The 57,671-nt window shown below is 33.1% G+C and carries 42 protein-coding genes and 1 rRNA gene (1 of these 43 running past the window's edge); 30 read left to right on the plus strand and 13 right to left on the minus strand.

The annotated features are described in order from the left end of the window. Both rrf and BUE22_RS21770 read left to right on the plus strand, forming a co-directional pair. Nucleotides 1-92: ribosomal RNA gene (gene rrf, locus BUE22_RS21765) — 5S ribosomal RNA — on the plus strand; the annotation flags it as partial. A 175-nt stretch (nucleotides 93-267) separates the two neighbouring features. Next, a complete protein-coding gene (locus BUE22_RS21770) occupies nucleotides 268-702 on the plus strand; it encodes a Cif family virulence factor (RefSeq protein ID WP_073398093.1) in 435 nt (144 codons plus the stop codon). A gap of 3 nt (nucleotides 703-705) precedes the next feature. Here the strand turns inward: BUE22_RS21770 and BUE22_RS21775 are convergent, their stop codons facing one another. Together BUE22_RS21775 and BUE22_RS21780 are read right to left on the minus strand one after the other, a co-directional pair. Continuing rightward, nucleotides 706-1,350, minus strand: coding sequence for an endonuclease III domain-containing protein (locus BUE22_RS21775; RefSeq protein WP_073398094.1), 645 nt, complete (start codon nucleotides 1,348-1,350; stop codon nucleotides 706-708). Between the two features lie 57 nt (nucleotides 1,351-1,407). Next, on the minus strand, nucleotides 1,408-2,265 hold the full coding sequence (locus BUE22_RS21780) for an alpha/beta hydrolase (protein ID WP_073398095.1): 858 nt from the start codon (nucleotides 2,263-2,265) through the stop codon (nucleotides 1,408-1,410). Between the two features lie 139 nt (nucleotides 2,266-2,404). Here BUE22_RS21780 and BUE22_RS21785 point away from each other — a divergent pair, with 139 nt between their 5' ends. The 6 genes from BUE22_RS21785 (at nucleotide 2,405) to BUE22_RS21810 (ending at nucleotide 12,047) form a co-directional block, all read left to right on the plus strand. Continuing rightward, on the plus strand, nucleotides 2,405-3,832 hold the full coding sequence (locus BUE22_RS21785) for a glycogen synthase (protein ID WP_073398096.1): 1,428 nt from the start codon (nucleotides 2,405-2,407) through the stop codon (nucleotides 3,830-3,832). After that, nucleotides 3,822-5,102 (plus strand): glucose-1-phosphate adenylyltransferase, encoded by a 1,281-nt coding sequence (locus BUE22_RS21790; protein ID WP_042565279.1) that lies wholly within the window; start codon nucleotides 3,822-3,824, stop codon nucleotides 5,100-5,102. The genes BUE22_RS21785 and BUE22_RS21790 overlap by 11 nt, the downstream gene beginning before the upstream one ends. Nucleotides 5,103-5,137: 35 nt before the next feature. Continuing rightward, nucleotides 5,138-7,042, plus strand: coding sequence for a 1,4-alpha-glucan branching protein GlgB (gene glgB / locus BUE22_RS21795; RefSeq protein WP_073398097.1), 1,905 nt, complete (start codon nucleotides 5,138-5,140; stop codon nucleotides 7,040-7,042). A 200-nt stretch (nucleotides 7,043-7,242) separates the two neighbouring features. Continuing rightward, nucleotides 7,243-9,642, plus strand: coding sequence for a glycoside hydrolase family 31 protein (locus BUE22_RS21800; RefSeq protein WP_073398098.1), 2,400 nt, complete (start codon nucleotides 7,243-7,245; stop codon nucleotides 9,640-9,642). A gap of 87 nt (nucleotides 9,643-9,729) precedes the next feature. Then, nucleotides 9,730-10,542 carry a M48 family metallopeptidase gene (locus tag BUE22_RS21805; RefSeq protein ID WP_042565272.1) on the plus strand — a complete coding sequence of 271 codons (813 nt, stop codon included), beginning with the start codon at nucleotides 9,730-9,732 and terminating at the stop codon, nucleotides 10,540-10,542. A 179-nt stretch (nucleotides 10,543-10,721) separates the two neighbouring features. Then, on the plus strand, nucleotides 10,722-12,047 hold the full coding sequence (locus BUE22_RS21810) for an MFS transporter (RefSeq protein ID WP_073398099.1): 1,326 nt from the start codon (nucleotides 10,722-10,724) through the stop codon (nucleotides 12,045-12,047). A 132-nt stretch (nucleotides 12,048-12,179) separates the two neighbouring features. On the opposite strand, the gene BUE22_RS21815 is transcribed toward BUE22_RS21810, so the two are convergent. The 4 genes from BUE22_RS21815 to BUE22_RS21830 are packed head-to-tail and all read right to left on the minus strand — an operon-like array spanning nucleotide 12,180 to nucleotide 15,047. Further along, complete coding sequence (locus tag BUE22_RS21815; RefSeq protein ID WP_073398100.1) at nucleotides 12,180-12,899, minus strand: head GIN domain-containing protein; 720 nt, start codon at nucleotides 12,897-12,899, stop codon at nucleotides 12,180-12,182. A 15-nt stretch (nucleotides 12,900-12,914) separates the two neighbouring features. Further along, complete coding sequence (locus BUE22_RS21820; RefSeq protein ID WP_073398101.1) at nucleotides 12,915-13,976, minus strand: DUF4097 family beta strand repeat-containing protein; 1,062 nt, start codon at nucleotides 13,974-13,976, stop codon at nucleotides 12,915-12,917. Beyond that, a complete protein-coding gene (locus BUE22_RS21825; protein WP_073398102.1) occupies nucleotides 13,960-14,496 on the minus strand; it encodes an anti-sigma factor in 537 nt (178 codons plus the stop codon). The genes BUE22_RS21820 and BUE22_RS21825 overlap by 17 nt, the downstream gene beginning before the upstream one ends. Next, the gene (locus BUE22_RS21830) at nucleotides 14,493-15,047 is read right to left on the minus strand and encodes an RNA polymerase sigma factor (protein ID WP_042565277.1); all 555 of its coding nucleotides are present in this window, start codon (nucleotides 15,045-15,047) and stop codon (nucleotides 14,493-14,495) included. The genes BUE22_RS21825 and BUE22_RS21830 overlap by 4 nt, the downstream gene beginning before the upstream one ends. 254 nt (nucleotides 15,048-15,301) lie before the next feature. Between BUE22_RS21830 and BUE22_RS21835 the strand changes: the two genes are divergently transcribed. The 13 genes from BUE22_RS21835 (at nucleotide 15,302) to BUE22_RS21895 (ending at nucleotide 30,371) form a co-directional block, all read left to right on the plus strand. Continuing rightward, nucleotides 15,302-15,994, plus strand: a complete 693-nt coding sequence (locus BUE22_RS21835; RefSeq protein WP_073398103.1) for a hypothetical protein — start codon at nucleotides 15,302-15,304, stop codon at nucleotides 15,992-15,994. A gap of 255 nt (nucleotides 15,995-16,249) precedes the next feature. Further along, nucleotides 16,250-18,703: an endopeptidase La gene (lon, locus tag BUE22_RS21840; protein ID WP_073398104.1), complete on the plus strand. Its 2,454-nt coding sequence runs from the start codon at nucleotides 16,250-16,252 to the stop codon at nucleotides 18,701-18,703. A gap of 237 nt (nucleotides 18,704-18,940) precedes the next feature. Further along, nucleotides 18,941-19,960: a type IX secretion system protein PorQ gene (porQ, locus tag BUE22_RS21845; protein ID WP_073398105.1), complete on the plus strand. Its 1,020-nt coding sequence runs from the start codon at nucleotides 18,941-18,943 to the stop codon at nucleotides 19,958-19,960. Nucleotides 19,961-19,971: 11 nt separating this feature from the next. Further along, on the plus strand, nucleotides 19,972-20,571 hold the full coding sequence (locus BUE22_RS21850; RefSeq protein ID WP_073398106.1) for a murein L,D-transpeptidase catalytic domain-containing protein: 600 nt from the start codon (nucleotides 19,972-19,974) through the stop codon (nucleotides 20,569-20,571). A gap of 98 nt (nucleotides 20,572-20,669) precedes the next feature. After that, the gene (locus BUE22_RS21855) at nucleotides 20,670-21,275 is read left to right on the plus strand and encodes a murein L,D-transpeptidase catalytic domain-containing protein (RefSeq protein ID WP_073398107.1); all 606 of its coding nucleotides are present in this window, start codon (nucleotides 20,670-20,672) and stop codon (nucleotides 21,273-21,275) included. Nucleotides 21,276-21,312: 37 nt separating this feature from the next. Beyond that, nucleotides 21,313-22,005: a (d)CMP kinase gene (gene cmk / locus BUE22_RS21860; RefSeq protein WP_073398108.1), complete on the plus strand. Its 693-nt coding sequence runs from the start codon at nucleotides 21,313-21,315 to the stop codon at nucleotides 22,003-22,005. Between the two features lie 68 nt (nucleotides 22,006-22,073). Further along, nucleotides 22,074-23,450, plus strand: a complete 1,377-nt coding sequence (locus tag BUE22_RS21865) for a nucleoside permease (RefSeq protein WP_073398109.1) — start codon at nucleotides 22,074-22,076, stop codon at nucleotides 23,448-23,450. An 82-nt stretch (nucleotides 23,451-23,532) separates the two neighbouring features. Continuing rightward, entirely contained in the window at nucleotides 23,533-24,255 is a 723-nt protein-coding gene (locus BUE22_RS21870) for a hypothetical protein (protein WP_073398110.1), read from the plus strand. Nucleotides 24,256-24,281: 26 nt separating this feature from the next. Next, a complete protein-coding gene (locus tag BUE22_RS21875; RefSeq protein ID WP_073398111.1) occupies nucleotides 24,282-24,638 on the plus strand; it encodes a hypothetical protein in 357 nt (118 codons plus the stop codon). A gap of 129 nt (nucleotides 24,639-24,767) precedes the next feature. Next, on the plus strand, nucleotides 24,768-25,100 hold the full coding sequence (locus tag BUE22_RS21880; protein WP_042566766.1) for a type II toxin-antitoxin system RelE/ParE family toxin: 333 nt from the start codon (nucleotides 24,768-24,770) through the stop codon (nucleotides 25,098-25,100). A gap of 11 nt (nucleotides 25,101-25,111) precedes the next feature. Then, nucleotides 25,112-25,438: a helix-turn-helix domain-containing protein gene (locus BUE22_RS21885; RefSeq protein WP_042566767.1), complete on the plus strand. Its 327-nt coding sequence runs from the start codon at nucleotides 25,112-25,114 to the stop codon at nucleotides 25,436-25,438. A gap of 423 nt (nucleotides 25,439-25,861) precedes the next feature. Further along, nucleotides 25,862-27,640, plus strand: coding sequence for a 30S ribosomal protein S1 (gene rpsA / locus BUE22_RS21890; RefSeq protein ID WP_029270489.1), 1,779 nt, complete (start codon nucleotides 25,862-25,864; stop codon nucleotides 27,638-27,640). Between the two features lie 139 nt (nucleotides 27,641-27,779). After that, complete coding sequence (locus BUE22_RS21895) at nucleotides 27,780-30,371, plus strand: DUF7619 domain-containing protein (protein WP_073398112.1); 2,592 nt, start codon at nucleotides 27,780-27,782, stop codon at nucleotides 30,369-30,371. 70 nt (nucleotides 30,372-30,441) lie between these two features. On the opposite strand, the gene BUE22_RS21900 is transcribed toward BUE22_RS21895, so the two are convergent. Next, the gene (locus BUE22_RS21900) at nucleotides 30,442-31,611 is read right to left on the minus strand and encodes a DUF4861 family protein (RefSeq protein ID WP_073398113.1); all 1,170 of its coding nucleotides are present in this window, start codon (nucleotides 31,609-31,611) and stop codon (nucleotides 30,442-30,444) included. A gap of 230 nt (nucleotides 31,612-31,841) precedes the next feature. Here BUE22_RS21900 and BUE22_RS21905 point away from each other — a divergent pair, with 230 nt between their 5' ends. The 9 genes from BUE22_RS21905 to BUE22_RS23860 all read left to right on the plus strand — a co-directional run bounded on the left by BUE22_RS21905 (nucleotide 31,842) and on the right by BUE22_RS23860 (nucleotide 51,450). Further along, nucleotides 31,842-32,771, plus strand: coding sequence for a Cif family virulence factor (locus BUE22_RS21905; protein WP_073398114.1), 930 nt, complete (start codon nucleotides 31,842-31,844; stop codon nucleotides 32,769-32,771). Between the two features lie 81 nt (nucleotides 32,772-32,852). After that, the gene (locus BUE22_RS21910) at nucleotides 32,853-33,317 is read left to right on the plus strand and encodes an NUDIX hydrolase (RefSeq protein WP_073398115.1); all 465 of its coding nucleotides are present in this window, start codon (nucleotides 32,853-32,855) and stop codon (nucleotides 33,315-33,317) included. 76 nt (nucleotides 33,318-33,393) lie between these two features. After that, nucleotides 33,394-34,029, plus strand: a complete 636-nt coding sequence (locus tag BUE22_RS21915) for an HAD family hydrolase (RefSeq protein ID WP_073398116.1) — start codon at nucleotides 33,394-33,396, stop codon at nucleotides 34,027-34,029. Between the two features lie 420 nt (nucleotides 34,030-34,449). Continuing rightward, entirely contained in the window at nucleotides 34,450-37,377 is a 2,928-nt protein-coding gene (locus BUE22_RS21920) for a triple tyrosine motif-containing protein (RefSeq protein ID WP_073398117.1), read from the plus strand. Nucleotides 37,378-37,874: 497 nt separating this feature from the next. After that, nucleotides 37,875-41,837, plus strand: coding sequence for a family 16 glycosylhydrolase (locus tag BUE22_RS21930; protein WP_073398119.1), 3,963 nt, complete (start codon nucleotides 37,875-37,877; stop codon nucleotides 41,835-41,837). Nucleotides 41,838-41,985: 148 nt separating this feature from the next. Next, nucleotides 41,986-44,652 carry a beta-1,3-glucanase family protein gene (locus BUE22_RS21935; protein WP_073398120.1) on the plus strand — a complete coding sequence of 889 codons (2,667 nt, stop codon included), beginning with the start codon at nucleotides 41,986-41,988 and terminating at the stop codon, nucleotides 44,650-44,652. 131 nt (nucleotides 44,653-44,783) lie between these two features. Further along, complete coding sequence (locus tag BUE22_RS21940; protein WP_073398121.1) at nucleotides 44,784-46,409, plus strand: glycosyl hydrolase family 18 protein; 1,626 nt, start codon at nucleotides 44,784-44,786, stop codon at nucleotides 46,407-46,409. A 2-nt stretch (nucleotides 46,410-46,411) separates the two neighbouring features. Next, the gene (locus BUE22_RS23970) at nucleotides 46,412-48,283 is read left to right on the plus strand and encodes a carbohydrate-binding protein (RefSeq protein WP_242607235.1); all 1,872 of its coding nucleotides are present in this window, start codon (nucleotides 46,412-46,414) and stop codon (nucleotides 48,281-48,283) included. A 296-nt stretch (nucleotides 48,284-48,579) separates the two neighbouring features. Next, complete coding sequence (locus BUE22_RS23860; protein WP_243396841.1) at nucleotides 48,580-51,450, plus strand: RICIN domain-containing protein; 2,871 nt, start codon at nucleotides 48,580-48,582, stop codon at nucleotides 51,448-51,450. Nucleotides 51,451-51,632: 182 nt separating this feature from the next. On the opposite strand, the gene BUE22_RS21955 is transcribed toward BUE22_RS23860, so the two are convergent. From BUE22_RS21955 to BUE22_RS21980, 6 genes are all read right to left on the minus strand, one after another. Then, nucleotides 51,633-52,106, minus strand: a complete 474-nt coding sequence (locus BUE22_RS21955; RefSeq protein ID WP_073398122.1) for a hypothetical protein — start codon at nucleotides 52,104-52,106, stop codon at nucleotides 51,633-51,635. Nucleotides 52,107-52,154: 48 nt separating this feature from the next. Then, nucleotides 52,155-52,772 (minus strand): outer membrane beta-barrel protein, encoded by a 618-nt coding sequence (locus tag BUE22_RS21960; RefSeq protein ID WP_073398123.1) that lies wholly within the window; start codon nucleotides 52,770-52,772, stop codon nucleotides 52,155-52,157. Nucleotides 52,773-53,001: 229 nt separating this feature from the next. Continuing rightward, complete coding sequence (locus BUE22_RS21965; protein WP_073398124.1) at nucleotides 53,002-53,418, minus strand: hypothetical protein; 417 nt, start codon at nucleotides 53,416-53,418, stop codon at nucleotides 53,002-53,004. 307 nt (nucleotides 53,419-53,725) lie between these two features. Continuing rightward, a complete protein-coding gene (locus tag BUE22_RS21970; protein WP_073398125.1) occupies nucleotides 53,726-54,874 on the minus strand; it encodes a cytochrome-c peroxidase in 1,149 nt (382 codons plus the stop codon). An 82-nt stretch (nucleotides 54,875-54,956) separates the two neighbouring features. Continuing rightward, nucleotides 54,957-56,420, minus strand: coding sequence for a hypothetical protein (locus BUE22_RS21975; protein WP_073398126.1), 1,464 nt, complete (start codon nucleotides 56,418-56,420; stop codon nucleotides 54,957-54,959). Beyond that, nucleotides 56,407-57,671: the 3' portion of a RagB/SusD family nutrient uptake outer membrane protein gene (locus BUE22_RS21980; protein WP_243396840.1), read on the minus strand. 214 nt of this gene lie beyond the right edge of the window; 1,265 of the gene's 1,479 nt are visible here — the last part of the coding sequence; its start codon lies beyond the right edge, outside the window; it ends in the stop codon at nucleotides 56,407-56,409. The genes BUE22_RS21975 and BUE22_RS21980 overlap by 14 nt, the downstream gene beginning before the upstream one ends.

Below are 57,671 nucleotides of genomic sequence, written 5' to 3' on the forward strand. Positions count from 1 at the left end.
GGGGCTCACCTCTTCCCATCCCGAACAGAGTAGTTAAGCCCGCCTGCGCAGATGGTACTGCAGTTATGTGGGAGAGTATGTCGTCGCCTTTCTTTTGAAAAACCCTATCCAATACGGATAGGGTTTTTTGTTTTTAAAACATTTTGAAATATAAAATCTTCTTATTTTGGAGTTTGCTCTTCTACACTTTCTTATTATTCATCATGAATTATCTTTTAATATCTTTGTATTAGATAAGTCAGTTTCAGTTTAAGAAAAGTATCAATTATGAGAATATATTTTATTATAATTTTAATGTTTGCGGGATTATCTTCAAATGCACAACAGCAGGATGTGCAGAAAGCCATTGAATCTTTTTTTGAAGCATTTCATCAAAAAGACACAATTAAATTGAAGTCAGTTTGTTCTGATAAACTTATTTTGCAATCTATTAGTGAAAGTGTAACCAAAGGAAATAAGTTATCTGAAGAGAATATAAAGGAATTCTACAAGTCTATCGCTTCAATACCTTCTAATTTAAAATTTGAGGAGAAAATCTTGAATTATAATATCCAAATAGATGGGAGTATGGCGCATGTTTGGACTCCTTATGAATTTTATTTAAATGATAAATTGAGCCATTCTGGAGTTAATGCTTTTACTTTATTCAAAGAAAAAGATTCATGGAAGATTATCTATTTAATTGATACCAGAAGGAAATAATAGTTATATTACTTCTGTTAGATAGTAATGACAAGAATCTGTGATTAGACATTCTTCGCACTTTGGTTTTGGTCTGCAGGTTTCCCGTCCTAAGAATGAGAGAGCCATTCCTATCTCTGACCATATATTTTTTGGTAATGCCTGCATAAGATCTTTTTCAACCTTATTTCCATCTTTACGTTCTTTTATTATACCAATTCTTGGACTTACACGTATTACATGTAAATCTGCAATTATTCCTTCTGCTGGTTTGTGGCTTTCTCTTAGAATCACATTTGCAGATTTTCTACCAATACCTTTTAAAGCTGTTAATTCCTTCATATTTAAAGGTATGTCTTTATCATCTTTAATAAACTTAGCAATTTCCAGAAGCCATTGTGCTTTTGTTGGATAATTTCGAACCTTACTTATATAGGGAGTAAATGTCTCTAAATCAGTTTTAGACAGACTATTTAAAGTGGGATATTTTTTGAATAAGAGTGGAGCAATTTTATTAATGTTTGCATCAGAATCTTGTGCTGATAGAACTACCATCACCAACAATTGATAGATGTTTTGATAATCTAAAGGGTGTTTTTTTCCTTTATATTTTTTCAAAAGAGGTTTTAGTTTACTTTCCCAATCAGATATTTCTCCAAATAAATCCATTTTGTTTTTCTTTAGAATTATACAATTAAAAATGTAACTAACACAAATTTAAGCACTTTAAATAAATTCTAATATCTTTTTTATCACATTTTGATTTCCAAGTATTTTTCGGTGCCCGAGACCTTCAGTAATATATAAAATCCCGTTTTTAAGTTGTTCGTGAATATGAATTCCTGCTTTTACAGGAACTTCTGGATCATCTTTGTCGTGTATTACCAAAACTGGAATTTGTATTTTTTGTGCTGCTTTATATGCTGAAAAATCATCCATTTTTACCTGATATTTCTCTTCAAACAAATTACGTAATCGCTCACTAATTTCTTGTTTTAAACGTAATTTAGCAGTAAAATCATCTAAGATATCTTGAACTATATCTCCACTACCAATTATTACTGCTTTATTTACTTGTAAACCATCTTTAATTGCATTTAGTACCGACATTCCACCAAGGGAATGACCAATAGCAACCTCAAACGGTCCGTACTGTTTTTCAATTTCTAATATTGATGCGATAAAATCAGACATAATTGTGGTTTTTCCTTTAGATTTTCCATGTGCAGGTGCATCAAAGCTAATTGTAGAATAACCTAGTTTTAAAAGTTCATCAGCAATTTTAAATAGTTGTGTTCCTCTCCCTGACCATCCATGAACCAATAAAATTTTGCGATCACTTTCCCCATATTTATAAGTTACTACACTTTTGTCAATTTTAGGAATATAGATTTTATTTTGAATGCTTTTTATATCCATTTCAAGCTCCCGTTTTGGAACTTTATGTTTTATCGGAGTTGTGAATAGCTTAGCAGCATATGACGTAACTAATTTTGTTGAGATAAAAGCACAAATTTTACAGGATATAATTATAAACTGCGGAATTTTTAATGATTTAGTAGGATTAGTTATATTTTTTGTCATATCAATAAATATTTTTTTGAGGCTTAATTTTGTTTATTTTTTCCTAAATTTAAAAAACATAAAAGTAACATATTAATAATTGCTTATTTAAAAAATAATTTGAGAATTAATTTTACTATTAAACCTATAAATTTCTAACATGGAAATATTTCATATCAGTGCAGAATGTTATCCAATGGTAAAGGTTGGTGGTTTGGCCGATGTTGTTGGTGCATTACCTAAATATCAAGCTGCTGCGGGTAATCTTGTTAGAGTTGTGGTTCCTTGTTATGATACAAAATTTAAAAAAGAAAATAACTTTGAATGTGTTCATTGGGGAAATGTTAAATTGGGAAATTTTGATTTTCCTTTTAGTGTTTTAAAAGAAACTTCAAATAAACTGGGTTATGAATTATATCTGATAGAAATTAAGGAACTATTTGACAGACCAAATGTTTATGGATATGAAGATGATATTGAGCGTTTTTTTTCTTTTCAAATTGCAACCTTAGATTGGCTTTTAGCCAGAAAAACAATTCCTGATGTAATAAATTGTCATGATCATCATACTGGATTAGTTCCATTTTTGCTAAAATATGCTTATAAATATGAAAGTTTAAAAAGTGTAAGAACGGTAATTACAATTCATAACGGTTTATATCAAGGTTGGTTTGGTTTTGATAAACTACATTATTTACCTGAGTTCGATTTAATTCATGTTGGCTTTCTGGAATGGGGAAGTTCTTTGAATTCATTGGCTGTTGGAGTTAAATGCGCACATGCTGTTACGACGGTGTCTCCGAGTTATTTAAACGAAATAAACTATTCAGCAAATGGCTTAGAGTCTTTATTTAATTCGGTTCAAAGTAAATCAAAAGGTATTTTAAACGGAATTGACATCGAAGTTTGGGATCCTTCTAAAGACAAAATGATTGTACAAAATTATTCGATTGATAGTTTTGAAGTTGGAAAACAAATGAACAAGGAAAACTTGTGTGAGCAATTTGAATTAGATCCCGGAAAACCTCTTTTTAGTTTTATTGGGCGTTTATTTGAGGAAAAAGGAGGAGATTTATTGCCTCAGGCTTCGGCATTGGCCTTGTCGGAAAATTTTGAAAATATCAATATTTTGATTTTGGGTTCTGGAAATTCCCTAATTGAAGAACAATTAATGCAGCTACGGAATGATTATAAGGGAAATTACAATGTTTTCATTGGTTATAATGAAGAATTAGCACATCTGATTTATGCAGGTTCAGATTATATTTTAATGCCTTCAAGAGTTGAGCCATGTGGTTTAAATCAAATGTATGCGTTGCGTTATGGAACAATTCCGATTGTCAGGAGGACAGGAGGTCTGCGTGATACTGTAGTTGATTTTGGCGATAATGGTAATGGGATTTGTCATGATCAGGCCTCGGTTGGTGATATTTGTTATTCTATAAATCGCGCTGTAAAATTATACGATGATAAAATAAATTTAAATAAAGTTATAAAAACAGGAATGAGCATTGATCATTCCTGGGAAAGAGTTTGCCAAGAATATATCGAGATATACAACCTAATAATTGAGAAAAATGAAGTTTAAAAAGAAAAATGTCGTTGCCATTATTTTAGGAGGAGGACAAGGTTCCCGCTTGTTTCCATTAACAGAAACGAGATCAAAACCTGCAGTACCAATTGGAGGAAAATATAGACTGGTAGATATTCCAATTTCAAATTGTATCAATTCAGATATTTTCAAAATATTTGTCCTAACACAGTTCAACTCTGCTTCTTTAAATGCTCATATCAAAAACACTTTCAATTTCAGTATTTTCAGTCAATCATTTGTTGATATTTTGGCAGCAGAACAAACACCTGATAATCCAACATGGTTTCAGGGAACTGCAGATGCAGTTCGACAATGTATGTCGCATTTTCAAAAGCATGAATTTGATCATGCTTTAATCCTATCCGGAGATCAATTATATCAAATGGATTTTAACGAAATGTTAGAAGCCCATATTGCTGCAGATGCTGCGATATCTATTGCGACTTTACCTGTAAATGCCAAAGATGCTCCTGAATTTGGTATTCTTAAAACCAATCACGAGAATTGTGTTGAAGCTTTTATAGAAAAACCAGATGCATCTTTATTGCCTGAATGGGAATCTGAGGTAAGTGAACAAATGCAGGAAAAAGGTAAAAAGTATTTAGCATCAATGGGGATTTACATTTTCAATAAACAATTGCTGGAAGATTTAATGTCTGATACTGAAACGAAAGATTTTGGAAAAGAAATTATACCACAGGCCGTTGGAAAACATAAAATTCTAAGTTATCAATATGAAGGATATTGGACGGATATAGGAAATATTGAATCATTTTTTGAAGCTAATATTGGTCTAACTGCTGATATTCCGGAATTCAATTTGTTTGATAATGAGAATAAAATCTTCACAAGACCAAGATTATTACCGCCATCAAAATTTAGAAATTCAATTATAAATCAATCATTGATTTCTGAGGGTTGTATTATTAATGCCAAAGAAATAATAAGTTCTGTAATTGGTATCCGTTCCAGAATTGGTACAGGAACTGTGTTGCAAAACTGTTATGTGATGGGAAATGATTTTTACCAGGATCTTGATGAAATGAACCATGAAAGTACTATTAATAAAATCCATATTGGAATTGGAGATAATTGTTTTATAAGCAATGCTTTAATAGATAAAAATGTCCGCATAGGAAATAATGTTCACATAAGCGGAGGAAAACATTTAGATAATTTTACCAACGAATTATACAGCATAAAAGATGGAATTGTAGTTATTAAAAAAGGCGCAATTCTCTCAGATAATTTCAGAATTGAATAAAATTTCAAAATTAATTATTGCCTTAAAAACCAAATATGTCTAAAGTAATCACGCATTCTTTATTTACTGATTTCGATATTGATTTATTCAAAGCAGGAAAGCACTTCCAATTATATGAAAAATTAGGAGCACATTTAATTGAAGTCAATGGAGAAAAAGGTGTTTATTTTGCCGTTTGGGCTCCAACTGCGCAATCAGTTTCTGTTGTTGGAGATTTTAATTATTGGACACAAGGAGAACATTTATTGCAAGTTCGATGGGATTCGTCCGGAATTTGGGAAGGATTTATTCCACATATAGAAAAAGGAGCACTTTATAAATATAAAATTCAATCTAATATTGATGGCGTTGTAACCGAAAAAGCAGATCCTTTTGCTTTATATTGTGAAAAACCACCTCACACGGCTTCGGTTGTCTGGGATTTGGATTATAACTGGAAAGACGAAAACTGGATGAAATCACGTCAGGAAAGTAATAAGCTGGATAAACCTTATTCTGTATATGAGGTTCATTTAGGATCTTGGAAAAGAGGTGATCAAAATCGGTTTTTAACCTATTTAGAGCTTGCGGATGATTTGGTTAATTATGTAAAAGAAACCGGATTTACACATGTTGAATTTATGCCAATTATGGAATATCCTTACGATCCGTCATGGGGATATCAATTAACTGGATATTTTGCGCCAACTTCCCGTTTTGGAAAACCTCAGGATTTTATGGTTTTGGTTGATAAGCTGCATCAGGCTGGAATTGGCGTTATTTTAGACTGGGTTCCATCACATTTTCCGGATGATGCACACGGTTTAGGCTTTTTTGACGGATCACATTTATACGAACATCCGGATCGTAGAAAAGGTTATCATCCTGATTGGAAAAGTTTGGTTTTTAATTATGGTAGAAATGAAGTTCGTGCTTTTTTAATAAGTAATGCTGTTTTCTGGCTGCAAAATTATCATGCAGATGGTCTAAGAGTTGATGCCGTAGCTTCGATGTTATATCTTGATTATTCGCGAAATGAAGGCGAATGGGAACCCAATATTTATGGAGGAAGAGAAAATCTTGATACTATAAGTTTTCTTAAAGAATTTAATGAAGTTATCTATGCTAATTTTGACGGAGTTCAGACAATTGCAGAAGAAAGTACTTCTTTTCCAATGGTATCGAGACCAACTTTTACCGGAGGTTTAGGTTTTGGAATGAAATGGATGATGGGCTGGATGCACGATACATTAAAATATTTTCAGAAAGAAACCGTCTATCGCAAATACCACCAAAATGATTTGACATTTTCGATGACATATGCCTTTACCGAAAATTTTATGTTGCCATTTTCACATGATGAAGTGGTTTATGGGAAAAAATCTATTGCCAATAAAATGCCTGGCGACGAGTGGCAAAAATTTGCTAACCTGCGTTTGTTATACGGTTATATGTTTACACATCCCGGAACTAAACTATTGTTTATGGGGTCAGAATTTGGACAAAGTGATGAATGGAATTTCGAGAAAAGTTTAGATTGGCATTTACTTCAATATGATTATCATTTGGGCATAAAAAAGATAATCACAGATTTGAATCATTTATATAAAACTCATCCTGCATTATATGAAAAACAGTTTACTGGCGAAGGTTTTGAATGGATAAATTATTCAGATCATCAAAATGCAGTTTTGTCTTATATCAGAAAAGGAAATATCGAGAAAGAAAATGTAATTGTTGTTTGTAATTTCACACAAGTGATAAGGGAAAATTATAGAATCGGAATTCCGCAAAAAGGAAAATTGAAAGAGATTTTTAATAGCGATTCAATTATATATGGCGGAAGTGGAGTAGGGAATTCAGAAACATTAAAAGTTCAAACTGTTTCCTATGATGGAAGAGATTATTCTGTAGAATTAACTTTACCTCCCTTAAGCGTAACAGTTTATTCCTTTCAATAAAAATTTAATCTTTATTTCGTAATGCAATTTTATCAGTTTTGCATTCTTAAATTATCGATTTCCTGATTTTTTGAGATGTAATTTAATAGTCATTCAGAAAAATCGTTTTCGTGAATAATCCTTTTATTCAGAGAGGCTTATTAAGTTTTTTTGTATGTTTGAGATAAAGATTGGAGTTCTATAATTAATTCATTTAGCGTATGATTACAAATACAGCACTAGAGTATAAAGGCGATTTATATCCATCAAAAATTGTTTCGCACGAACATGAAGGAGATACCATCTTTTTTCATACAGACAACAAAGTAATCTTAAAAGTCACTATTCTTCGAGACAGTTTAATTCGGTTTCGATTTACTACAAAAGGTTATTTCAGCAATGATTTTTCATACGCAATAGATAAAACACAATTGCACGGCTATAATTTTTTAGAATTAACCGAAGAGGAAACTTATTTTCAAATAAGAACCAGTAAAGTAAAGTGTAAAATTCAAAAACAGGATCTTCGTTTGTCTATTTATGACCTCAATGATTTTCTAATTCTTGAAGATGAGCTTGGCTTTCATTGGGAAGAAAGTTATGAATATGGCGGAAATATTGTAAAAATGAGTAAATCATCCAAAGATGGAGAATGTTTTTACGGTCTAGGCGACAAAGCCACGCAAATGAATTTAAAAGGCAAAAGATTAGAAAATTTTGCGACAGATCAGTACGCTTTTCAAAAAGAACAAGATCCATTGTATAAAGTTGTTCCTTTTTACATTGGTTTACACAACAAACAATCATACGGGATATTCTTTGATAATACTTTCCGAACTTTCTTTGATTTTTGTCAGGAAAGAAGAAATGTTGCCAGTTTTTGGGCCGAAGGTGGTGAAATGAACTATTATTTTATTTACGGTCCTCAAATGCAGGATGTTGTTACAACTTATACTGATTTAACAGGTAAACCAGAATTACCGCCACTTTGGGTTTTGGGCTATCACCAATGTAAATGGAGTTATTATCCGGAAAGCAAAGTAAAAGAAATCACTTCAAAATTTAGAGAATTAAAAATCCCCTGTGATGCTATCTATCTGGATATCGATTATATGGAAGGTTTTCGATGTTTTACCTGGAGTAGTGAATATTTTCCAGACCCAAAACGAATGATTGCAGAATTAGCCGAAGATGGTTTTAAAACAATTGTAATCATCGATCCGGGAATTAAAATTGATAAGAATTATTGGGTTTACCAGGAAGCTCTTGAAAAAGATTATTTCTGTAAAAGAGCAGATGGACCTTACATGAAAGGAAAAGTCTGGCCGGGAGAATGTAATTTTCCGGATTATACAAATCCGGTAGTGAGAGAATGGTGGGCGGGCTTATTTAAAGAATTAATTTCGGACTTTGGTGTAAAAGGGGTTTGGAATGATATGAACGAACCTGCTGTTATGGAAGTTCCGAATAAAACGTTTCCAATGGATGTACGTCATATGTATGATGGAAATCCTTGTAGCCATAGAAAAGCACACAACATTTATGGTACACAAATGGCTCGTGCCACTTATCATGGAGTAAAGCGTTTTGCATATCCTAAACGTCCATTTGTAATTACAAGATCGGCATATTCAGGTGCACAGCGTTATACATCATCATGGACAGGTGATAACGTAGCAACTTGGGAACATTTATGGATTGCCAATATTCAGGTACAAAGAATGTGTATTTCAGGAATGGGCTTTACGGGTTCTGATATTGGTGGATTTGCAGAACAGCCAACTGGAGAATTATATGCACGCTGGATTCAGTTGGGTGTTTTTCATCCTTTCTGCAGAACGCATTCTTCTGGAGATCACGGCAATCAGGAACCATGGGCTTTTGATGAAGAAGTGATCAATATTACCCGAAAATTTGTGAGCTTACGTTATCAGCTATTGCCTTATTTGTATACCATGTTTTGGCAATATATAGAAGAAGGTATCCCAATGCTGAAACCATTGGTTTACTACGATCAGGATGATACCCAAACACATTATCGTAACGATGAATTTATCTTCGGAAATCAAATATTAGTCTGTCCAATTCTTGAGCCTAATTCTTTAGGAAGACGTATGTATATTCCAAGAGGAGAATGGTACAATTACTGGACAAATGAGTTTACAACAGGTGGAAGAGAAGTTTGGATCGATACCAAATTTGATGAAATTCCGGTTTTTGTAAAAGCTGGAGCAATTATCCCGAAATATCCTGTTCAGCAATATGTAGGTGAACTTGAATTTGATGAATTAACGCTGGATTTATATTATAAAAATGGTAAGGAAAAATCAGTAGTTTACGAAGATGCACAAGATGGTTACGATTATAAAAAAGGACGTTACAGCTTTTTATCTTTTAGAACCATCGGAAAAGAAAAAGAACTTATTATTCAATTGCATAAAGAAGGAAAATACGATACGCCTTATAGTAGATATAAAATTAATTTAATTGGATTGCCATTCAAAGTAACTGAAATAGAGATTGATAACGAAAAAGTGGAATTTGATAGTGAAAGATTTGAAGAAAATTATTTCCTGATTATTGATAAAGAATTTACCGAATTACATATTATTGGACAATAATAATAATTATGATACGTTTCGTTTTAATTATATAAAAATACCTATTAAAAATAATCGTATTTTTATTTTATATTAAAATCTATCACCATGAAAAATTACTTTTTCTTAACCGCCTTTGCGGCGCTTTTACTAGCTGCATGTGCGACAAATCCTGTAACAGGAAAATCAACTCTTAACTTTGTATCAAACAGCGAGTTATTTCCAACTTCATTTCAACAGTACAATGCTTTTATTTCAGAAAATAAAGTTATTACAGGAACTGCAGATGCTAAAAGAGTAGATCTTGTGGGCAGTAAAATTAAAGCTGCTGCAGAAAGATACTTAACTTTTTTAGGACAAACGCAATATTTAAAAGATTACCGTTGGGAATACAAATTGGTAGAAAACAAAGAAGTAAATGCCTGGTGTTTACCAGGAGGTAAAATCGTGGTTTATTCAGGAATTTTGCCAATCACTCAGGATGAATCAGGTTTGGCAACTGTTATGGGGCATGAAGTTTCTCACGCATTGGCTAATCACGGAGCACAAAGAATGAGTGCAGCACAATTGCAGCAAATTGGAGGAGTTGCTTTAGACGCTGCAACAAGCGGTAAATCTGAGTCAACAAGAGCCATATTTTCGCAAGCTTACGGAGTTGGTTCTGAAGTAGGAGTAATGCTTCCATTTAGCAGAAGCAATGAAAGTGAAGCCGACAAAATTGGTTTGACACTTATGGCAATTGCAGGTTACAATCCCGATGATTCAATTGCATTTTGGAGCAGAATGTCGGCTAAATCTGGCGGATCGGGAACTCCTGAATTTATGAGTACACACCCTTCTGACGCAACAAGAATTGCAAATTTAAAAGCATTAATTCCTGATGCAAGGGCGACAGCTGCAAAAGTTGGTGTTATCAGATAAAACAAGATTATCTATATCAAAAAAATATATAAAGCTATTCTTTTAGAGTAGCTTTTTTTTTTGTACTTATCATTAAGTCAATTAATTGCGATTAAATAATAATTTATTAATGTACGATTTATGAATATTATATCCAATTATAGAAAAAAAGAAATAATTTAGCAACCAAATTCATAAATATGGCAGATTTAAACAAAGGAGATAAAAAATTATTAAATGCATGGGCTTTTTACGATTGGGCAAATTCAGTTTATCCATTGGTTATTTCATCGGCCGTTTTTCCAATTTTTTACGAAGCATTATTTTCAGACAAAGATCATTATATAGATGTTTTCGGAATGAATCTTAAAAATTCTGCTTTAATAAGTTTTATAACTGCTGCAGCATTTTTGGTTGTTGCTTTTATTTCGCCATTATTATCTGGTATTGCTGATTATGTGGGGAATAAAAAAACTTTTATGAAATTCTTTTGCTATATGGGCGCTTTGTCCTGTATGGGTTTATATTGGTTTAACCTTGAAAACATATACATTGGCTTACTTTTTTACTTTTTGGGATTGATTGGTTTTTGGGGAAGTTTGGTTTTTTATAATTCTTACCTGCCTGATATTGCTTTTCCTGAACAGCAAGATAAACTAAGTGCCAAAGGATATTCTTTAGGATATATAGGAAGCGTTATTTTAATGATTGTTAATCTTGCGATGATCATGAAACCGAAAATTTTTGGCATAACAGGGACTGAAGGCGAAGCTGCTATGAAAGCGATGCGCTACTCATTTTTAATGGTTGGAATTTGGTGGATTGGCTTTAGTCAATATACTTATTATTATTTACCAAAAGGAAATAAAAAAGAAGATCAAAAAGTAAATAAAGATGTAATCTTTAATGGTTTTAAAGAATTAAAAAAAGTATGGAAATTACTGGAAGAAAACATCTCCTTAAAAAGATATTTGAGCAGTTATTTTGTTTACAGTATGGCTGTACAGACCGTTATGATTGCAGCAACCTACTTTGGTGCTCAGGAAATTGATTGGCCATCTCAGGCTGATAGCACAAAAGGTTTAATTATTTGTATTTTATTAATACAGTTAGTAGCTGTTATTGGAGCCGTTCTAACTTCTAAAGCTTCTGCAAAATATGGTAATATTCCAACCCTAATTGTAATAAATTCTATTTGGGTAATTTTTTGTGTTATTGTTTATTTTATCTGGCTGCCAATACATTTTTATGCGATGGCTACATTGGCAGGATTTGTAATGGGAGGAGTTCAGGCCTTATCACGATCTACTTATTCTAAATTATTGCCGGAATCTGATGATACAGCATCTTTTTTTAGTTTTTATGATGTTGCCGAAAAAATAGGAATCGTAATTGGAATGTGTGTTTACGGCGCAATTGATCAAATTACCGGAAGCCCCAGATATGCAATTGTAGTATTAGGCGTATTTTTTACAGTAGGTATTTTATTATTACGAAGAGTGCCAAAAAAAGGCGTTTTAAATTAATAAAACACCTGACTTAGTTTTGTTATTTAAGTAGAAAATTTATAGAAAAAGCTCAATACTAAAAAGGATGATTTTGTTCGTTTTAAAACGGATTGATGATTGTAATATATTTAGTATTGAGCTTTTTTTGAATTAACCTTTTGTAATATTTCCTGATCCGGAAACTTTTACGTCACGTTTTTCAGGGTTTCCAAAATATTTAATATTTCCTGAACCTGCAACTCTGGCAGTTAAACTTCCTTCGCAGTTTACAGTACTGTTTCCAGAACCTGAAACATTGGCTTCAACAGTTTTTGATTTTAAATCTGAAGCATTTACATTTCCTGATCCCGCAAGTTTCGAAGTAAATTTATCTGCAGAACCTTTTAGAGTAACATCTCCGGAACCGCTTAAATTCAATTGAAAATCATTAGAATTGACATTCAAATTAAAGTTTCCTGAACCTGATAATTTTGCTGCAAAAGTGTCGCTTTTAATTTGATCTTTTGTTCTAACATCTCCCGAGCCGGCCAGACTTATAGCAGAAATTTTTTCAAACGGAACTGTAATTTCAATTTTAGAAGTTGGTCGGATATTGACCATTTTATCAACATAAATCTTTAAAGTATTATCTTCAACTTCAACTTTGATAACAGATAATAAATTTTCTTCTCCTTTAAGTATAATTTTTCCTTCTTTCCCCGCTACAAGATTTACATCAAAAGAACCACCAATTTTTATAGCGTCATAATCTCCTGTAGTTTTTGTTTCTGTAACCACTTTGCCATTTCCTTTTATTTTTGATGATTGTGCATTTGCAATGAACCCCATTAAAAATGCGCCGCAAACTAATAATTGAATTGATTTTTTCATTGTTTTGATTTTTGATTATTGTTTTTTGATTAATGATACACTGCCGTAATTTGAATTGACGACTACTTTATTTTGACCTTTTTTCTTGTTGAAACCACTTATTCTTTTACTGGTGCTTTTACTTTCAGTAACAGAAACATCCAGAGAATTATCGCTTTTGATATTTCCGTATCTCGTATTAATATCAAAATCAAAAGAGTAATTAGTGTCATACCCCAAGGCTACATCAGAATAAGTTGAGTTAATGTTGACATTATTTGCCTTATCTGTTATTGTTGATATATTTATTTTGCTGTAATTGGTATCCAGATTGACACTATTTGAAATTTCGGCAATATTAACCGTCAGATAATTTCCAGATCCTGAGAATGAATTTATCTTTTGAAACCTAAAGTTCCCGTAATTACAATCGTATTTTATATTTTGTCCTTCGGAAATAACCAAATCTGTATAATTTGTATCTAAATTTAAATTACCCGAATCAACGATTTTCAAACCAGAATAACGAGCTTCAATAGTTCCGTTTTTGATATAGTCAATAGTTGAGTTTTGGCAATATTCAATATGAATACGATTATTGGATCCGTTTAGCTTTCCTAAATTAACTTTACCGTATTTGCACGAAATATCAGTTGTAGATTCTAAACTCAGAATTGTAATATTACCGTACTTATTATCCAGCTTTACAGTTCCGTTTTTCGGAATTTTAATTACATAATTGATTTCAAAGCTATTGCTGCTTCCACCACTTTTTATAGAAGAATTTCCAAGTTTGGTAATCGCAGAAACCAATCCTTTTAAGGCAGTTATATCAATATCAATACTATTTAATCTTTCATTTACCCAGTTTTCATTTCCTCCCGTTACTTTTATAGTAATATCAAGATCAATTTTATCTTCATCCCAGGTACTTACAGTAATGTTTCCGTATTTATTTTCGATATCGATTCCTGCATTAGAATTTACGATATATGTTTTTTTGATATTTTTTTGTTTTGAAATTACCGTATCATCATTTGAAAACCCTAAAAAAGGAAGCAAGATGAATAAAATAAGTATGTTATAATGTTTTTTCATGAGTTGTGTTTTTTAAATTTTCATTTTCTTCGATACGCTGCAAAACCGTCTGTAAAAAGGAGATTCTGGTTTGCAGATTGCTAATCATCGCATAAATGATTTGTTTGTTTTCACCGTTTTTCTGAACTTCTTTTATGATTTTTTCATAATCAGCATCAAAAACTTTCATTTGTTTTAAAGCATCATTTATGATTTGTTCATTTTCAGGAGAACTCTTTTCTTTTAATTTAACAAGTTCATTTTCGATTAAAATATTAAAAATAGAATCTGTGCGTTTGGTTTCCTGCGATGCAAATTTGAATTCTTTTGGTTTTTCGTTATTGTTATACAAAACAGAAATCCCTAATAATAAAGCTATCGAAGCCGCAATGGCCCAACCGGCATAATTTTTTTTCTGTGGCTGTTTTTTATTCAATTTATTCAAAAAATCTACCTGATGATCAGAACTCATTTCGTGAACATCCCATTGATTCTCCAATTTTTTAAATAACTCGTCTAAATTGTCATTTTCCTTTTTCATATATCCTCTAATTTTTTTCGTAAATTTTCTTTAGCTCTGCTTAACGTAGTTCTGCAATTTGCATAACTAATGTTTAAGATTTCACTAATCTCTTCCTGATCATAACCTTCAATGTAAAAAAGCGTCAAAACCATTCGATAATTATCTTTTAAACCTGAAATAGCATCTAAAACTTGTTTCACTTTAAGTGAATTTAAATCGATATTTTCAGAAAAAAAATCATCATTTTCTTCTATTTTATAAAGTGTTTTGTTCAGGTCATCCATTTGGAAAGCATTATTTTTTTTATAAAAATCAATACTATAATTAATAATGATTTTTTTAAGCCAGGCTCCAAATGCAACTTCTTGTTTATAATCGTTAATTTTTGTAAAAGCTTTCAGGAAACCTTCCTGCATGACGTCTTGTGCAAAATGTTCGTCTTTTACAATTCTGTAAGCTACATTGTACATAGCTTTACAGTAACGATTGTAAATTTCAAATTGCGCCTTTTGATTATTTAATTTGCAAAGCGCAATTAATTCTTCGATATTTTGATTAGTTATATTCAAGTAATGGTTGCTAGTTTTTTATAATGACTTTGCTTTTTTTGGTTTGTTACAGTTTTGATTATTTTTTTAAAATTATTTTAAGTCTATTTCGATAGTAGTTCTTAAAACATACTTTATTTTTATAAGGATTAAGTTTAAAATACTGAAATATAATGTATTACGAAATTGTTTGTTTTGAAGAATTAGTTTGTTAAAAAAATGCTAAAAAAATCGTTTTTTATGTTAATTTTGGAGCACTAAAAACAAATTTAACCATGAGAAAAATTAAAAGTATTGCTTTATTGGCATTATTGATGTCAAGTTCGTTATTTATTTCTTGTTCGAATGATTCGGATAATGAAAATACTGCAGAAGCTTCAACAGGAGATTATTGGCCTACAGCAGTTAATAATCAATGGGTTCTGGATCAGAATGGAACAGAAAGTACAATGAAAATTATTAGTTCAGAAAAAGTAAATGACGACACTTACTTTAAATTCAATCAGTTTTCACTTGCTCAGGATGGAGGAGAAGGAAGCGCTACTGCTGCCATCAAAAAAGTTAAAGGAGATTATTACATTAAAATTGCTGACGTAATATACAATGCAAATGGTATTACAGGTAAAACAACTGGTTATGAATTCATTTTCTTTAAAGATTATTTAGAAGTAAATAAAACCTGGACAGGAAGTTATACACAAGAAACTTCATTTGATTTCCCGGGTGTTCCTGTAATAAAATTAAATGTTAACTATACAGGTACAATTTTAGAAAAAGGTGCAACAGCAACAGTTAATAGTGTTTCATATAAGGATGTAATTAAATTTAAATTTCTTATGGAAACAAAAATGGAAGGACAAACCGCAAGTTCTGTAACTGTAGACTATTGGGTTGCCAAAGATGTTGGTATAATTAAAATGACTTCTGGAAGTACAGTAAGCGTATTAGTTTCTTATTCTTTAAAATAATAAAGAACCATAATAAAACAAAAACCCGAAATTACTTTCGGGTTTTTTTATATCCAGGATTTTATAAAAGATAAATAAGGAAGAAAAGATAAATTTCAAAACTGACTATTTTGCATTTGGCACAATGATTGTCTATTTTTATGGCCTACGTTGTAAACGAAACACTTATTATACTTTTAACAAAAACTGTTGTATTTAAGGTTAACTTTGCAGTTAGAATTTAACTTTTAATGACAAAACGACTTATATAATATTATGTCAAATCATAAAATACTTACTATTGACAATCTGTCACTTCAAGAATTTGATTCAGAAGCAGAATTAATTCCATTATTAACTCCGGAAGACGAAGAGGAAATGAACAATGAAGAACTTCCGCTTTCGTTACCAATTTTACCTTTACGTAATACCGTTTTATTTCCGGGTGTCGTTATTCCGATTTCTGCAGGAAGAGATAAATCAATAAAATTAATTAATGATGCAAATGCCGGTGGAAAAATCATTGGAGTTGTTTCTCAAATTAATGAAGAAGACGAAGATCCATCAAAAGATGATATTCATAAAATAGGAACTGTAGCCAGAATTCTACGCGTTTTGAAAATGCCTGACGGAAATGTTACGGTTATTTTACAAGGAAAAAAACGCTTTGAAATTGACCAGGTTGTTTCAGAAGAACCTTATTTGACAGCAACTATTAAAGAAGTTGAAGAAAAACGTCCTGAAGAAAACGACAGTGAATTTACGGCTATTCTAGATTCTGTAAAAGAGTTGGCCATTCAAATTATAAAAGAAAGTCCAAACATTCCTTCAGAAGCAACTTTTGCGATTAAAAACATTGAAAGCCAATCGTTTTTAATCAATTTTGTTTCTTCAAACATGAATTTATCGGTAAAAGAAAAGCAAGATTTATTATCGATAAACGGCTTAAAAGAACGCGCGCTTGAAACTTTGCGTTACATGAATGTTGAGCTGCAAAAATTAGAATTGAAGAATGACATTCAGTCAAAAGTTCGTTTTGATTTAGATCAGCAGCAACGTGAGTATTTCCTTCATCAGCAAATGAAAACCATTCAGGAAGAATTGGGAGGCGTTTCGCAGGAAGAAGAAATGGACGAAATGGGACTGAAAGCGAAAACCAAAAAGTGGGATGAAAAAACGCAAAAACACTTCGAAAAAGAATTGTCTAAAATGCGTAGAATGAATCCGCAATCGCCGGATTTTGGTATTCAAAGAAATTATCTTGAGTTATTTTTAGAATTGCCATGGGGCGAATATTCTAAAGATAAATTTGATTTGAAATTTGCTCAGAAAATATTAGATAAAGATCATTTCGGACTTGAAGAAGTGAAGAAAAGAATGATCGAACATTTGGCTGTATTGAAACTTCGTAACGATATGAAATCGCCAATTATTTGTTTAACAGGACCTCCGGGAGTTGGTAAAACTTCTATTGGTCGTTCTGTTGCCGAAGCTTTAGGACGTGAATATGTTCGTATTTCCTTGGGTGGTTTACGTGACGAAGCAGAAATTCGCGGACACAGAAAAACCTATATTGGCGCCATGCCAGGTCGAATCATACAAAGTTTGAAAAAAGCCGGAACATCAAATCCTGTTTTTATTTTAGATGAAATAGATAAATTATCAAGTGGAAATAGCGGCGATCCGTCTTCAGCTTTATTGGAAGTTTTAGATCCGGAACAAAACAATGCTTTTTATGATAATTTCCTTGAAATGGGTTATGATTTATCTAAAGTTATGTTTATTGCCACTTCAAACAATATGTCGGCGATTCAGCCAGCATTGCGTGACAGAATGGAAGTAATTAAAATGTCAGGTTATACAATTGAAGAAAAAGTTGAAATAGCAAAAAGACATTTATTTCCAAAACAATTAGAAGCACACGGATTAACTTCGAAAGATTTGACAATTGGAAAAAAACAATTAGAGAAAATCGTAGAAGGTTATACACGTGAATCTGGTGTACGTAATCTGGAAACAAAAATTGCTCAGGTTATCCGTAACGCAGCAAAAGCTGTTGCTATGGAAGAGGAGTACAACAAAAAAGTTACAGATGAAGATATTGTAACTGTTTTGGGTGTACCAAGATTAGAGCGTGATAAATATGAAAATAATGATGTTGCCGGAGTTGTTACAGGTCTTGCCTGGACAAGTGTTGGCGGTGATATTTTATTTATAGAATCTTTAATTTCTGAAGGAAAAGGTGCTTTAACAATTACCGGAAACTTAGGAAATGTAATGAAAGAATCTGCAACAATTGCTTTGGAATATATTAAAGCAAATGCTAAAAAACTTGGCTTAGGTGTAGAATTATTTCAAAAATATAATATCCATTTACACGTTCCCGAAGGTGCAACGCCTAAAGACGGACCAAGTGCCGGTATTGCAATGTTAACGTCATTGGTTTCATTATTGACACAAAAGAAAGTGAAGAAGAGTCTTGCCATGACAGGAGAAATTACACTTCGTGGAAAAGTTTTACCTGTTGGCGGAATCAAAGAAAAAATCTTAGCTGCAAAAAGAGCAGGTATTAAAGAAATCATTTTATGTCACGAAAACAAAAGTGATATCGATGAAATTAAAGCCGAATATCTAGAAGGTTTGACTTTTCATTATGTAAAAGAAATGAGCGAAGTTCTGGCTTTGGCTTTGACGGATCAAAATGCTAAAAATGCTAAAACATTGAAATAAAAAATTTCAATTGTAAATTCCATCCCGATAGCTATCGGGATTAAAAATTCCAAATTCCAAACTTTACTTAAAGATTGGGATTTGTTTTTTTTTTTTTTTTGAATTCAATTCAATTGGAATTTGGAATTTAATTTTTGGTGTTTTTTTCAATTGGAATTTCATATAAAATTATTTTATAAGTTATATAATTTTATCTTTGTCTTTGCGTTATTCCCATATAGGAACGCCAAAAAAAATATGGTAAAACAATTTGTTTTATTTTTTATGATACTATTTTGTTCGGTTTCCTTCGGACAAATTGGTGGGCGCTACACCTATGAATTTCTAAATTTAACGACATCACCAAGACAGGCGGCATTAGGTGGTAAAACAATAACGATTTATGATGAAGATGTTAATCAGGTCATGTTTAATCCAGCTACCCTAAACCAGGATATGGACAATCATCTGGCTATGAATTATGGTAGTTATTATGGAGAAGCATCTTATGGAACTGCTTCTTATGCTTATACTTATGATCGACATGTACAAACTTTTCATGCCGGAATAAGCTATATTAACTACGGAACATTTGAAGGTTATGATGAAAATGGTCAGGCAACATCTGACTTTACTGGTAGTGAAGCAGCGTTATCGTTTGGTTATGCATACAATATACCATTTACAGATGTTCATGTTGGAGTAAATGCAAAGTTAATAACTTCAACATTAGAAAGTTATAATTCGTTTGGAGGCGCAATTGATTTAGGCTTTTTATACATAGTTGAAAAAAATGATTTAAATCTGGCACTTGTAGTTCGAAATATAGGAACTCAGTTTACAACATATTCAGGAATACAGGAAAAATTACCACTTGAAATCATTGCAGGAGTGTCGCAAGAATTAGAGCATGTGCCACTGCGCTGGCATCTTTCTTTAGAAAATTTACAACAATGGAACGTTTCCTTTTCGAATCCTGTGCGTGGTGAAACCAATATCGACGGAACAACAAGTGAAGAGAAAGTTTCCTTTGTAAATAATGCTTTAAGACATGTTGTTATTGGGGCAGAACTTTTTCCACAAAAAGCAGTTAATTTGCGTTTAGGTTACAACTTTAGAAGAGGTGAGGAATTGAGAATCAATGATCAGCGTAATTTCTCTGGTATTTCTTTGGGTTTCGGTTTAAGAATGAACCGTTTAAAATTTAATTATTCATATTCACGATACACATTAGCGGGTAATTCGAGTCTTTTTGGACTAATCATAAACTTTCAATAATTAGGTAATTTATGAAGCTATTTTATTTGATTCTTTTTGTTACTGCAGGTTTTTTTAATACCTCAAAATTAAATTTTAAAAATGAAAACATGACTGATGCCGAAATCGAAAGATTTAATAATCAGTTAAATGAAATTAAGGAAGTGATTAGTACTGATTCGAAGTACAGTAAAAAGATCGCCTTTTTAGTTGACATGAGAATAAAGTCAGGTAAAAATCGTTTTTTTGTTTACGATCTGGTAAACAATAAAATTCTTGACCAGGGACTTGTAGCACACGGATCAGGTTCTGAAACTCCGGTTAGAGGAGAATTAAAATTTAGCAATGAACCAAATTCTAACTGTACCGCATTAGGCAGATATTCGATCGAAAAATGTTATAAAGGGATTTTTGGAAAAGCTTACAGACTAAACGGATTAGATGAGACCAATAGCAATGCTTTAAAAAGAGCGATAGTTTTACATCATTATTCTGCAGTTCCAGAGGAAGAACAAGATTATTATATATCACGCAGCAAAGGCTGTCCAATGGTTAATGAACAATTTTTTAAAAGAATAGAAAAAATAATTGATAATTCTAAATCGAAAATAGTTTTAGATATTTATTATTAAAATTTTATTCGTTTGGATAAAATAAAACTCACATAAATCTTTTATGATCTAAAACAGTTTTTTGTTTTAGATCATAAAAGATTTTTTTTGCAATTTCTATGAAAAAGCTCTTCGTTATCTTGTTTTTTATATTGTTGGCATTTATTGCTTACAGGTTTATCTATAAGGATGTTAAACCTGATTCTGATGTAGCAACGAACAACAGAATCAATTCTCATGTTAATAAAATAAAAAAGATAATCAGTAATGATCCTAAGTATAATAAGGATGTTGCCTTTTTTATAGATATGAAAATACCATCAGGCAAAAATCGATTTTTTGTTTATGATTTAAAAACAGATAAAATTATAGACAAGGGATTGGTCGCTCACGGCTCTGGCTCTGAAACTGGAGTAAAAGGAAAACTTCAATTTAGCAATGTACCTAATTCGTTAAGTACTTCATTAGGAAAATATTCAATTGGAAATCATTACAAAGGTAAGTTTGGAAAGGCTTATAAATTATATGGATTAGATTCTACTAACAATAATGCCTTCAAACGAGATATTGTTTTTCATTATTATTACGATGTTCCATATAACGAGAAAGATGGCTACATTTGCAACAGTTATGGCTGTCCAATGGTCAATAAAAGATACTTTGAAAGAATAGCCAAAATAATTGATGCATCAGAATCTAATATTTTGATGTGTATTTATTATTGAAAAGCTCTTAAAATAATAAAAACTAAAACATAAAACATTGAAAAAGATTACTATTGCTATCGACGGATTTTCATCAACAGGAAAAAGCACTTTGGCAAAACAATTGGCAAAAGAACTTGAATATGTATATGTAGATACCGGAGCAATGTACCGCGCTGTGGCTTATTTTGCAATGCAGCATGAGTTTATTGGTGCTGATTTTTTTGACAAAGCAGCTTTGATTGAATCTTTACCAAAAATTCAATTAGAGTTTAGATACAATGCTGATTTAGGTTTTGCTGAGATGTATTTAAATGGTGAAAATGTCGAAAAACCAATTAGAACAATTGAGGTTTCCAGTTTTGTAAGCAAAGTAGCCGAAGTTTCTGAAGTACGCACCAAATTAGTTGAACAACAACAGGAAATGGGAACTAACAAAGCTATCGTGATGGATGGCAGGGATATAGGAACTGTAGTTTTTCCAAATGCAGAACTTAAAATATTCATGACTGCCAGTGCCGAAACCCGCGCGCAAAGACGTTTTTATGAATTACAGCAAAAAGGAGACAATGTTTCTTATGAAGATGTTTTAAAAAATGTAGTAGAAAGAGATTATATAGATACACACCGCGAAGATTCTCCTTTAATTATTGCAGATGATGCAATTGAAATAGATAATTCTTACTTAAGCAGAGAAGAACAATTTGCTGCTGTTTTAGAATTAATAAATGACGTTGTTAAAACAGTTTAATTTTTTGTAGATATCATTTTTAATGGTAGTTTTACCGCTTCATTTATTTCTAAAGACAAATTCATCATATGGGCATTAAAAACAGGTTGATTATAATGAGCTTTCTTCAATTTTTTGTTTGGGGAGCCTGGCTTATAACAATTGGAAATTATTGGTTTGGAACTAAAAATTGGGAAGGAACTCAATTTGGTCTTGTTTTCGGAACTATGGGAATTGCTTCTTTATTTATGCCTACTTTGACCGGAATTATTGCTGACAGATGGGTAAATGCCGAAAAATTATATGGTTATTTGCATATAACATATGCTTTAGTTTTATTTGGTATTGCACAAGTTACAACTCCTGATAATTTTATTTATGTAATGCTTGCAGCAATGTGTTGCTATATGCCCACAATTGCATTGAGTAATTCAATTTCATATACTTCATTAAAATTAAATAATAAAAACATTGTAAAAGATTTTCCGCCAATTCGTGTTTGGGGAACTATTGGTTTTATTGCCGCAATGTGGATTACCAATTTAAGTGGAAGTAAAGCCACAGAATATCAATTTTATATTGCAGGAATTGGAGCTTTAATTCTTGGAATTTATGCTTTTACATTGCCAAAATGTGAGCCACAAAGATTGACCAAAGAAGATGCTTCATTAACAGAAACATTAGGTTTAGAAGCTTTTAAGTTATTTGGAAACTATAAAATGGCTTTGTTTTTTGTTTTTTCTATGTTTTTAGGAGGGGCTTTGCAATTAACAAATGCTTACGGAGATGTATTTCTGGATGAGTTTAAACATTTTCCAAAATATGCAGATTCTTTCGTAATTAAATATTCGACGATTATTATGTCGATTTCACAGGTTTCTGAAACCTTGTTTATTCTGGCAATTCCGTTTTTCTTACGACGTTTCGGAATCAAACAGGTAATGCTTATTAGTATGCTTGCGTGGGTTTTACGTTTCGGATTATTTGCCTTTGGAGATCCTGTAACAGGTTTATGGATGATTATCTTGTCATGTATCGTTTACGGGATGGCATTTGACTTCTTTAATATTTCAGGTTCGTTATTCGTAGAAAGCAATACCGATTCTAAAATACGTTCATCAGCACAAGGATTATTTATGATGATGACCAATGGAGTAGGAGCAGTTTTAGGAAGTTTAACCTCAGGTTGGGCAATTGATCGTTTCTTTACAAAATCGTTTTCAAATACAAGTGAATTAGCCGGATTTTTACAAACAGATTCTTCAAACTCAAAAATGTTAGAGTTTGTAAAAAGTCAGGGAAATTCAATTTCTACAGATGGAGTTTTTGCAAATCCAATTTTAATGAAAGACTGGCATACCATCTGGCTGTCATTTGCAGCTTACGCTTTAGTAATTGCGATTGCTTTTGCTATTTTATTTAAACATAAACATGATCCGAAAGAAATAGAAAATTTGAGTCATTAAGATTATTTCATTTTATAAAGAACCCGACAAATTTTAAATTCTGTCGGGTTTCTTCTTTTATTATTTTATCATATATTTAAAAATGCAAAATCAGATAAAAAAATCACTACCGCCGTTCAAAGCTGTTACTTCGAAACCAATGGTATTTATTAATGTTTTACTAGGGCTTTTTGGAGTGTTTTTTCTTTTATTCTTTCTGGCAGGAATAATTTTTATAATGACTAATTCTTCTGATGAAACCGGATTGGATGAAATTGCTACGGTTGCTTTTTTTTTGATATTTCTATTTGCTTTAGTAAGTTTTTCGGCATTGCTATTTTATTATAAAAAAAGAATGTACACCACAACTATAATTGATGAAAAAGGAATTCGCTATCTAAATAAATTCAATAATGTTATTATAAAAGATTTACCGTGGAATTGTTTCGCTAAAAAAGAAAAAGTTGAATACATTTTGGAACCACCAAAATATGATGTTAGTTCAAATACGCCTATGAAAGCAGTATTTGATCAGTTTTATTGGCCGGTTTTAATTAACGATAAAGTTATGGTTCATAATGATGCTTTTTTAGGGAAACACTTTTTTGCAATGATTTATTCTAACCGGTTGGAATTGATTAGGACTTTTGTTTTAGGAACAGCGCATTACAGACCTGATATTACTATAGATCCCGCAATTTTTGTTAAGCATTATATTGATCCTGAAAACTATCTGATTAATTATCGTCAACGAAGGCAAATTCAATTTTTTGGATTTTTATTTTGTGTTTTAATTTTGGTAATTTTATACTTTGTAGTTTATTGATTTTAATTGTTTTAAAATTTTAAGTCATGATAAAGCAAATATTAGGTGTTATACTTGGGTATGCTATTTTTGTAATTAGTTCTATATTTCTTTTTAAATTTTCAGGAGTTAACCCGCATGAAGATGTTTCGAAGTTATTTATGGTTTTGACATTTGTTTACGGAACTTTTTTTTCGTTTATAAGTGGGCTAGTTGCTCAATTAATTTCAAAGGCGAGAAACTTAAAAGTTAATTATGTGCTTTTTATTATCATGGCTGGTTTTGCTGCTTTTTCACTTTTTAAATCGAGTGGTAGTTCCTGGACGCAATTGCTGGCAATTTTTGTTTTTGCACCTGTTTCTGTTTTGGGAGGTTTTTTTTGGATTAAGAGAGATAAGAAATAATCTATTATCTTTGTTCTCGTTCAGGCTTTGATAACAAGTATTTGAACAAAGAATATTAATAAATATAAAATACCACAAAAGTTTCTAAATTTAGAAACTTTTGTGGTATTTTTGTTATATGCAATTTGAATGAAATATTTTGAAACAAAATTTTTAGAAGAGGCTGATGAGTTTATATCAAAACTTGATAGAAAAATAATTAATAAATTATTTTATAATATTGATTTGGCAGAGAAAAGTCATGATCCAAGATTATTTAAAAAATTGAAAGATGAGATTTGGGAATTTAGAGTGAGATTTGGAGGTACTCAAATTAGGCTATTAGCATTTTGGGATAAAACGGATAATAAACAAACTTTAGTTTTTGCAACTCATGGCTTTTTCAAAAAGGTGGATAAAATTCCAACTGACGAGATTGAAAGAGCAAATAAAATAAGGATTCGCTATTTGCAAGATAAGTAAAAAACAAAATTATGGAAAAGAAAATAATTAAGTCGTACTCTCTTTCTGAAATGAAAGATAAATATATTGGTATAGTTGGTACACCTGATAGAGATCAATATGAATATGAACTTCGTATGGATATTTTAGGAAGAATGATCAAGACCGCAAGAAAAGAAAGAAACCTTACTCAAGAGCAATTAGGAGAATTAATTGGTGTGAAAAAAGCACAAATTTCTAAATTGGAAACTAGTGCAAATAGCGCAACAATTGATACTATAATTAAGGTTTTCAAAGCACTAAAAGCTGAAATTAGTTTTAATGTGAAAATAGAAAATCAGAATTTGCAGGTTTCGTAAAACTTTGTAAAAGTTTAAAACTTTGACAAAGATAGTTGCGCATAGTAAACCCGACAGTCCCGAAGCCTCGGGATAAAACCTGTCGGGTTTGTCAATAAGGAAGGGTTGGGTTTTTTAAAAACACTAAAACCTCTAATCTAGCCCCGATAGAGCGGATATCCTTTTATGGTGGCGTTCACCATAAAAGATAGGAGCGAAAGCGGGACTGAACGTCTTGAAAAACCTGAAATCTTCTGCTCCTGAATAATTGATTGATTATCATTTGGTTTTATTTTGCCATTACAAATAAATGTATTAATTTTGCAGTCCTTTTGGCAAAGAAGAGTTTCCTTTAGGTATCAACTATTTATGTAAAACAACTTCTGTTTTTTCTACTGCATTAAGAAACTCGAGAAATACAGAATACAAATTTTTTATCAGAGCATGTCTGAACAATTAAAATCACAAGAAGAGTTTTTAGCAAATTTTAACTGGCATAACTTCCAAGAAGGAATTGATGCAGTAGATGAGAAAAACTTACAAGAATTCGAAGAACTAGTTTCAAAAACTTTCATCGCTACAGACCAAGAAGAAGTAGTTGAAGGTGTAGTTGTTAGAATTACAGATAGAGACGTTATCGTTGATATCAACGCAAAATCGGAAGGTGTTATTTCTTTAAACGAATTCCGTTACAACCCAAACTTAAAAGTTGGTGACAAAGTAGAAGTATTAATCGACATCCGTGAGGATAAAACAGGTCAATTAGTATTATCTCACAGAAAAGCACGTACTATTAAATCATGGGATAGAGTTATTTCTGCAAACGAAACAGGAGAAATCGTTAATGGTTTTGTAAAATGCAGAACTAAAGGTGGTATGATCGTTGACGTTTTTGGAATTGAAGCTTTCTTACCTGGTTCTCAAATTGACGTTAAGCCAATTAGAGACTACGATGTATATGTAAACAAAATGATGGAATTCAAAGTGGTAAAAATTAACCACGAATTCAAAAACGTTGTTGTATCTCATAAAGCGCTTATCGAAGCTGATATCGAAGTACAGAAAAAAGAAATCATCGGTCAATTACAAAAAGGACAAGTATTAGAAGGTGTTGTTAAAAACATTACTTCTTATGGTGTGTTCATTGACTTAGGTGGTGTTGACGGATTAATTCACATTACTGACCTTTCTTGGAGTAGAATCAACCACCCAAGTGAAGTTCTTGAATTAGACCAAAAATTAAACGTTGTAATCCTTGATTTCGATGATGAGAAAACAAGAATTCAATTAGGATTGAAACAATTAAACGCTCACCCATGGGATGCTTTAGATGCTAATTTAACTATTGGTGATAAAGTAAAAGGTAAAGTAGTTGTAATCGCTGATTACGGTGCATTTATCGAAGTTGCTGAAGGTGTTGAAGGTTTAATCCACGTTTCTGAAATGTCATGGTCAACTCATTTACGTTCTGCTCAGGATTTCGTAAAAGTTGGAGATGTTGTTGAGGCTGTTATCTTAACTTTAGATAGAGATGACCGTAAAATGTCATTAGGTATCAAACAATTGACTCAAGATCCATGGACTGACATCACTTCTAAATACCCAGTAGGTTCTAAACATACAGGTATCGTTAGAAACTTTACAAACTTTGGTATTTTCGTAGAATTAGAAGAAGGAATTGATGGATTAATTTACATCTCTGACTTATCTTGGACTAAGAAAATCAAACACCCATCTGAATTTGTAAATGTTGGTGAGAAACTTGATGTAGTTGTATTAGAATTAGATGTTGAAGGACGTAAATTATCTTTAGGTCACAAACAAACTACTGCTAATCCTTGGGATCAATACGAAGATTCTTTCGCTGTAGGAACTATCCACAATGGTGAAATTTCTGAAATCGTTGACAAAGGAGCTACTGTAGAATTCGGAGATGATATCGTTGCTTTCATTCCTACTCGTCACCTTGAAAAAGAAGACGGAAAGAAATTGAAAAAAGGTGATACTGCTGATTTCAAAGTTATCGAATTCAACAAAGAATTCAAAAGAGTAGTTGCTTCTCACACTGCTATCTTCCGTGAAGAAGAAGAGAAAAACGTGAAAGCTGCAACTGAAAATACTTCATCTAACTCTACTACAAATGCACCAGCTGCAACTTTAGGAGATAACAATGATGTATTAGCTGCATTAAAAGCTAAAATGGAAAAAACTGAGAAAAAATAATTCTTAAGTTTCCTCTAAATAGAAAGTCTCACAGCAATGTGGGACTTTTTTTTGTTCTTTGTTTTTAGATTTAAGAGATTTTAACAAATAAAGTTGTGTTATTCTCTTAAAAAGTTATTTTTGTAATAAAATTCTATATATGAAGAAACTCTACTTTTTGGCTTTTGCTTTATGCTTTTTGAATAGTTTGAATGCACAGGTTATTAATATTCCAGACAATAATCTTAAAATGAAGTTGATATCATTAAATATTGATACAAACTCAAATTTTCAAATTGAAACTTCTGAAGCACTAAATTTAAAATTTTTAGACATTAGTAATTCAAATATTAATTCTTTACAAGGATTAGAGAACTTTACAAATCTTGAGTATTTGAATTGTAGCAACAATCCAATATTTAATTCAATTGATTTTAATCTACTTCAAAAACTCACTTATTTAAACTATTCTTTTATTCAAAGTACTACGTACTTTAATATTGTAAATTCAAACCTTACGACATTAATACTTGATGGATCATCAAATTTAAAAGAAGTTCAATGTACAGGTAATAAGAACCTAACGTCATTAAGTATTAGCGGTGCAGTAAATATGACAGATCTTTGGTGTTCTAACAATAAGTTGGCATCCCTGGATTTAAATGGGTTAACAGCTCTTAAAAATGTGCAATGTCAAGGTAATCAATTACAAACATTAGATGCAGGCAATTTAATCAATCTTAAAAGTTTAAGTTGTGGAGGAAATCTATTAAGCAAACTAAACATTACCGGATCAACAAGTCTAACTAGTGTATCTTGTCAAATTAATAAATTGCTTAAATTAAACGTAAGCGGTTTGATAAACTTAGTAAATTTAACATGTTTTTCAAATCAATTAATGGAATTAAATGTAAATGGATTGGTTAATCTTAAAGAGTTATACTGCGATGGAAATTATATTCCGTCGCTAAATTTAGATGGTTTAGTTAATCTTGAGTGGTTAAATTGTACAGATAATCAATTAAAAACACTAACCGTAAATGGATTAATAAATCTTAAGGGGATAAAATGTGGTTATAATCAATTAGCTTCGTTGAATTTAAACGGATTAACAAATCTTTTAAATCTTGAATGCTATCATAACCAATTGAGTACACTAGACTTAAGTGATTTAAATAAAATAGAACAATTTAGCTGCTATCAAAATGAGCTTACCTCATTATTTATCAGAAACGGAAGCAATGAGGGAAAAACTTTAGATTTCTCGCAAAATCCTAATTTACAATACGTTTGTGCAGACGAGAGTCAGTTAGTAGATGTTCAAAGCCTAATTACTAAATACGGTTATAGTAATTGCAATTTAAATTCTTATTGCTCGTTTAAGCCAATTGGAACCTACTATACTATTCAGGGAATTAATAAATTTGACTTAAATAATAATGGTTGCGATGGTTCAGATTTAAGTCTTCCAAATTTAAAATTTAGCTTATCAGATGGAACTAATAACGCCAGCATAATAGCTAATGTAAATGGTGATTATTCAATTTACTTACCAGTTGGTTCTCATACAATAACTCCGGTTTTAGAAAACCCAGCTTATTTTAACATTTCGCCAACGGATTTCAATGTTACTTTTCCGGGACAAATAAGCCCGCTAGAACAAAATTTTTGTATAACTGCAAATGGTAGCCATCCCGATTTAGAGGTTTCAATTTTACCAATTACTGCGGCTATACCCGGATTTAATTCTTCATATAAAATTATTTACAAAAACAAAGGAAATACAACACAATCAGGTGTTGTAAATTTAGCTTTTGATGATGCTGTTTTAGATTTGGTTACCACAAATCCTGTTGCGACTCAAGCATTAAATAATTTATCGTGGAACTTTAGTAATCTAAAACCTTTTGAATCTGCAGAAATCATTTTTACATTTAAAGTAAATACTCCAACCGCTGTTCCGCCGGTAAATAATGGAGATGTTTTGTCATTTAAAGCATCCATAGTGTCTGCCTTTACAGATGACACACCTTTAGATAATAATTTTACCTTGAATCAAACAGTTGTAGGTTCTTATGATCCAAACGATAAAACTTGTTTAGAAGGTTCAATTATTACATCTAGTCTAATAGGTGAATACGTTCATTATATAATTCGTTTTGAAAATACAGGAACATATCCGGCACAAAATATCGTTGTAAAGGACATGATTGATTTAAATAAATTTGATATTTCAACTTTAATTCCAACAAGTTCAACCCACCCTTTTGTAACCAAAATTTCAGATGGAAATAAAGTAGAATTCATTTTCGAAAATATCAATCTCCCTTTTGATGATGCAACTAATGATGGTTATATTGCTTTTAAAATTAAGACCAAACCGACACTCGTTGTTGGAGATTCATTCACCAATGATGCTAATATTTATTTTGATTATAATTTTCCGATTTTAACTAATAAAGCCATTTCAACTTTTAAAACTGTTAGTAATCTGGGGACCCAGGATTTCGAGTTTTCGAATTATTTTACCTTGTATCCAAATCCGGTTAAAGATGTTTTAAATATTACTGCAACTCAAAGTATAGAAATACAATCATTAGCTATTTATGATATTTTAGGACAGTTGGTTATCGCTGTTCCAAATGCAAAATCAGTTTCTAATATTGATGTTTCAAAACTTAGAACAGGTAATTACTTTGTAAAAGTGAAATCAGATAAAGGAAGTTCAAGCATGAAATTTATCAAACAATAAATAACTTCTTCTAAATAAAAAGTCCCACAATGTGGGACTTTTTTTACTCGTTTCTAAAAAATGTTTTAGATTACTTCTTTACTTTCACAACAAGTGGATTATTAATCTTTTTAGCAAAAGAACTCAAATACGTTTCCCATTCTGTTTTGGTTTGAAATGGACTTCCTTTTTTCCATCCAAAACCAACAAAATAGATTGCTTTATTGTTTTTTACTTTTAAGTTTCCATACAAATTACTTAAGTCTTTATCATTGGTAAGATAATTATCAAAACTTGTTAGAGTATTTTTTGGCGCAACTAATCCAGTTCCAATTTCAGAATCGTCAATTGGTTCCCAATGACTTAACCAGCCTTCTTTTATGTTTGTACCGATAGTTCCTTTTTTATCATGAAGTGTTAACCCTGCAGCAATTGTTTTGGTTCCTGTAATTGAAATTTCAAATCGGGATAAATAGCTTCCATAATCCAGACTAATTAATTTAGATTCAGTTATTTTATTTCCTTTTGCATCCCAATCGGCATAAGTTAGAATAAAACTGGTTCTGATTGGGCCAGTTGTAATAGTTTTCCAGCTGATGAAATTCTTAGAAAAATAATATTTATTGTCAACTTTCACGGCTATTCCGCCAACGCCACGACTGTTTCCAACATGAAAATTATCCAAACCTTCGCCAGTATCTTTATGATAAGTTCCTGTTCCGTTAGTGGCTTTTTCATACCATTTATTAATAATAGGATAATCGACTCTCTTTAACCAAGCGTCAATTCCGCTGGTCAGAGTTCCGCCTTCAATCTTATTTTCAACCATTTGTTGTGCTACAGGACCATAAGTTCTAAAAGCAACTTTGTTGTTTTCCCAAGCATAATCGTCTGTTCTTTCAGGAACAAATCTCGAATAGCAAATACTATTTTTTGCTGCTGATGTATTTTTTGTCGGAACAATTTCAAAATCTTTTTGAGAAGAAGCATTTACTTTCGGCTGAAATAATAAAACATCCATTGTTCCGTCGCCATCGTTATCTACAGCTTGACTTTCGAGAAATAAATTACTATTTTTTTCCTTTATGGCAAGTTCTTCCAGTTTTGCAGAATCGGGTAATCCGAGTGATTTTTTTGTGAGTTCAACAGTTTCAAATTCCCTCTCAATATTGAGAGAATTTATCACGGTTATAATTTTGTTTTGAGAATGGGCGACAAAATTACTTGCCAGAATTACGGTGAGTAAAAGATACTTTTTCAATTTTTTGTGGTTTAATTTTCGTTAGAAAGTTTTAGTGTCATGAATTGCTTATGACTTTCTAAAATTACAAATCAAACTTTAGATATAAATACAAATATGGTATAAAAATGTACAAAAAATTAATTTTAGCAGTTAATATAAAAACCTATTTATTGTATTTAATATTCTGTATTGTAGTGTTTTAAAAGTTATTTATTACTTTTAGTATATCAATTTAAATATTAGAAAAGATGAAAAAAAAATATTTGTTGATTACAATAATCTTCTTGAGTTTTCTAAAGTTGTCTGCACAGGATCAAACAGCTAAAAGTATTGACTACTGGAAAGAAAAATTAAATTCTATAAATACTCAATTAGCAGATGCATTTGTAAATAAAGACATCAATGTCATAATGAAATATTATGATGAAAATGAGCCAACCTGCATGCCTGAATACTATAAGGCAATATATTCAAAATATGGTATAGCATACTACTATCAGCAATGGTTTGATAACGTTAAGATAAATTCGTATAAACGTACTATTTACGAAGTTTTATTAATTAAAAATCACTTAGTAGAAATTGGAACTTTTACAAATAATTTTACAAAACCTGATAGTACTTTATTTGTTTATGACGGAAAGTACATGAATGTATGGCGAATTGAGAAAGATGAGAATCTAACACTTGTATCAGAAATTTGGGGAGCCAACAGTGCAGTAGATAAATCTAATTTTTCATTCTTAAAACCGCAGGCCAGTAATATGCCAAAGCTAAAGGTAAACAAATCTGTATCTGATGAAGTAAATAAACGTAATGATCTTATTGCTAAACTTGTAACAAAAAGAGAAGGGGAGAAACATGCTACAGAGTTATTTGCAAATGATGCGATATACATGACTTATGACACGCCAATGCTGATAGGTATGGATAATATAAAACCTTATTTTGTTGAACATGAGAAACCAAATGGAGTATCAATTGATTTTTTAGAAATTAAAGCAAGTAAAATGATTGCTCTAGATAAATTTGTTATAGAATATGGTTATTATTATGTAGATGTTTCGTGGGACAAGAAAAAAGGAAAAGCAACCGTAACCGGAAAAAGCACAAATATCTGGAAAAGAGATAAAAATGGTGTTTTGATGCTTTATCGCCAAATGGTAAATCATGACTAAACAGAATCACTTTTGAAATAATATCAAATTGAACTTTTGCTAAATAAAAAGAATTATCTTTAAGATTATAATATCAAAAAAATGAAACAAAGCGCCGGTTTATTACTCTATAAATTTGTAGATGTAACGATTTATTTTTTATTAGTTCATCCTGGTGGTCCATTTTGGAAAAATAAGGACTTAGAAAGCTGGTCGATTCCAAAAGGAGAGTTTACAGATGATGAAGATGGATTAGTTGCCGCCCAGCGTGAGTTTCTCGAAGAAACAGGCTTTGAAGCAGACGGAGATTTTATTAAACTGGAGCCTGTAAAACTCAAATCAGGTAAAACAGTTTTTGCCTGGGCTTTAGAATTTGATATTGACGTTACTTTAATAAAAAGTAATGAATTTGAAATCGAATGGCCGCCCAAGTCCGGAAGCATGAAAAGCTTTCCTGAAATTGACAGGGCAGAATGGTTTCAAACGGCAGAAGCTTTAAAAAAAATTAACCCGGCACAGGCTGATTTTATAGTTCAGATTGTTTCCAGAATATCTGCTTCACTTTAATTTTACAGACTTTTTAAAATTTATTTTGTAATTTACATTCTTGTCAAATTTGATAATTAAATGTAAAAAATTAAATATGAATACTAAGTGTATAATTTTCGATTGCGATGGAGTTCTCGTAGATACCGAAAAAATTGGTAACGGAATTTTGCTTGAAATGGCGGCAAAACATGGTTTTGAAATGAAATTGGAAGATGCTTACCGCGATTTTAACGGCCGTAATTTAAAAGAATGTTTTCAGCATATAGAAACTGCAATTGATAAAAAACTTCCGGAGAATTTTGAAAATGAATATCGTACCAAAAGTTTTGAAGCTTTTAAAACACAGGTTAAACCAATGGAAGGGGTAGTTGAATTTATAGAAAAATTAAAAATCCCGTATTGTGTGGCTTCAAGCGGTCCTGTTGATAAAATCAGACTTAATCTCGAAGTTGCCGGATTATTGGATAAATTCGAAAATAAAATATTTAGTTCCTACCAAATTAATAGTTGGAAACCAGAACCCGGAATTTTTTTGCACGCAGCAAAAGAAATAGGTTTTGATGTAAAAGATTGCATTGTAGTCGAAGACAGTAAAGCAGGAGTAAAGGCAGGAAAAAGTGGCGGATTTAAAGTATATGGTTTTGCCAATGGATATAACAATGAAGACCTGGCAAACGAGGGTGCCATTCTCTTTAATAGTTATGAAGAGTTAGAAAATCTTTTGAAATAGAGTTACAGGTTTTTTTGTTTCGTGTTTCAGGTTCGCTTAGTTTATTAAACCCGACAGGTTTTTAAAACCTGTCGGGTTTTGTGTTTATACTGCGTTAGCTATAGCTTTTGTCCAGCAGGACAAGCTTCGACTTCGCCTGACAAGATTTTGTTTAAAATTATCTCATTTTCTAATTATCCAATTATCTAATTAAACGCATTATCAAATTTTCTATTTTTAATGTAATTTGTTACAATAAAATAAAATTTTATATATTTGATTATATATAATTGTTTTTATAGCCCTGGAAATTATCAAATTATAATTTTAAAAAGCATTATAAAACAATTTTTTTTGCCTGAAAACAGCAATCCCAAGCTGTTGTTTTTAGGATTATGGTTTTCTCACGACCATAAAAAATAACCTACAGACAGAAACAAAATGACAAAATGTATAATTAGATTTTTAGTTGTATCGATCTTTTTTTTGCCTGCTATTATAAGTGCGCAAATAAAAAAAATCGGAGTTCCGTTTATTACAAATTATAATCCAAAAACATACAAGGCAGCTTCAGAAAACTGGGATGTTTTGCAGGATTCAAAGGGAATGATGTTTTTTGCCAATCATTTTGGTATTATGCAATTTGATGGTGTGCGATGGAATATTGTTACACAGCCAGAAAATAAAAGTATGGTAAGGTCCCTTGCAATCGATAAAAATGATCGGATATATGTGGGGGCTCAATGCGATTTTGGTTATACTTTTCAGTTGCCAAACGGGCAATACAAATATACTTCATTGGTCAAATTACTTCCGGTTTCGTCCAGAAATTTTGGAGATGTTTTACATACTGTTGTTCGAAATAACGAAGTGATTTTTTTCTCAAACGAAAAAATATTTATTTATAAGAACAATAAAATCAAGGTAATAGAATCTACTTCAAATTTTGATGAGTTTTTTAATGTTGGCACTTCTATTTATGTTTTAGATAACAGAAAAGGTTTGTTGAAGTTAAAAGATGATGTTTTAATTCCTGTAGAAAAAGGGCAACAATTTTTGGGAATGAAAATTCGGAAAGCTTTTGCTACTAAAGACGGATTGATGCTGCTAACCCAAAAAAATGGTCTTTTTATTTATAAAAATAATCTAATAAAACCTTTTGTTACAGAAGCTGATTATTTATTGAAACAGTATCAAATTACGACCGCAATTTTGTTTCCCGATGGCTATTTAGGAATTGGAACACGACAATCCGGATTGATAGTTATTGATAGTACCGGACATTTAATTCAGCACATTAATAAACAAATGGGGCTGCAAAATGAATATGTTACAAATCTTAAAACGGATAAAGAAGGCAATTTATGGGTAACTTTAAAAGAAGGTATTTCATTAATTCAGATTTCTTCGCCTTTGTCCAGAATATTAGACACATCAAGTTCAGAAACTAAAATATATTGCAGCCAGATTTATCAAAATAAATTATATATCGCTACAGATAACGGTTTATTTTGGATGGATTGGCAAGCATATAAAAACGGAAAGCGTGAAAATACACATTTCCAACACATTTCAGGAATGTCTGAAAATGTGTGGAATGTTGGCGTTTTTGGTAAATCGCTATTGGCTTTTGAAAAAAACGGAATCTATGAAATCAAAGGGAATTCGGCTCAATTACTGGCAAAAACTGATGGGGCGTGGCAAGGCATAAATATTCCAAATCGTCCTGATTTATTATTAGTTGGCGGTTATAACGGAATGCATTTGTTAAAAAAAATAAATGATTCCTGGGTATATCAGCATAAAATTAAAGGTTTTCAGGAAAGCAGCAGGATAATTGTAACTGATAACGAAAGTATCTGGCTTGCTCATGGTTATAAGGGAATTTTTAAAATTAAACTCAATAAAACATTTGATGCAGTTTCAGATCTTCAGTTTTACAATCAGGAAAGTGGTTTTCCTTCTAGTTTGTTTTTGAATACTTTTAAAATTAATAATCAAATACTTTTCGGAACTACAAAAGGTATTTATAAACAAGACAAAACTTCAAAAAAAATGATTCCCGACGCGGTTTTTAAAAAGTATTTGGGATTGGAAAATCATATTCGATTGCTTAAAGCAGATAATCAAAATAATTTCTGGTATGTTTCCGGAGAAAATACCGGAAAAATGACCCGACAGACAAATGGAAATTTTACTGTAGAAGAATTGCCTTTTAGAAAACTTCGATATTTATATGTTCCGGGTTTTGAAAACATTCAAACCACTACAAATGGCGATGTTTTTTTTGGTACTCAGGATGGCTTAATTCATTATAACGCAACCAAAAATAAAAGTTATCAGGCAAAGTATAAAGCGATTATTTCTGAGGTGAAATGTATTTTACCAAAAGATAGTTTATTGTTTTCCAGTAGATACGATGTACTTCCTAATAATATAAAATTGGATAAAAATGAACTCACTCCCGTTTTATCACATTCTAATAATGCTTTGCATTTTTCGTTTGCTTCACTTTGTTATGATGAAGCCGATGCTACAAAGTACGAATATTGGCTGGAAGGTTTTGAAGAAAAATGGTCGGATTGGAGTTTACAGACGGAAAAAGAATATACCAATTTGCCTGAAAACGAATATATTTTTCACGTAAGGGCAAAAAATATTTACGATGTCGTAAGCGAAGAAGCTATTTTTAAATTTGAAATTTCACCGCCGTGGTACAGAACAAGTTGGGCTTATATTTTGTATTTGTTGCTTTTTGGTGTTTTGATTTATGCGATTATTAAATATCAAAAAAATCTTGCCGAGCGCGATCGGGAACAATTGATTTTAAATCAGGAAAAAGAATTATTGCGAAACAGAGCAGAATTAAACGAACAAAAACTGGCATTAGAACAGCAAAACATGGCCATTATGCGCGAAAACCTCGAAGCTACCATTAATCTTAAAAATGCAAAAGTAGCTTCTAGTACGGTGAATCTAATCCATTTAAATGAAATTTTGCTTTCGATAAAAGAACTTATCGGACAAATTGATAAAAAGAATGACACTAATGTAAATTTCAGTTTATTGACCAAAATAAACCGATTGATTGATCATGAACTTCAGGGAGATCAGCATTGGAATGAATTTGAAGAAATTTTCAACCAGCTTCATGATAATTTTATGCAACGCTTGAAAACGAGTTTTCCAGAATTAACTCCCCGTGATATGCGTCTGTGTGCTTATTTGCGAATGAATTTTAATACCAAAGAAATTGCGCCGCTTTTAGGAATCTCCGTAAGAGGCGTGGAAGATACCCGATATCGCATTCGCAAGAAATTACAACTTTCGTCAGATGCGAATATTACGGAGTTTATTTTGAATTTTTAGTTTGTCATTTCGAGGAACGAGAAATCACATCCAGAGAGCGACGAACTGTGTGTCTTAACTTTATGTGATTAAATGACAAACTAAACACAAAAAGTATCGGCATTTCAAACCCGACAGGTTTTTAAAACCAGTCGGGTTTAACGCATCTTGTTCTAAATTACAAAATGAGGACAGATTTTATAATTCTTTTTAATCATTTAATCTGTGGCAAACATTTCACTACGCATTCCTACAAAATAAATTCAAGCTTTTTCTCTCTAAAACCAACCGTTAAGCAATTTTTCACTATAAGTAAAATCCTAAGTAGTTTTACGGTTTTTGAAAGCTGATTATTACATTTTTTTACAAACACCGTAGTCAAACCGTACCTCAAAATTGACATCTTCGGTAGTTTATTTGTTAATATTGTCATCTTATTAATACAATATAGAACTGTTTTTTAAAAAATAGAAGATTTATTGTGTTAATGAACTTTACTAACAAAAAACTAAAAAAAAATGAAACAAAAAGACTTTTCTTTCGGCCGACCACCGGGAAGTAATTACTATTTTTTAAAAAGGTGTATTATTCTAATACTATTTTTTCTTACACCTTTTTTAAGACTTCAGGCACAATGCAACACTTTAGTTTGGTCTGATGAGTTTAACGGAACCACAGTAGATTTAACAAAATGGCAAAGTATTTCCGGAAATGGCTGTCCTTCGCTTTGCGGATTTGGAAATGCAGAAGCTCAGCGTTATGATCCAAACCAGGCAACAATCGTCAAAGAAGGTACAGACAGTTATCTGAATATTCAGGCGAAATACGAGCCAAGCGCATCATTTCCGCAACAGCCCTATTCTTCAGCCAAATTAACAACTGAAGGAAAGTATGCCATAAAGTACGGAAGAATTGAAGCCCGCATGAAGTTATCTAACGGAATGGGAGCTTGGCCGGCATTTTGGATGTTGCCGGCAGGTACCGCAAACTGGCCTTATACTGGCGAAATTGATATTATGGAAGCCAAACACAGAAACCCAAAATCAATAGATGGAACTATTCATTATGATGGAGGCGGATACCATTATACAGGCAGAAGTTATACATCGCCAACAGATTTATCTAATGAATTTCACGTTTATGCTGTAGAATGGGGACCAAATATTATCAAATGGTTTATTGATGGTAATTTATTTCATACCGCTACTCCAAATACTACAGTAAACGGCGGATGGCCTTTTAATGAGCAACAGTTTTATATTATTCTAAATCTGGCTGTTGGTAGTTTAGGAACGCCTTATACAAGTGTAAATGGTGCAGGAGTTGAGCCAATTCCGGCAGATTTTCCGGCAAAATTACAAGTAGATTATGTTCGTGTTTACAGCGGAAGTTTTAATTACGGTGTAGTTGGTGATGCAAAAGTGTATCAAAACGAAACCAATAAAACGTATTCTTTAAATGCAATTGCCGGTGCCACTTACAACTGGACAGTTCCTGCAGGTGCCAGCATTACATCTGGACAAGGAACAAATACCATTACGGTTAACTGGGGAACATCAGGAGGAGATGTTGCCGTAGCTACAACAGTTTCCGGATGTACTGCAAATACTTATAAACTGGCCGTAACAACAGAAGCCGTTTTGCCTGTAGAAAAAATCCATGAAGATTTTCAATCGAATCGAAATATAGTGTATGGTCTTAAAACGGGAGTTTTAACAGAAGCTACAGCAAACCCATCGGCAACAGGAATAAATACTTCTGCTTTGGTGGGGAAATATGTTCGTAACTCATCTGAATTATATGATGTTTTGAATATTAAAAACGTGGTAATCAGCAATGCAAATGATTATGTATACGGAAGAAAAAGAATGTCTTTTGATATTTATACATCTGCACCGGTTGGTACAAAAATTTCCATGCAATTAGAAAACAGTTTGGTAACAACAGCAACCAATTTTCCGTCAGGAAGACACAGTGGTTACAAAGCAACGACAACGGTACAAAACAAATGGGAAACGATCGAATTCGAATTCGAAAAAGTAATCGACCCCAATACAAGTGCTTTGACAATCAATACTGTAGTTTTTCTTTTTGAATCCAATTCAAATTCAGGAGCGACGTATTATTTTGATAATCTGTTGACAAAAGCCGCTCCGGAAAAACCAATTATTGCGACCGACGTTTTGCAAAACTACGACGGAATAAATAAAATCATTAAAGGAACTACAACAGGAACTTATTCCGTAGTAGCAAATCCGGGTGCAAATTCAGTTAACGCTTCCGCGAATGTGGCACGTTATGTTCGAAATGTAACCGAGCAATATGACGTTTTATTTTTCAATACACAAAGCACAATTGAAGATGCTGGTTTATTGAAAAATCAGACCAATAAAATTATGATTGATGTCTATACTTCGGCACCAATTGGTACAGTTGTAAGTTTGAATTTAGAGAATAGTGCCACATCGCTTCCGGCTAATTTTCCAACAGGAAGAAACAGTAACTATGTAGCGATCACAACCAAACAAAATCAATGGGAAACACTAACTTTCTATTACAATTCAAGTCCCGACGCAGGAACTTCAAATCTGGCAATAAACCAAATGGTATTGTTATTTAATTCAGGTTCTTATACAAGCGATACCTATTATTTTGATAACATCAGAATTGGTTCAACCAAATTACCGGACACTTTTACGCCGGGTGTTGTTTATGAAGATTATCAAAACACACATAATATTACGTTTAGAGATGCCATCGGAACTTATACTGCTAACACAGCAAATCCAAATGCAAGCGGGATAAATACCTCTTCAAATGTTGGGCGATATGTTAGAAAATCAACTGAATTGTATGATAATTTTTCGTTCAATACCACTTTAACCAATATTGGAGATTTCAAATCAGGAACTAAAAAGTTTGCGATGGATGTGTACACTTCAGCTCCGGTTGGATCTATAATTTCATGGCAGGCAGAAAGTAATGCTTCTATTCCGTCCAATTATCCTGCGGGTAGACATAGCATTTACCAAGGTGTTGTAAAACAAAGCAATGCATGGCATACCGTAACTTTCACATATGCAAGTACTCCGGACGCTTCTACATTAGACAGCGATGTAAATCGTTTTGTATTCTTGTTTGAACCTGGAACAAATTCAGGAAACACCTATTATTTTGATAATTTAAGAGCTTTAAATTTAGTTTCTACAGAAAATCCTCCGGCAACTTTACCTGCACCGTGGGTGAGTACAGATTTAGGCGCTGTAACTCCGGCAGGAGAAGCAACGCACGCCAGCGGAACTTTCACCATAAAAGGTTCAGGAACTGATATTTGGGAATCAAGCGATCAGTTTCAATATGTATATCAACCGATAACTGGTGATGCAGAAATTATTGCCAGAGTAAATTCATTGACAAATACCAATACTTATGCAAAAGCGGGAGTGATGTTTAGAGAAACGCTTACGCCCACTTCTAAACACGCTATGACCACAATTACGGCTGCGGCTGGAGTAGAATTTTTATCAAGAGATGCAGTTGCAGTAGCAACAATTCAGCAGGGAGCAGCGGGAACAACCCCAAAATGGCTTCGTATTGTTCGTTCAGGAAATGTATTTACATCTTACACATCGGATAACGGAACAACCTGGACACAACTTGGAACACCAAGAACGATTGCCATGGCCAATACGATTTATGTGGGAATGGCCGTGACTTCCCATGCAAATGGAACTTTGGCAACTGGAGTTTTTAGCGACGTAATTGTTAGAAATATTACACCTCCAAATAGCAATGTCAATTTGGCTTTGGCCAAAACAGCGACAGCTTCAACAGAAGAAAATACCACTTATTCTTCGGCGAAAGCCACAGACGGCGACGCAACAACCACAAGATGGGCGAGTAGTTTTGCTAATGCAAGCGAATGGATTTATGTTGATTTAGGATCTAATTACAACATTAATCGTGTGGTTTTAAAATGGGAAGCGGCTTTTGCAACCCAATATAAAATACAACTTTCTACAGATAATGTTTTCACAGATAATGAAACCCTAAATACGCAAACGGCAAGTGATGGCGGAACAGATGATTTAGCGGTAAGCGGAACAGGAAGATACCTGAGAATTTTATGTTCTGCAAAAGCGCTGGCTCCGTACGGATATTCATTGTTTGAAATTGAAGCTTACGGATCTGCATCATCAGCTAAAATAGCAAATGTTGTGGAGGAAGCCGAAGTTACCAATACAGATTTTGTAATGTATCCAAATCCTGCAAGCAGTTATATTCAGGTTTCATTACCTGAAAAATTAGATCACAAAGTAATTACGATTTATGATAATTCAGGAACAGCTTTAATACAGACAAAAGTAGATGCTGATACACAGGAAAGCGTAATTGATATTAGCAGATTAACAAGAGGAATTTATATTCTGAATATTAAATCAGATCAAAAAAGTTGGACTAAAAAACTGATTAAGCAATAATTATAATCCGTTGGGTGTAAAGTGATTTTAAAGAATATTGCCTAATTAAATAGGAATTTAAATTTAAAGGATAGCACCAAACAATACACCTGACGGACATAATTTTTTGATTTGAAAACTATTTAAGTAACCCCAAAATAATTTAGATATGAATAAAATTAAACTTAGAATATCATCTTTGTTAACACTGTTTCTGGTGTTTTCAAACCTTATGTACGGCCAGGGTGCCATACCATTTACAATTACAAATAGTTCTACATTTAATGACAACGAATTGTACGTTGCTATTGTAGGTATCGATTATACAACCGGAAACCACGTTTGGGTCAATGCCAAAACGAGTCAGGTTTTACCAATGAGTCCATCTTATAATACCGTTACAGGACCAACAATTGGCGGGAATACCGGCCCGGGACAAAACTCAAAATATGCGGCTTGTTTTACCAAATTAAGTGAAATTCCAAATAAAACTTTCACATTGCCTTTAATCGCAGGCTGTAGAGTTTTTATTGCTAAAGGGCAGCAATTGTATTTCTACTTTTTTGGTGCCAATGGTGCGCCATCTGGATATACTTCGCCAAACCCTTTGAATGTTACAGATCCGAATCAGGGAATTTTATATGAAATTATTGAGTTGACGAATAATCAATATGGTTTCTTCGGAAATCCTTCACGTGTGGATTCGTATAAATACCCAATGGGACTTGAGCTATTTGGTGCCAACGGATATCAGAAAAAAGTGGGTGAATTAAAAAAACATGCCGATATCGTGGCTGCTTTTAAAGCCAATGTACCATCAGAATTTCAGGGTTGTGTAAATGATGCAACGGGAGAAATTACGGCACCTTCAAAAACGCCTGCTTTTGCAGATGGAACAGGAGGTACTTCTGTAGGACCTCAGGCTAATTATTTAAAATCTTATATTGATGCCATTTGGAACAAATATAAAAACGAAGACTTAATATTTTATGCCGGAGACGCGGGAGTTTTCAAGGGAAGAGTTATTGGAGAACAACTGGAAATGGTAGGACAATCCGGTGGATTTGTAGGCCGTACAGGAAGAGTTCAGAACCGACCTACAACTCAGGAAGCACTTGAAGGAAAAGGCGTTCTGGACAGAAGATTGGTTGATGGAGATTTAGATTTGGTTATTCAGGCACAATTAACGGCGGCAATAAACAGACATGTTGTGAATACAACAACGCCAAATCCGGGTCAGCAAAATTGGTACGATGCTTCGAAATTTTATCAGGTAAACCCAACCAATCATTATTCAAAATTTTGGCATTTACCAGGCATCAGCATTGATAATCTGGCTTATGGTTTTGCTTATGATGATGTTGCAGATCAGTCGCCATCGTTACATACACCGCAGCCAACAAAAGTAATTGCTGTTTTTGGCGGATATGCCGGAACAGTTCCTTCGGTTCCTGCTACAACAGATGTGATTACGGTTTATAAAGATTGCAATTACGCAGGTTTTTCAGGAGGATTAACCATTGGAGATTACAATCTGGCTCGTTTAAATACTCTGGGTATTTTAAACGATGATATTTCTTCACTTAAAGTAGCAAAAGGATTTCAGGCAATTTTGTATCAGGATGATAATTTTACAGGAACTTCAACCGTAATTAATGCTGATAATACTTGTTTGAATACAACGTGGAATGACAAAGTAACTTCGATCAGAATTCTGGCAAATGGAGTTACCACTTTAGGAAACCAGACTTTCTATCTTCAAAACAGAAACAGTAATCTGAATATGGATGTTTGGAACGCAAGTACAGCAAACGCTGCAAATGTGGCGCAGGGAACTCCAAACTCAGCAAACAATCAGAAATTTACTTTCACACATTTAGGTGACGGTTTGTATAAAATTATTGCCAACCACAGCGGTCAGTCTTTAGATGTAAATAATTTTAATAAAGATAATGGTGCCAATGTAGAGCAATATCCATACAATGCAACACCAAATCAGCAATTTGTATTGGTTGCTACAGGTGACGGATTTTATAAAATTGTAGCCAGACACAGCGGTAAATTAATAGAAGTTGCTGGTGCAAGCACTACAAATGGTGCCAATGTACAGCAATGGCAGGATAACGGACAAACTTGTGCGCAATGGAAATTGGTTGCAGCAACATCTTCACAAACGTCTGTTTTAATTCAGGCCGAAGATTACTCAGCCATGAACGGAATTCAGGTGGAAGCAACTACAGATACCGGAGGAGGTTCAAACGTTGGTTACACAGAAACCGGAGACTGGTTGGCGTATAACAGCATTAATTTCCCAACAACAGGTTCTTATTTAATTGAATACAGAGTTGCAAGTGGTGTAACTGGCGGTAAATTATCTTCTGATTTAAATGGTGGAACGATTGTTTTAGGCAATGTTGATATCCCAAATACCGGAGGATGGCAAAACTGGCAAACGGTTTCTCAAACCGTAAACGTAAATGCAGGAACATACAATTTTGGAATCTATATTCAGAATACGGGAATGAACATCAACTGGATTAAAATCACAAAAGTGGGTGCTGGTTTAGCTGCAAAAACACTTTCGACAGAAACAATTGAAGAAGCACCAGATACGGCATTAAACGTTTATCCAAGTCCGGCAGAAAACACACTTTATTTTACAACTTCCGTAAGCAGTGAAAATGCAAGTATTGTAGACGCTCAAAGTGGAAATACAGTTTCAAAACAAAAAGTTAGCAATAACAGCGTAGATGTTTCTCAACTTAAAAAAGGAATTTATCTAATTGTTTTAGAAAAAGATGGTCAAAGAACGGTGAAACGTTTTATCAAAAAATAGTTTTAAAAGAGATTTTAGATCGCAGACTTTAGGTTAAGATTAGATAATAATCTGAAATCTAAAGTCTAAAATCTGGAATTATTTTCTCCCCCGAAAATTAAATATCTATTAATCTATTAAAAAATGTTACTATGAAAAACAATTACAAAGTGATCCAGTTAAAATGGATCTTAATTTTGGTTCTGGGTGTTGTTAATTTATCAATAGCCCAAAAAAAAGTAATCGCTTACATTCCCAACTGGATTGATTTGAATTCATTTTCGAGCACTATTCAGTACAGCAAATTAACGCACATAAATATTGCGTTTGAAAATCCGGATGCCAACGGATATTTAACTTTCAACTCAGGATCAAACACAATTATTAATGCGGCTCACGCTCAAAACGTAAAAGTTTTTGTTTCGCTTGGCGGAGGCGCAATTTCTGAAGGTGGCGCTATTCGTGATAATTATTTTAATTTGATTACGCCTGGCAACAGAACAGCTTTTATCCAAAAGATCTACGATTATGTGATAGCGCATAATTTTGACGGAGTCGATGTAGATTTAGAAGGTCCTGCAATTAACGGTGATTACGGAGGGTTTGTAATTGCTTTAGCGAATAAATTGCATTCAGGAGGAAAACAAATTACAGCAGCACTTTCTGAAGGTTACGGTGGTGCCAATGTGCCTTCATCTACTTTTGCGGCTTATGACTGGATCAACATTATGGCGTACGATGCAACAGGTCCTTGGGCACCAGGAAATCCAGGACAGCATTCTCCTTACAGTATGGCTGTAAACCAGTTTAATTACTGGACAGGAAGAGGTTTACCGGCAAGCAAAGCCATTATCGGACTTCCTTTTTATGGTTATGGTTTTGGAGCTTCTGCCAATCAGGGAATTTCTTTTGCGAATATTGTAGCACAATATCCGGGAGCAGAAAATCAGGATCAGGTAGGAAATACGATTTATTATAACGGAATACCAACCATAAAAGCAAAAACTACTTTCGCGATTCAAAATGCGGGTGGTGTTATGATTTGGGAATTATCGCAAGATGCAACCGGATCAAAATCTTTATTGACAGCCGTAAATCAGGTTATTACGGGAAGTCAGCCACCAGTTGGCGGCGGAACTTTAATTCAGGCCGAAAGTTTCTCTTCAATGAGCGGAATTCAAACCGAAGCAACAACAGATACTGGCGGAGGTTTAAATGTAGGTTACGCAGATACAGGCGACTGGCTGGCGTATTACAATGTTAATTTTCCAACATCTGGTTCTTATGTTATCGAATATAGAGTAGCGAGTGCTGTTTCAGGAGGAAGATTATCTTCTGATTTAAGTGCCGGAACCATTCAGCTTGGTGCTGTTGATGTACCAAATACCGGAGGATGGCAAAACTGGCAGACGATCACTCAAACCGTAAACGTAAATGCAGGAACATACAACTTCGGGATATATGTTCAAAATACAGGTTTTAATTTAAATTGGTTCAGAATCACAAAATCAGGTTCGGCTTTAGCTGCAAAATCAGCTGCAACAGACAAAATCGAAAGTTTAACCGTTTACCCAAGTCCAACAGAAAGTGAACTTTTCTTTTCTGCAGAAATTTCAGGAGCAAACGTGAGCGTAATCAATTCTCAGGATGGCGCTACGGTTTCTTCACAAAAAGCCAACAGCAACAGTATTGATGTTGCAGGTTTAAAAAGCGGAATTTATTTGATTTTGGTAGAAAAAGACGGAGTTAAAACGGTAAGACGTTTTATTAAAAAATAAGGATGAAGAAATATATACAAGTCTTAAGTAATTCAAAGTTACTGATACTAACATTTATTTTCTTTGGTTTAAGCGGCCAGGCTCAGGTTATCATGTTTGATGATTTTAATTATTCCGGTAATACAGATCCGCAATTGGCATCGTTTAACAAATGGCAAATTATTAATGGCGTAAGTGGACCTCCGGAAGGAGCCACTTACAGCCGTAATAACGTCAATTTTATTACAGACCCGAATGACGCATCGAATAAGTTAATGACTTTAAAAACAACCGTTAATGGTCAGTCAAAAGCGATAACACATTCCAGAATAGAAAGTTCGTATGAATATTTTGAAGGAACGTATGCATCAAGAGTATATTTATCAGATGAAGCTTTTGCGAGTAAAGATGCCAATATACAGACGTTTTTTACCATTGTAAGTTCAGCACTTGCTCAGGATGGTTCAAAATATAGTGAATTGGATATCATTGAATATATGGCTGCTGATAAATGGGGTGTTTCTCCGGATAACAGAGTAGGATATACAACCTCTTATCACAAATATATCGCAAATCCATGGAAGCCATGGAAAACCTATTCGACCCAGCAAAAATCATTAGCCGGGTGGCATACCTTTATTGCTACATGTACAGATGGCGTGAATATTAGATATTATATGGATAACACGCTTATTGCAACGCATTCTGTTACAGACAATGAAACTCAGGCAGGTCTTTCGGTTTATCCCAGAAGTACGATGCAGATCGCATTTGCAAACTGGATTTGGAACAATGTATTAGGTATCGGAACTGGTAACAGAGAAAATACTTTCATGACCGACTGGGTTTTATATTATAAAAACACAGCAGTAGATCTGGCTCAGATTAATACTTTGGTTGCCAGTTATAAAGCACAAGGATTGAAAAGAAGAAATCTGGCTGGACAAACCTTTTATGACACACCGCAAAGTGGTGTTGCCACAGTGTATAAAGATTGCAATTATGGCGGATATGCTGTGAGTTTACCAGCTGGCAACTATACTTTAGCTAATTTACAGGCGAAAGGAATTTTAGATAATGATATTTCTTCGCTTAAAGTACAAACCGGTTATGAAGTAGTGCTTTATGCAAATGATAATTTTGCTGGTTCTTCTGCTATTATTACTTCAGATAATACGTGCCTGGTGGCTAATAGTTTCAATGATATTGCTAGTTCTGTAAGAGTTAGGGCAGTAACCAATTCTTCTCCTTCAATATTGATTGAAGCGGAGAACTATACCAGCATGAGCGGAATTCAAACCGAAGCAACCACAGATACAGGCGGAGGTTTAAATGTAGGTTATGCCGATACGGCTGACTGGTTGTCTTACAGCAACATCAATTTTCCAACATCTGGTTCTTATTTAATTGAATACAGAGTGGCAAGTGGTGTCAGCGGAGCAATCATTTCTTCAGATTTAAGTGCAGGAACGATTCAGCTTGGGGCTGTCAATATTCCGAATACCGGAGGATGGCAAAACTGGCAAACCGTATCTCAAACCGTAAATGTAAACGCCGGAACGTATAATTTCGGAATTTATATTCAGAACACGGGTGTGAATATCAACTGGATCAGAATCACGAAATCGGCATCGGCTTTAGCAGCAAAATCAGATTCAACAGATAAAATTGAAAGTTTGACTGTTTATCCAAATCCGACAGAATCAGAGCTTTTCTTTTCTGCAGAAATTATAGGAGCAAATTTAAGCATTATCAATTCTCAGGATGGCGCTACGGTTTCTTCGCAAAAAGCCAATAGTAACAGCATTGATGTTGCCGGTTTAAAAAGCGGAGTTTATTTGATTTTGGTCGAAAAAGACGGAATCAAAACGGTGCGACGTTTTATTAAGAAATAAGGATTTAATTAAAAATTGAGAATTAAAAATTAAAAATTTCATTAGCTGTGTTATAGTATTAAAAAGATTTTTTCACGCAGATTTTGCAGATTGTGGCAGATTTAATTTGATAATAATCTGCGCATATCTGCTTAAATCTTTTAAAATCTGCGTGAAATAAAATCACATAGTCCCGAAGCGTCGGGGTGTATTAAAATCAAATGAAACGTTTTTTTTATAAGTAAACGTCTATGTTTCTATGTGTTTAAATAGCAACACACTATATCAAATATGTAACCCCAAACCTCAAATATCATATGAAAAACAATTACAGATTTCGGTTAAGTTTATTTGTTTTTATTGCTTTTAGCAGTTTTGCCGTCGCGCAGACTTCTTTAGGTTCGAGTAAAACATTTATGAATAATTTAAAAAACGGACTCGCAAGTGCTACCTCAAAAAGTACGGGTGAGAAAACCGTTTTACTTCAGGCGGAGCATAAAAACTTCAATGGAAAAATCAATTACAAACAATCAAATGCTTCAAGTGAATTTTTGATTGGTGAAATCAAGAATGTTCCTGAATCTTCTTTTTATATCAAAGTGATGGACAAATCGCTGGAAGGACATATTATTCTAAAGAAAACAAAAGAAGCTTACAAATACTATTCTGATGCCAGCGGAAATGCTTTTGTATCGAAAGTAGATATCAATACGCTGATTTGTGTGAACTATGAAAATGTTCCTGAAAAAACTCAAATAACAAGTAAAACAGCCGCAGCACAAATTGCTCAGGCCTTGTTGAATTTGCAAAGTTTACCTGGAGCGGCAGGCTGTGTTTTTTTAGATTTTGACGGATACAATATGCCGGCAGGAAATCTCTGGAACAACGGAAATGCGATAAATGCAGCGCCATCGGGAATGAGCGATGCAGCCGTTCAGGAACATTGGGAAGTCGTGGCTGAAGATTACAGACCTTTTAACGTGAATGTTACAACAAGTGAAGCTGTTTTTAACTCATACCCAAGAAACAGAAGAATGCGTGTGGTGGTAACTCCAACCAATACTGCGGCCCCGGGGGCGGGGGGAGTAGCGTATATTGGTTCCTTCAATTGGGACAACGATGTGCCTTGCTGGGTATTTATTACCTCGGGTAAATCTGGTGGAGATGCCTCTGCGCATGAAGTTGGTCATACTTTTGACCTTGGTCACGATGGACGTACAAATCCTGCAGAAGATTATTTCGTAGGAATAAACAATACTTCGTGGGCGCCAATTATGGGCGCAGGATATTACAGACCTGTAGTTCAGTGGAGTAAAGGTGAATACGATTATGCGAACAACAAACAAGATGATGTTGCGATTATTGCAAGTAATAAATTCGGAGTAGGTTACAGAGGTGATGATTACGGAAATACAACCGCATCTGCAGCCACTTTAGATTATAACGCAAGCGGAGCCATCAACCAAAAAAATGGAATTATTTCCAGCGAAGCCGATTATGATTTCTTTACGTTTACAACAGGCGGAGGAAATGTTTCAATTAATGCAAATACCGTTTCCAGACATGCAAATCTGCATCTTTTAATTCGCTTATACAATTCAGCGGGAGCAGAAATGGGAACGTACTGGAACTCTGATCCTTTTGCTTTAAACGCTTCGATGAATGTGAATTTACCAGCCGGAAAATACTTTATCGGTGTTGATGGCAACGGTGCAGGAAGTGCGGGTTATGGCGGATATTCGGCGTACGGTTCTATCGGAAGTTATACGGTTACAGGAACAATTCCGCCGGGAGGAAATATAGCCGCTTCAACAGATGTAATTACGGCTTATAAAGATTGTAACTACACCGGATTTTCTGGCGGATTAACAATTGGTGATTACAATTTGGCACGTTTAAATTCTTTGGGAATTTTAAATGATGATATTTCGTCATTAAGAATCACGCAGGGATTTCAGGCAATTTTATATCAGGACGATAATTTTACGGGAACTTCAACTGTAATTAATTCTGATAATTCTTGTTTGAACACAACCTGGAATGATAAAGTGAGTTCGATTAGAATTCTTGCAAACGGAGTTACCACTTTAGGAAATCAAACTTTCTTTTTGCAAAACAGAAACAGCAGTTTAAACATGGATGTCTGGAATGCAAGTTTATCAAATGGTGCCAATGTGGCTCAGGGAACTGCAAATTCGGCTACAAATCAAAAGTTTACGTTTACACATTTGGGCGACGGTCTGTATAAAATTATTGCTAACCATAGCGGCCAGTCTTTAGATGTAAATAATTTTAATAAAGACAATGGTGCCAATGTAGAGCAATATCCGTACAACGGAACTACAAATCAACAGTTTATATTGTTTTCTACCGGAGATGGATTTTATAAAATTATTGCCAGACATAGCGGCAAATTAGTTGAGGTTGCAGGAGCAAGCACAACAAATGGTGCCAATGTCCAGCAATGGCAGGATAATGGACAGGTTTGCGGACAATGGAAATTAATTTCAACCACAACTGCGCAAACTTCAACCCTAATTCAGGCAGAAGATTATTCTGCTATGAGCGGAATCCAGACCGAAGTTACAACAGATACAGGTGGAGGCTCAAATGTAGGTTATACAGAAACAGGAGACTGGTTAGCCTATAATAATATTAATTTTCCAACAACAGGTTCTTATTTAATTGAATACAGAGTTGCGAGTGGAGTAGCAGGCGGTAAATTATCTTCAGATTTAAACGGCGGAACAATTATTTTAGGAAATGTTGATATTCCCAACACCGGAGGATGGCAAAATTGGCAAACTGTAACGCAAACAGTTAGCGTAAATGCCGGAACTTATAATTTTGGAATCTATATTCAAAATACGGGAATGAACATTAACTGGATCAGGATTACCAAAATTGGCGCAGCAGCAACTCCTGTAGCTTCGTCTATTACTGTTGAAGATGAGGTAAATTCAGTTGCTTTAAACGTATATCCAAATCCGGTTACAGATATACTTTTCTTTACTACAGATGTAGTGGGAGGAAACGTAAGCGTGGTAGATTCCCAAACAGGAAGTTTGGTTGTGTCACAAAAAATCAACGACAATAATTTAAATGTTTCGGGTCTAAGAAACGGAATTTATCTTATTGTTTTTGAGAAAGATGGAACTAAAACGATCAAACGTTTTATTAAAAAGTAAGAGTTAGTTATGAATTATGAGTTATAAATTATGGCTTGTAATTTTAGTTAAAAGGCTGCCAGTTTAAACGGCAGCCTTTTCTATTATAATGTAATCAAGTTATTTGTTTTGAGTTAAATTTTATGGTTTATGATTTTTCACCCCTAACTCAAAACTCATAATTTATAATTCATAACTGATAACTATTTTTTCGTTTTTTCCAATTCTCCAATAAACGGAATTTCGTCCTGAACCGCAGATCTTATTGTAGTTTGAAAATACTGCTCTAACTGGATAAACTTTGCGGCATTAATTGGTCCAATTGCTTTTTTTGCTTTGCCGTAAGCTTTAGATAAAAGCTTTTCAAAATCAACATTGTTTTTCAAATTATTTTTTGCCAGTTCATCTGCTTTTTCATCCGTAATTTTATCATAATTGATAGCGTAGTCGTTTATAAGCTGTATTTTTTTCTGACCCAATGCTTTGCGTTCTACTTCATAATTATCGTAGACAGCCTGAAATGCTGTAGCTTGTGGTTCTGCCAAATTCAAATAATCTTTTATAATATCTCCTTTAGATTTTCCGTAAAGACTTTGCACAAGTATCACATCATCTGTAGATTGAGCAAATATGGATGTTGAAGCTATAATGGCCAGGAAAAGAAATAATTTTTTCATAATTTTTGATGTTTATTGATTATAGAATATTTTTAAATACTATTATTTTTATTTACTGAAATCATAACTTAAAGTTGCTCCTAAACCAAATTGATAGGTTGCTACAAAATCTGTTACACCAACCGGACCATAATAAGTCCAGTAATAGCTGGTACCAACTGAGGCGGACATAGATTGCAAATAAGCATTTAAATTGATAGACCAAGGCGAAGAAGTTTTGATTTTTACACCGCCTTTTATTTCCCAGGCAAAATAATTTTCGGTTCCGCTTTGAGGTGTTTCAAGAAGAGTAATACCGGCACCGGCACCAAGATAAGGCATCACGTTAGAACCAATATCAAAATAATGTGCGTAATCAACTAAAATATAGTTTAATGCACCTTTATCATCTCCGGCATTAAGTTGCGTTCCTAAGGGACCATATAAAGGCAATTTTGTATCGAGTCTGTTGTATTTTAATTCGATAGAACTATTTTCTACAATAAAATACTCGAAACCGATACCATATTCAAAACCGTCTTCTACATAAGCATAAGAGTTATCATATTCTACTTTATCCTGAAAGGCATAACCTGCATATAAATTAAGCAGAAATGAGTTTGAAGTTTGTGCTTTTGCAAAAATTGAAAATAAAAAAACAGCAAATAATAAATTATACTTTTTCATAATTTTAGTTTTAATTTGATTTGTAATTAGTTTGTGTTAAGTGACTTAACAAGGGGTTTTAAATTATAAATCAAAATTAATTTTAGTTTTACAGAAAAAGTATTTAAACGCTGTAAGTTGGTTTCACTTTAGAAAATGAAACAAGATTGTAGTGGAATTCGTTCAATAAAAAATAAAAAAAGCCCGTTTCGTATAAATGAAACGGGCTTTTCATTTTTTTAAAAAGTGCTTATGCCATATCTATAAGACCTCTTTTTACAAAATAAAGATCATCATTTTTTACCAAATAAAATTGAGCAGCAAATCCCGAAGGTTCACCTAAATAGGTTAAACTAACATCAAAATATCTTGTGTTGCCATTTTCTTCGGCCCACATATAATCATCTAAAATATCAACATTATTTAACCATTTCAGATTGTTAAGCCATTCTTTTCCTTCAAAAGATTCATCGTTTGCGATCTCATGAATAAGATAATGATCGCGCCAGATTACATGTATAGATTCTTCCCAATCATCATATACATGATCGACTAAATTTTTAGCATTGTCTAATTCGCCTTTTTTTAAATAAGCAAAAAAATCTTCTACTACTTTTTGTACTTCAGGTTCAGTTGGTCTTTCTTTCCAGGTTTTAAGGGTTGCCATAATTTTAGTTTTGGATATATTTTTAAGAACGATTTCTCAGTTTTTAAAAATTTGGTTTGTATTACAAATAAAACAATTTCTTCTTAAAACTTTACAAGCGTATTCCTTTTTTTGTAAATATATTTGTACTTGAATAGAAGGAAAACCATCAATAATAATGCATTTTTTTTCGAATGTGTCTTGATTGTATTAAAACAAAATATATTTTTTAATTAACTGGTTATTAATAAAAAAGCCCGTTTCATATAAATGAAACGAGCTTTAAAATTGTGGAACTTTGGGGCGCATTCACAATTTATCAAATAATTTATTTTGGCATTATTGGCGTCATAATACGTCTGGTTGGTGTGCTTAATGTTTCTATAAAAGCCAGTAAATCGCTGATTTCTTCTTTGTTTAAGTTTAATTTTTTAAGCATCGGATCTACTTTTGGAATCAGGGAATCTCTTGCCGTTCCCAGATATTTCTTTTGAACAGGAGAGGGATTTCCTCCATTATACAATTCAACAACATCTAATAGAGACGGAAAATGTCCGTGATGCATCCAGGGTTTTGTGTTCGCGACTTCGCGAAGTGTTGGCGTTCTGAATTTGCCAATATCTTTTACATCTTTGGTCACATTATATCTTCCGAAATCTTCATTTTTGGTTCCGAATAAAGTCTGACCATCATTATGAAATTGATTATCACTAAAATAAGGCGTATTGTGGCAATTGATGCATTGCGCTTTGGTTCTGAACAAATGCAATCCTTTTACCTGAGCATCTGTAAATGCTTCAGATTTTCCGCTAATGAAATTGTCAAATTTACTTTTCGGACTATTAATAGATCTTTCAAAAGTAGCAATGGCATATTGAATTCTTTGCAGGTTCACTGTTTTGTCTCCAAAAGCATCTGTAAAAAGAGAATTGTATCCTTTAATTTTCGCAATTTTATCTACGGCAATAGTTAGTTTTTCATTCATTTCCAATGGATCTCCAATCGGGAATTGTGCCTGATCTTCTAAACTTTTCGCACGGCCATCCCAAAATAAAGTTTTGGCATACGCCGAATTTAAAATCGTCATCGAATTTCGTTTTCCCGTTTGGCGATCATGACCAAAAGAACGCGTTAAATTATCTGTCCAGCCCAATTCCGGATTGTGGCACGACGCGCAGGCAATTTGTCCACTCAAAGACAATCTCGGATCAAAAAACAATATTTTCCCCAACGCTTCTTTCTCTTTCGAATACGGATTATAATCCGGATAAGGAACTGCAGGCAAAACACCAATATCCTCAAATTTAGATTTATCGATACTTTCGTGTAATTCTGCTGCAGGCCATTTCGAAGCATCTCCGTTGGAATACAGTTTTCTTAATTCTGTAATATCGATATAATCTGGCTGTTCAACGCTTTTATAAGCTGTTAAACTTAGGAGAAGGGCGATAGGTATTATTAAGGTTTTTAATTTCATATTTATTTTTTGTTTCAAGTTTCAGGTTTCAAGTTGCGGCAGAACGTGAAACCTGAAACTTGAAACTTTTTTAATTTAAAACTTAAAGCGTAACTTCTTTAGGGCAAGCGTCGTTTATTGGGTCTATTTTTGGATATGTTTTGTTGTTATACATTTTATATTGTGTAGAAACCGTTCCTCCAAAAAGTTCGTCATTGGTTAGTTTTAACTCAAAAGAAATTTCAAACAAACCGGTACTAATTTCTTTGTAAGTTCCTTCACCAGCTATAGCAATAACATGAGATACTTTAGTAGTTCCAATCGTTATATATTGTGGAATAACAAGTACTTTACCATCAGTTTTACTGTTTCCATTTGTTGGAAAAAATTCAAGAGCCGAAGTAATATTAAATCCGGGAGAATATTGCGCTGCAGTACTTTCGTTAGAGAAAAATCTTTTTAACCCAAATGAATTTGTTGTGTTTGTTCCGGTTACAACATTAAATCCAATTATAAAAGCGTCATGATAGACATCATCAGCCGTATTTGTTGTACCCTTATCACTATATAAAATAGCATTTTCGTTGTCTTTTGTTACTACTAAAGGAAACGTAAAGGCATTAAAAGTCTGCCAGGCACATGTACCGCTTTTATCAAACCAATGCTCGCCGTAAGTCAGGTAAAACTGATTTGATAAATCATAAAATTTAGATGCCGGATTGGCCTGAACATCTCTTGGTGATTTAATTGGTTTTATAATTTGTAAAATAGTATTTCCGGTAGCGGTGTAATTTGTTGTATTGTTTAAAGTAATATCAGTTACATAACGAACATCATCATTTTGAATATCTTCTAAAAGCGTTAAATGATATGTAATTGAGCTTCTGTCATCCCCAAAATCATCGTGTGTTAAAGAATATTCAAAACCATTAAGAAATGTAAATGTATCAAGATTTTCAATTTCAGATGGTAAGAATCCATTTGGGAAATTGATTTTAAAATCTACTGTTTCTCCGGCAACTCCTTTAATATTAATTCGGTTTACAGGAAAAGTATAAGTCGTGCTTATTTCTCCCAAATTTACTGTAAATACGTCATTTACCGCAGATGTATTCAAATTACCAATGTGAATTGCCGGATCTGAAGTTTCTTGAAGTTTTAGTGTAATACTTTGATTTGGCTGCCATCTTTTATCAAAAGAAAGAAAAAGGGTATCAGTAAGTTTTGTTCCTTCAAATAATAATTTATCAACAGGATTTAAAGTAAAATCATCTTCACTTCCGGTTGTTGTTACACTAAAAGAAGCTTCTACAGCATTTTTTAAATTTGTAGAGGTTAGTGTTACTGGTATTTTTAAAGTTTTTACAGATTTATTATCGTATGTACTGGCAGGTACTAATGAAGTATTTATTGCTGGATATTCTAACGGAATACCAGTGCTTGTAGTCTGGAAATTAAACCTGATAAAGGGATCTATGTTTTTAGAATCTAATTTGTAATCATCTTTTGAACATGAAGCAAATAACGTTAAAACGATACTTACAGCTATAATTTTAATATGATTCATTTTGTTTTAAGTTTGGGTTAACGATAATAGTGCTTCGTGGTATTGGCAATACAAATTTTGGCGACGGATAGGTTAAACTGCAATTAAGAGATATGCAGCCATCATTACGGGAAATATCTTTTTTATTTCTGGCAATATCAAAAAAGAGATGACCTTCAAAACACAATTCTTTTCTTCGCTCAAGAAACAATGCCTCTTTCAAATCTTCAGTCTCTGTTAATTCACTTGCATTTGCCCGGGTTCTTATGGTATTAATATCTTTTTTTGCCTGATCGGTATTGTCTAGTTCCAATGCTGCTTCGGCACGAATTAAATATTGTTCGCTCAATCTAAAAGCAATGTATCCCGGATTTCCCTGAAATTTTTTAGTAAAATAATAATTTTGTTTGATTTGTTGATTGTTGACCAATGTTGATAATGGCTTTTCTAAAAACAATTGTTTTCTAATATCTGCTGTTTCATACAAACTTAATAAGTCTTGTGATGCGACATAATTGGAGTAACTGGCATCGCTGGTATAACCAAAATAGGAAGATAATGATCCACTGGCTGTTCCGTCTGAACCTTTTGGAATCGAAAATTCTAATAAAATTTCTGAAACAGGAAGATCAGGTTGTTCCCATTGCGCAATATAATCAGCAGAATTCATTAAGCTTACGCCAGAATTTTCAATTACATCATTTGCAGTTTCATAAGCATTTTTCCAGTCTTTTTTAGACAAATAAACTCTTGCCAAAAGAGCTTTTGTATTTTTAGTATTAAAAAAGGAATAAACCGGACCTTGCAAAAGTGAACTGTCAGAATAAAGGTTTAAAGCTGTTGTTATATCCTTAATGATTAAGGAATAAGTGTTTGCAGCAGTTTCTCTCGAAGGATATTGAATTCCTTCGGTAATAGATTTTGTATTATACACAATTCCCAAATGTGATGCATCATCAGTATAACCATAATTTTGACTGTATATTTCACTCAATAAAAAGTGCACATATGCTCTTGCTGTTAAAGCTTCGGCTTTTATCTGGTTTTTTTCAGCTTCAGTGGCGTCTGTTAAAGCATCTGTAAATTCTAAAATTAAATTGGCCTGATTGATAATATCATAACTATCGCCATAAAAAATTGAGAAGTTAGACTCATCAGCAATATCTCCAAAAGAATACAGGTTTTTAATGTTAGTCGGAATAGTAAATTGTCCTTGAGAACCATTTGTTAATGATGGACTAAATTTTAAGTTTCCTCCCTGCAAATCTGCAT

It is taken from the genome of Flavobacterium pectinovorum, assembly GCF_900142715.1.
GTDB lineage: Bacteria > Bacteroidota > Bacteroidia > Flavobacteriales > Flavobacteriaceae > Flavobacterium > Flavobacterium pectinovorum.

Bases quoted from the DNA above. Each gene is read 5' to 3' on its own strand.
- BUE22_RS21770 (WP_073398093.1), top strand. From the start codon at position 268: ATGAGAATATATTTTATTATAATTTTAATGTTTGCGGGATTATCTTCA.
- BUE22_RS21775 (WP_073398094.1), bottom strand. From the start codon at position 1,350: ATGGATTTATTTGGAGAAATATCTGATTGGGAAAGTAAACTAAAACCT.
- BUE22_RS21780 (WP_073398095.1), bottom strand. From the start codon at position 2,265: ATGACAAAAAATATAACTAATCCTACTAAATCATTAAAAATTCCGCAG.
- BUE22_RS21785 (WP_073398096.1), top strand. From the start codon at position 2,405: ATGGAAATATTTCATATCAGTGCAGAATGTTATCCAATGGTAAAGGTT.
- BUE22_RS21790 (WP_042565279.1), top strand. From the start codon at position 3,822: ATGAAGTTTAAAAAGAAAAATGTCGTTGCCATTATTTTAGGAGGAGGA.
- glgB (WP_073398097.1), top strand. From the start codon at position 5,138: ATGTCTAAAGTAATCACGCATTCTTTATTTACTGATTTCGATATTGAT.
- BUE22_RS21800 (WP_073398098.1), top strand. From the start codon at position 7,243: ATGATTACAAATACAGCACTAGAGTATAAAGGCGATTTATATCCATCA.
- BUE22_RS21805 (WP_042565272.1), top strand. From the start codon at position 9,730: ATGAAAAATTACTTTTTCTTAACCGCCTTTGCGGCGCTTTTACTAGCT.
- BUE22_RS21810 (WP_073398099.1), top strand. From the start codon at position 10,722: ATGGCAGATTTAAACAAAGGAGATAAAAAATTATTAAATGCATGGGCT.
- BUE22_RS21815 (WP_073398100.1), bottom strand. From the start codon at position 12,899: ATGAAAAAATCAATTCAATTATTAGTTTGCGGCGCATTTTTAATGGGG.
- BUE22_RS21820 (WP_073398101.1), bottom strand. From the start codon at position 13,976: ATGAAAAAACATTATAACATACTTATTTTATTCATCTTGCTTCCTTTT.
- BUE22_RS21825 (WP_073398102.1), bottom strand. From the start codon at position 14,496: ATGAAAAAGGAAAATGACAATTTAGACGAGTTATTTAAAAAATTGGAG.
- BUE22_RS21835 (WP_073398103.1), top strand. From the start codon at position 15,302: ATGAGAAAAATTAAAAGTATTGCTTTATTGGCATTATTGATGTCAAGT.
- lon (WP_073398104.1), top strand. From the start codon at position 16,250: ATGTCAAATCATAAAATACTTACTATTGACAATCTGTCACTTCAAGAA.
- porQ (WP_073398105.1), top strand. From the start codon at position 18,941: ATGGTAAAACAATTTGTTTTATTTTTTATGATACTATTTTGTTCGGTT.
- BUE22_RS21850 (WP_073398106.1), top strand. From the start codon at position 19,972: ATGAAGCTATTTTATTTGATTCTTTTTGTTACTGCAGGTTTTTTTAAT.
- BUE22_RS21855 (WP_073398107.1), top strand. From the start codon at position 20,670: ATGAAAAAGCTCTTCGTTATCTTGTTTTTTATATTGTTGGCATTTATT.
- BUE22_RS21865 (WP_073398109.1), top strand. From the start codon at position 22,074: ATGGGCATTAAAAACAGGTTGATTATAATGAGCTTTCTTCAATTTTTT.
- BUE22_RS21870 (WP_073398110.1), top strand. From the start codon at position 23,533: ATGCAAAATCAGATAAAAAAATCACTACCGCCGTTCAAAGCTGTTACT.
- BUE22_RS21875 (WP_073398111.1), top strand. From the start codon at position 24,282: ATGATAAAGCAAATATTAGGTGTTATACTTGGGTATGCTATTTTTGTA.
- BUE22_RS21880 (WP_042566766.1), top strand. From the start codon at position 24,768: ATGAAATATTTTGAAACAAAATTTTTAGAAGAGGCTGATGAGTTTATA.
- BUE22_RS21885 (WP_042566767.1), top strand. From the start codon at position 25,112: ATGGAAAAGAAAATAATTAAGTCGTACTCTCTTTCTGAAATGAAAGAT.
- rpsA (WP_029270489.1), top strand. From the start codon at position 25,862: ATGTCTGAACAATTAAAATCACAAGAAGAGTTTTTAGCAAATTTTAAC.
- BUE22_RS21895 (WP_073398112.1), top strand. From the start codon at position 27,780: ATGAAGAAACTCTACTTTTTGGCTTTTGCTTTATGCTTTTTGAATAGT.
- BUE22_RS21905 (WP_073398114.1), top strand. From the start codon at position 31,842: ATGAAAAAAAAATATTTGTTGATTACAATAATCTTCTTGAGTTTTCTA.
- BUE22_RS21910 (WP_073398115.1), top strand. From the start codon at position 32,853: ATGAAACAAAGCGCCGGTTTATTACTCTATAAATTTGTAGATGTAACG.
- BUE22_RS21915 (WP_073398116.1), top strand. From the start codon at position 33,394: ATGAATACTAAGTGTATAATTTTCGATTGCGATGGAGTTCTCGTAGAT.
- BUE22_RS21920 (WP_073398117.1), top strand. From the start codon at position 34,450: ATGACAAAATGTATAATTAGATTTTTAGTTGTATCGATCTTTTTTTTG.
- BUE22_RS21930 (WP_073398119.1), top strand. From the start codon at position 37,875: ATGAAACAAAAAGACTTTTCTTTCGGCCGACCACCGGGAAGTAATTAC.
- BUE22_RS21935 (WP_073398120.1), top strand. From the start codon at position 41,986: ATGAATAAAATTAAACTTAGAATATCATCTTTGTTAACACTGTTTCTG.
- BUE22_RS21940 (WP_073398121.1), top strand. From the start codon at position 44,784: ATGAAAAACAATTACAAAGTGATCCAGTTAAAATGGATCTTAATTTTG.
- BUE22_RS23970 (WP_242607235.1), top strand. From the start codon at position 46,412: ATGAAGAAATATATACAAGTCTTAAGTAATTCAAAGTTACTGATACTA.
- BUE22_RS23860 (WP_243396841.1), top strand. From the start codon at position 48,580: ATGAAAAACAATTACAGATTTCGGTTAAGTTTATTTGTTTTTATTGCT.
- BUE22_RS21955 (WP_073398122.1), bottom strand. From the start codon at position 52,106: ATGAAAAAATTATTTCTTTTCCTGGCCATTATAGCTTCAACATCCATA.
- BUE22_RS21960 (WP_073398123.1), bottom strand. From the start codon at position 52,772: ATGAAAAAGTATAATTTATTATTTGCTGTTTTTTTATTTTCAATTTTT.
- BUE22_RS21965 (WP_073398124.1), bottom strand. From the start codon at position 53,418: ATGGCAACCCTTAAAACCTGGAAAGAAAGACCAACTGAACCTGAAGTA.
- BUE22_RS21970 (WP_073398125.1), bottom strand. From the start codon at position 54,874: ATGAAATTAAAAACCTTAATAATACCTATCGCCCTTCTCCTAAGTTTA.
- BUE22_RS21975 (WP_073398126.1), bottom strand. From the start codon at position 56,420: ATGAATCATATTAAAATTATAGCTGTAAGTATCGTTTTAACGTTATTT.